This is a genomic window from Zooshikella harenae (genome assembly GCF_018837975.1).
GTDB lineage: Bacteria > Pseudomonadota > Gammaproteobacteria > Pseudomonadales > Zooshikellaceae > Zooshikella > Zooshikella harenae.
Window position 1 is genome coordinate 1 of sequence record NZ_JAGSOY010000016.1, and the last position, 57671, is coordinate 57671.

General features: G+C 41.5%; 43 protein-coding genes (1 of these 43 running past the window's edge). 33 read left to right on the forward strand and 10 right to left on the reverse strand.

Annotation, left to right across the window (positions count from 1 at the left end):
• Positions 1–237: 237 nt before the first annotated feature.
• A complete protein-coding gene (iolG, locus tag KCG35_RS08885) occupies positions 238–1227 on the reverse strand; it encodes an inositol 2-dehydrogenase (protein ID WP_230409103.1) in 990 nt (329 codons plus the stop codon).
• Between the two features lie 60 nt (positions 1228–1287).
• A complete protein-coding gene (locus KCG35_RS08890; protein WP_215819338.1) occupies positions 1288–2136 on the reverse strand; it encodes a MurR/RpiR family transcriptional regulator in 849 nt (282 codons plus the stop codon).
• Positions 2137–2747: 611 nt separating this feature from the next.
• Between KCG35_RS08890 and KCG35_RS08895 the strand changes: the two genes are divergently transcribed.
• From KCG35_RS08895 to iolE, 7 genes are all read left to right on the forward strand, one after another.
• Positions 2748–3674, forward strand: coding sequence for a sugar ABC transporter substrate-binding protein (locus KCG35_RS08895; RefSeq protein WP_215819339.1), 927 nt, complete (start codon positions 2748–2750; stop codon positions 3672–3674).
• 51 nt (positions 3675–3725) lie between these two features.
• Positions 3726–4838 carry an ABC transporter permease gene (locus KCG35_RS08900; RefSeq protein ID WP_215819340.1) on the forward strand — a complete coding sequence of 371 codons (1113 nt, stop codon included), beginning with the start codon at positions 3726–3728 and terminating at the stop codon, positions 4836–4838.
• A 70-nt stretch (positions 4839–4908) separates the two neighbouring features.
• Positions 4909–5814: an ATP-binding cassette domain-containing protein gene (locus KCG35_RS08905; RefSeq protein ID WP_215819341.1), complete on the forward strand. Its 906-nt coding sequence runs from the start codon at positions 4909–4911 to the stop codon at positions 5812–5814.
• 59 nt (positions 5815–5873) lie between these two features.
• Positions 5874–6761 carry a 5-deoxy-glucuronate isomerase gene (locus tag KCG35_RS08910; protein WP_215819342.1) on the forward strand — a complete coding sequence of 296 codons (888 nt, stop codon included), beginning with the start codon at positions 5874–5876 and terminating at the stop codon, positions 6759–6761.
• Positions 6762–6789: 28 nt separating this feature from the next.
• Positions 6790–8793, forward strand: a complete 2004-nt coding sequence (locus KCG35_RS08915; RefSeq protein ID WP_215819343.1) for a bifunctional 5-dehydro-2-deoxygluconokinase/5-dehydro-2-deoxyphosphogluconate aldolase — start codon at positions 6790–6792, stop codon at positions 8791–8793.
• Positions 8790–10745, forward strand: a complete 1956-nt coding sequence (gene iolD, locus KCG35_RS08920; protein WP_215819344.1) for a 3D-(3,5/4)-trihydroxycyclohexane-1,2-dione acylhydrolase (decyclizing) — start codon at positions 8790–8792, stop codon at positions 10743–10745. The genes KCG35_RS08915 and iolD overlap by 4 nt, the downstream gene beginning before the upstream one ends.
• A gap of 61 nt (positions 10746–10806) precedes the next feature.
• Positions 10807–11715, forward strand: coding sequence for a myo-inosose-2 dehydratase (gene iolE / locus KCG35_RS08925; RefSeq protein WP_215819345.1), 909 nt, complete (start codon positions 10807–10809; stop codon positions 11713–11715).
• Between the two features lie 169 nt (positions 11716–11884).
• Here the strand turns inward: iolE and KCG35_RS08930 are convergent, their stop codons facing one another.
• Positions 11885–13180 (reverse strand): YdgA family protein, encoded by a 1296-nt coding sequence (locus KCG35_RS08930; protein ID WP_215819346.1) that lies wholly within the window; start codon positions 13178–13180, stop codon positions 11885–11887.
• Between the two features lie 634 nt (positions 13181–13814).
• Between KCG35_RS08930 and ald the strand changes: the two genes are divergently transcribed.
• Positions 13815–14936 carry an alanine dehydrogenase gene (gene ald / locus KCG35_RS08935; RefSeq protein WP_215819347.1) on the forward strand — a complete coding sequence of 374 codons (1122 nt, stop codon included), beginning with the start codon at positions 13815–13817 and terminating at the stop codon, positions 14934–14936.
• Positions 14937–15101: 165 nt separating this feature from the next.
• On the opposite strand, the gene KCG35_RS08940 is transcribed toward ald, so the two are convergent.
• Positions 15102–16733, reverse strand: a complete 1632-nt coding sequence (locus KCG35_RS08940; protein WP_215819348.1) for a peptide ABC transporter substrate-binding protein — start codon at positions 16731–16733, stop codon at positions 15102–15104.
• Between the two features lie 527 nt (positions 16734–17260).
• Between KCG35_RS08940 and KCG35_RS08945 the strand changes: the two genes are divergently transcribed.
• The 3 genes from KCG35_RS08945 (at position 17261) to KCG35_RS08955 (ending at position 20492) form a co-directional block, all read left to right on the forward strand.
• On the forward strand, positions 17261–17836 hold the full coding sequence (locus KCG35_RS08945; protein ID WP_215819349.1) for a hypothetical protein: 576 nt from the start codon (positions 17261–17263) through the stop codon (positions 17834–17836).
• A 552-nt stretch (positions 17837–18388) separates the two neighbouring features.
• A complete protein-coding gene (locus tag KCG35_RS08950) occupies positions 18389–19153 on the forward strand; it encodes a substrate-binding periplasmic protein (protein WP_215819350.1) in 765 nt (254 codons plus the stop codon).
• A gap of 610 nt (positions 19154–19763) precedes the next feature.
• On the forward strand, positions 19764–20492 hold the full coding sequence (locus tag KCG35_RS08955) for a sulfite exporter TauE/SafE family protein (RefSeq protein ID WP_215819351.1): 729 nt from the start codon (positions 19764–19766) through the stop codon (positions 20490–20492).
• Positions 20493–20510: 18 nt separating this feature from the next.
• Here KCG35_RS08955 and KCG35_RS08960 read toward each other — a convergent pair whose 3' ends face one another.
• On the reverse strand, positions 20511–20873 hold the full coding sequence (locus KCG35_RS08960; protein ID WP_215819352.1) for a hypothetical protein: 363 nt from the start codon (positions 20871–20873) through the stop codon (positions 20511–20513).
• A gap of 529 nt (positions 20874–21402) precedes the next feature.
• Positions 21403–22419: an ABC transporter substrate-binding protein gene (locus KCG35_RS08965; RefSeq protein ID WP_215819353.1), complete on the reverse strand. Its 1017-nt coding sequence runs from the start codon at positions 22417–22419 to the stop codon at positions 21403–21405.
• 432 nt (positions 22420–22851) lie between these two features.
• Here KCG35_RS08965 and KCG35_RS08970 point away from each other — a divergent pair, with 432 nt between their 5' ends.
• The 3 genes from KCG35_RS08970 to KCG35_RS08980 are packed head-to-tail and all read left to right on the forward strand — an operon-like array spanning position 22852 to position 26115.
• Complete coding sequence (locus tag KCG35_RS08970) at positions 22852–24471, forward strand: methyl-accepting chemotaxis protein (RefSeq protein ID WP_215819354.1); 1620 nt, start codon at positions 22852–22854, stop codon at positions 24469–24471.
• Positions 24472–24524: 53 nt separating this feature from the next.
• Positions 24525–25694, forward strand: coding sequence for a porin (locus KCG35_RS08975; RefSeq protein WP_215819355.1), 1170 nt, complete (start codon positions 24525–24527; stop codon positions 25692–25694).
• A 7-nt stretch (positions 25695–25701) separates the two neighbouring features.
• A complete protein-coding gene (locus KCG35_RS08980) occupies positions 25702–26115 on the forward strand; it encodes a phosphate ABC transporter substrate-binding protein (protein WP_215819356.1) in 414 nt (137 codons plus the stop codon).
• Between the two features lie 52 nt (positions 26116–26167).
• Here KCG35_RS08980 and KCG35_RS08985 read toward each other — a convergent pair whose 3' ends face one another.
• Positions 26168–26905, reverse strand: coding sequence for a substrate-binding periplasmic protein (locus KCG35_RS08985; RefSeq protein ID WP_215819357.1), 738 nt, complete (start codon positions 26903–26905; stop codon positions 26168–26170).
• 713 nt (positions 26906–27618) lie between these two features.
• On the opposite strand from KCG35_RS08985, the gene KCG35_RS08990 reads away from it, so the two are divergent.
• Positions 27619–29820, forward strand: a complete 2202-nt coding sequence (locus KCG35_RS08990; RefSeq protein ID WP_215819358.1) for a M14 family zinc carboxypeptidase — start codon at positions 27619–27621, stop codon at positions 29818–29820.
• A gap of 167 nt (positions 29821–29987) precedes the next feature.
• On the opposite strand, the gene KCG35_RS08995 is transcribed toward KCG35_RS08990, so the two are convergent.
• Positions 29988–31529, reverse strand: coding sequence for a methyl-accepting chemotaxis protein (locus KCG35_RS08995; protein WP_215819359.1), 1542 nt, complete (start codon positions 31527–31529; stop codon positions 29988–29990).
• Between the two features lie 196 nt (positions 31530–31725).
• Between KCG35_RS08995 and KCG35_RS09000 the strand changes: the two genes are divergently transcribed.
• From KCG35_RS09000 to tssA, 18 genes are all read left to right on the forward strand, one after another.
• Entirely contained in the window at positions 31726–33075 is a 1350-nt protein-coding gene (locus tag KCG35_RS09000) for a S8/S53 family peptidase (RefSeq protein ID WP_215819360.1), read from the forward strand.
• Positions 33076–33523: 448 nt separating this feature from the next.
• Complete coding sequence (locus tag KCG35_RS09005) at positions 33524–34228, forward strand: hypothetical protein (protein ID WP_215819361.1); 705 nt, start codon at positions 33524–33526, stop codon at positions 34226–34228.
• Complete coding sequence (locus KCG35_RS09010) at positions 34225–35133, forward strand: DMT family transporter (RefSeq protein WP_215819362.1); 909 nt, start codon at positions 34225–34227, stop codon at positions 35131–35133. Before KCG35_RS09005 ends, KCG35_RS09010 begins: the two co-directional genes overlap by 4 nt.
• Before the next feature lie 391 nt (positions 35134–35524).
• A complete protein-coding gene (gene tssC / locus KCG35_RS09015) occupies positions 35525–37498 on the forward strand; it encodes a type VI secretion system contractile sheath large subunit (protein WP_215819363.1) in 1974 nt (657 codons plus the stop codon).
• Between the two features lie 68 nt (positions 37499–37566).
• Positions 37567–38136, forward strand: a complete 570-nt coding sequence (locus KCG35_RS09020; RefSeq protein WP_215819364.1) for an Hcp family type VI secretion system effector — start codon at positions 37567–37569, stop codon at positions 38134–38136.
• Between the two features lie 97 nt (positions 38137–38233).
• Positions 38234–38617, forward strand: coding sequence for a type VI secretion system baseplate subunit TssE (tssE, locus tag KCG35_RS09025; protein ID WP_215819365.1), 384 nt, complete (start codon positions 38234–38236; stop codon positions 38615–38617).
• Position 38618: 1 nt separating this feature from the next.
• Positions 38619–40442 carry a type VI secretion system baseplate subunit TssF gene (gene tssF / locus KCG35_RS09030; protein WP_215819366.1) on the forward strand — a complete coding sequence of 608 codons (1824 nt, stop codon included), beginning with the start codon at positions 38619–38621 and terminating at the stop codon, positions 40440–40442.
• Positions 40397–41491 (forward strand): type VI secretion system baseplate subunit TssG, encoded by a 1095-nt coding sequence (tssG, locus tag KCG35_RS09035; RefSeq protein ID WP_215819367.1) that lies wholly within the window; start codon positions 40397–40399, stop codon positions 41489–41491. Before tssF ends, tssG begins: the two co-directional genes overlap by 46 nt.
• Positions 41488–44187: a phage late control D family protein gene (locus KCG35_RS09040; RefSeq protein WP_215819368.1), complete on the forward strand. Its 2700-nt coding sequence runs from the start codon at positions 41488–41490 to the stop codon at positions 44185–44187. Before tssG ends, KCG35_RS09040 begins: the two co-directional genes overlap by 4 nt.
• Positions 44184–46892, forward strand: a complete 2709-nt coding sequence (locus KCG35_RS09045; RefSeq protein WP_215819369.1) for a DUF2169 family type VI secretion system accessory protein — start codon at positions 44184–44186, stop codon at positions 46890–46892. The genes KCG35_RS09040 and KCG35_RS09045 overlap by 4 nt, the downstream gene beginning before the upstream one ends.
• An 87-nt stretch (positions 46893–46979) precedes the next feature.
• On the forward strand, positions 46980–48050 hold the full coding sequence (locus KCG35_RS09050) for a pentapeptide repeat-containing protein (RefSeq protein ID WP_215819370.1): 1071 nt from the start codon (positions 46980–46982) through the stop codon (positions 48048–48050).
• Between the two features lie 39 nt (positions 48051–48089).
• The gene (locus tag KCG35_RS09055) at positions 48090–48659 is read left to right on the forward strand and encodes a DUF3540 domain-containing protein (protein WP_215819371.1); all 570 of its coding nucleotides are present in this window, start codon (positions 48090–48092) and stop codon (positions 48657–48659) included.
• A 118-nt stretch (positions 48660–48777) separates the two neighbouring features.
• The gene (locus KCG35_RS09060; RefSeq protein WP_215819372.1) at positions 48778–49173 is read left to right on the forward strand and encodes a DUF4150 domain-containing protein; all 396 of its coding nucleotides are present in this window, start codon (positions 48778–48780) and stop codon (positions 49171–49173) included.
• A 129-nt stretch (positions 49174–49302) separates the two neighbouring features.
• Complete coding sequence (locus tag KCG35_RS09065) at positions 49303–49713, forward strand: hypothetical protein (protein WP_215819373.1); 411 nt, start codon at positions 49303–49305, stop codon at positions 49711–49713.
• 50 nt (positions 49714–49763) lie between these two features.
• Positions 49764–51158: a type VI secretion system baseplate subunit TssK gene (tssK, locus tag KCG35_RS09070; protein WP_215819374.1), complete on the forward strand. Its 1395-nt coding sequence runs from the start codon at positions 49764–49766 to the stop codon at positions 51156–51158.
• Positions 51142–51900, forward strand: a complete 759-nt coding sequence (locus KCG35_RS09075) for a DotU family type IV/VI secretion system protein (RefSeq protein WP_215819375.1) — start codon at positions 51142–51144, stop codon at positions 51898–51900. Before tssK ends, KCG35_RS09075 begins: the two co-directional genes overlap by 17 nt.
• A 56-nt stretch (positions 51901–51956) precedes the next feature.
• On the forward strand, positions 51957–55919 hold the full coding sequence (locus tag KCG35_RS09080; RefSeq protein ID WP_215819376.1) for a type VI secretion system protein: 3963 nt from the start codon (positions 51957–51959) through the stop codon (positions 55917–55919).
• A 97-nt stretch (positions 55920–56016) separates the two neighbouring features.
• On the forward strand, positions 56017–57084 hold the full coding sequence (tssA, locus tag KCG35_RS09085) for a type VI secretion system protein TssA (protein WP_215819377.1): 1068 nt from the start codon (positions 56017–56019) through the stop codon (positions 57082–57084).
• Between the two features lie 18 nt (positions 57085–57102).
• On the opposite strand, the gene KCG35_RS09090 is transcribed toward tssA, so the two are convergent.
• Both KCG35_RS09090 and KCG35_RS09095 read right to left on the reverse strand, forming a co-directional pair.
• Complete coding sequence (locus KCG35_RS09090) at positions 57103–57555, reverse strand: hypothetical protein (protein ID WP_215819378.1); 453 nt, start codon at positions 57553–57555, stop codon at positions 57103–57105.
• Between the two features lie 9 nt (positions 57556–57564).
• Positions 57565–57671, reverse strand: partial view of an SPOR domain-containing protein gene (locus tag KCG35_RS09095; RefSeq protein ID WP_215819379.1) — the end only. It continues 376 nt past the right edge of the window; the window shows 107 of its 483 coding nt (coding positions 377–483); the start codon falls outside the window, past its right edge; its stop codon occupies positions 57565–57567.

The window sequence follows — 57671 nt, forward strand, 5'->3', positions numbered from 1 at the left end:
AAAGTAAAAGGAATATGGTTTTCTTCTTACATTATATATATTTAACTTCGGTGTTTTAGTGGGTCTTATTTGGGTGTTAATTAAGCGTTTTTATATGAGTTGTAATAGGACGATTAGTATAGTAAAGGAGGATATTGCCTGATTACCTTTTATGTTGTTGGCTATCGAAAAAAAACATAAAAGGTAATTCAGTAAACTAGAAAAGAGGAAGGAGGTATTGTAAAAAGATAAAAAAGGTTACAATTTAACAGCTACATTTTTCTTGAGTGATATTAATGCGGCATTAGCTAATTTAAGTGCTTGTAAGCCATCATAGGCATTAGGTGTACTACTTATATTTTTTTCTTGTAGCGCATGTACGAAGTGGGCAAGTTCTAGTCGGTAAGCATCAGCATAACGTTCTAAAAAAAAGTGTAATGGTTTTTCATGTATTACACCGGTGTCACCACTGAAACAAAGGTTCGTTGCGGTATTATTATTGGCTTGTAACATGCCTCGGTTTCCTAAGACCTCAATCCGTTGGTCATAGCCATAGGTGGTTGCACGACTATTGCTTATTTGGCACAGTTTACCAGAGGGGGTTTTTAAAATAACCATTGCAGAGTCAACATCACCTTGATCACCTAACGCCGGATCAATAATACAACTCGCATTGGCATAAACTTCACAAGGTTCTTCATCAAGTAACCAACGAGCCATATCTAGGTCATGGATCATCATATCCCGAAATATTCCTCCACTATGTGTAATGTATTCTATGGGGGGAGGTGAGGGATCTCGACTGGTAATACATATTTGCTGGATTTGACCTACTTTGCCTTGATTAATGGCTTGTTTGAGTTGAGTAAATTGTGGATCAAAACGCCGGTTAAAACCAATAACACATAATGCGTCTTGTTGTTGTATTATTTGCAGGCATTCTTTTACACGTTCAATACTTAAGTCTATAGGCTTTTCACAAAATATTGCTTTGTTGGCCAATGCGGCTTGGACAATTAAGTTTGCATGTGTATTTGTGGGACTGGCGATGATGACACCATTGATGGAATGATCATGTAATGCAGTTGTTGTATCAACGGATTTTGCTTGATAACGTTTGGCTAATGTTTCGGCTGAGGCATGGTCAACATCAATGATATATTTTAAGTTCACATTTGCCAGCACAGCAACATTGTTGGCGTGGATTTTTCCAATGCGACCGGCACCGAATAAAGCTAAGTTAATCATTGCTGATTCCTACCTTTTTTAGTGGGGTTTATTTAGGTGGATAGTGTTTTATTGATTTAATTATTGAGATGAACCATTTAGTTCTTCTTCGACACGATAGGCTAAGCCAATGGCAATGGTTTGCGCTAAACATAACGATGCTGTTAGTGAGCGAAACGAACGCACTTCGGCTTCTTTTACCACAAAACAAACATCAGCGTACTGTGTCAGTGGACTGAGTTGACTGTCAGTAATTACAATCAGTGGTACACCGTTTGGCTTTGACATTATAGTGTCTTGCGTTTCTGTCGCGTAGGGTTTGAAACTAATTGCAATCAAAGCGTCATTTTTAGATAAAGTTGTTGCCTGTTCACGGTACAAGCCACCAACACCATCAATTAAAAAGGCTCGTTGATCAATATGTCTAAGTGCATAAGCAAAGTAACATGCGACGACAAATGAGCGGCGGAAACCAACAATATGAGTTGCTTGTGCACAATAAATGATACTGACGGCTTTTTCTAAATCATTGGTATTTACTTCTTTAATCAGTTGTTCCATTGCCACCATATTACTGGTCGTAAACTCCTCAAGTAATTCCATTGGTGATGTATGTTGGCTAGTCTGTGAATGCTTACGTGCCAGTCGAACACGTTCGTTATAACTGGGTGTTTCTTCCACAAGCTTGGCACGAAATAGCTTTTGCATGTCACTAAACCCTTGAAAACCAAAGGCATTCGCAAACCTTACGAGCGTGGAGGGCGGCACATCCGCATCACGGGCTATTATAGCCACTGTACCAAAAGCAACTTCTTTTGGTCTTTCAATCATAAAGTGAGCAACTTGGCGCAGACGTTTGCTTAACGTCTTGTGTCTGGCAGTTATTTCTGCTTCGAGTTCTGCCAGCGTCTCTGGTGGTATGCTGGTCATAGGAAAATTCCTTCTTATTGTTATTGGGTCGTTATAGCGTAAAATGGTCAAAAATGAAACAGGTATTTTATTTTTGATGCAAGTGAATTAAAAAATTTAAAATCAGACTGGAAATGAAATAAGTATTTCATTATAAAGGAGTCTATAAACCCGTTGACTCAATAAATTACATTCAAATATACCCATAAGGAAGGGTAAACTGAGGCATTAAGCAAGGGATTAAGAGAGTGCTTGATGCTGATAGCTATCCGCTGTTCAGGGTTGTTATCCAAATGAGTCGCTCAGGTAAAACGAAAGGGATTGAAACTAGGTCAGTACTTATATTGTCGTTTTGTGCTTAATATACCCTTCACGAATCATTTTTAGGGTTTGTTGTCAGCGCTCTTCACCCCAGTCACTTATTAATATAAGTTCCTGGGGTTTCATTGCTTGACTGCTGCCCCTAAAAAACCTTCGTATTGGGTATAGATTAGTTAATGTGGATGCTTATAAGGGGCATGGCATATTTAATTAACATGGCTTTAAGCGAAAAGAGCACATCACCAGTAAACGTTGGCCTAGGTAGTTTCTACTCCACAACAAAATAACAATGAAAACAGGAGTTGTACCTTATGAAGCGCCTACTATTACTTTGCGTGAGTGTGTTTGGAGTATGGTGTTCAGTTGTGTTATCCGATATGCCACGAATAGTGGTCGTCAGTCATGGACAACCACAAGACCCATTTTGGTCAGTAGTTAAAAATGGTGCTGATAATGCGGCAGAAGAAGCAAAAGTAAAAATAGAATATCGTGCTCCCGACACCTTTGATATGGTGAAAATGGCCCAGATTATTGATGCTGCTGTTGCCTCACAACCCGTTGGATTAGTTGTCTCTATTCCTGATAAAGACGCTTTGAGTGACTCTATAAAAGAAGCTGTCGCTAAAGGCATTCCTGTTATTTCGATGAACTCTGGTGCTGATAGTTATAAAGCGCTAGGCGTACGTTTACATGTGGGACAGAGTGAGTATTTGGCAGGAAAAGGTGCAGGAATTAAAATGCGTAAAATGGGGGTGAATAAAGCGCTGTGTATTAACCATGAACAGGGTAATGCGGGTTTAGATCAACGCTGTGCGGGTTTTATTGAAGGGATGGAAGGGTATGCTGCCGTTCTTGCCGTTACTACCGATCCCACAGAAATTCGTAATGCATTATTAGCGTATTTAAACAAGCACCGTGATATAAATGGTATTTTAACCCTTGGATCAATGGGTGCAGATCCGACCATTGCTGCACTGACCAAAGCCGGAGCCAATGGCAAAATTAAAGTCGGAACGTTTGACCTTTCCCCTACTATTTTAAAGTCAATTAAAAAAGGAAATATGGCATTTGCCATTGATCAACAGCAGTACTTACAAGGTTATTTACCGATCATATTTTTAGCTCAATACAACAAATATGGGGTTTTACCTAATGGTGAAGTACAAACAGGCCCAGGCTTTGTCACTCAAGAAAATGCTGATCAAGTAGTTGCATTAAGTAAAAAAGGTATTCGGTAACGTATTGCGTGTTCTTAAGACTATAACGATAAATCATTTAAGGGTGGCAATATGTCGACAGGCATTGTTTCTGTGGAAAATAAAACGCATGATGAACGATTAAGACAGCAGCATTTACTTAAAAAAGCCTTGCACCGACCTGAGTTTGGTGCAGTTGCAGGAGCACTCTTAGTTTTTGGGTTTTTTGGCGTTTTTGCGAATGACAGTGGAATGTTCAGTGCCGCTGGTATTATTAATTTTTTAGAAGTTTCTGCCCAGTTAGGCATTCTAGCCATAGCGGCTGCCATGCTGATGATTGCTGGCGAGTTTGATTTATCAATCGGTTCAATGATTGCTTTTGCGGGACTTGTTGTGGCTATTCCTGTGGCTGTTTGGGATTGGCCCTTATGGATATCCATTGTATTTGCATTTATTACAGCACTGGGGATTGGCTTTATTAATGGCTATTTAGTGGTAAAAACAAAATTGCCATCCTTTATTGTGACGTTAGCTTTTTTATTTATTCTTCGTGGACTTGCAATTGGTTTTACCCGTTTACTGACGGGTCGTACACAGGTTGGTGGACTAAAAGAAGTCACTGAAAATGATGTTTTGGCGGGTTTGTTTTCTGGTGAAGTAGGCCAAAGCTTTTTTACTTGGCTTACTGAAATAGGTTGGTTAGACACAAATTTTGCCGGTCAGCCAATGGTAACGGGGATACCAGTATCTATTGTCTGGTGGTTAGTGATTGCAGCTATTGCTACTTGGGTATTGCTTATGACGCGCTTTGGCAACTGGATTTTTGCTTGTGGGGGGGATGCTAATGCTGCGCGAAATGTTGGCGTTCCAGTAGCGCGTGTCAAGATTACACTGTTTATGATGACTGCTTTAGCTGCCACAGTATTTGCTTGCTTACAAGTTATGGATGCTGGATCAGCAGATACTAATCGAGGACTTTTAAAGGAATTTGAAGCGATTATTGCTGTGGTGGTAGGAGGTGTGTTATTGACGGGGGGATATGGTTCGGCCATTGGTGCTGTGTTTGGAGCACTCATATTTGGCACTGTTCAAATGGGAATCTTTTACACAGGTGTTAACACTGACTGGTTTAAAGTATTTATGGGAGGAATGATGTTGCTGGCGGTGATGTTTAATAATTATGTGCGTAAAAAATGCCTTATATAGTAGTTGTATTGAGTAATTAAAAAAATAGTTGTGTTATGGGTATCAAAAAAAATAGGAGTGGTCATTGAGCATGCAGCAGAAACAACCTCTCATTGAATTACGTCATGTAAATAAATATTTTGGCAACGTTATTGCACTGAATGATATCTCATTACAAGTTAATGCTGGCGAGGTAATGTGCTTATTGGGTGATAATGGGGCTGGCAAATCAACGCTTATTAAAACGCTGTCCGGTGTGTATAAGCCTTGTCAGGGGGAGATGCATATAGCGGGCAAGCGCAAGGCGTTTCATTCGCCAGCAGATGCATTAGATAACGGTATTGCAACCGTTTTTCAGGATTTAGCAATGGTTCCTTTAATGAGTATTACGCGTAACTTTTTTATGGGGAGGGAACCTACTGTAGGCAAAGGAATTTTTCGTCGAATCAATTGGCGTTTAGCAAATGAAGTAGCCAAAGAAGAGATGGCAAAAATAGGTATTGATGTGCGTGATCCTTCTCAGCCAGTGGGTACATTATCTGGAGGGGAGCGTCAATGTATTGCGATTGCACGTGCAGTTTATTTTGGTGCCAAAGTGTTGATTTTGGATGAGCCAACATCCGCCTTAGGTGTTAAACAGGCAGCTATTGTTTTACGTTATATTGCTCAAGCGAAAGCCAGAGGTCTGGGGGTGATTTTTATAACACACAATGTGCATCACGCTTACACTATAGGTGATGTATTTACTATTTTAAAACGAGGCTCTTGTTTTGGTATGTTTCGTAAAAGCGAAGTAAGCCGTGAAGAGGTGTTAAGTATGATGGCAGGTGGAGAAGAAATGGATAATTTATCCTCTGAACTTGAGGAATTTTCTCGTTCAGATGCCGTCTTTGCGGTAACACAAAATAATACTGTGTTAGAAGCGAGTGCGGCTTTGGAACATGCCATGGCTGAAGCAATGGAGCAAGAATTCAAGCTGGTAAGTTCACACAGTTAGCTAGGGTATAACCTATCAGGGAAGTTAAGTAATTATAAAAAGGAATTAAGGGTGTCATAATGGTTCACATAACACAACATAGAGAAGGTTTTGCTCAGGGAAAAACAGAAATTACTAAGCTTGATGAAATTGAAAATAATACGGGTATTGCATTTTCTATTAATAAATTTTTAGCTGGCGAAGCCTTTTGTATGATTGCTCAGCATGAGACAGCGTGGTTATTAATCAGTGGCAAGGTTTCTTTGCGTTTTACTGAACCCACAGCACACGTATCTGCTCACGTTAAAAAAAGCGAAACGCCAAAAAGTGAAGAAAAAAATAATAATTACGATAAAGAAGAAATAATAATACATAGAAACTCATTATTTGATGATGAACCACAGTGTTTGCATGTTTGTGCAGGTACAGAGGTTATTTATTTCTTTCATACAGATACGGAATTGGCCGTTTTTGATGTGGCTAATGATAAACCTTTTGCGGCTAGGTTAATTACACAGGTTGCAGATGAGCAGCGTGGTAAAGGGCTTGTTGGTAATTCCTGTCTACGTTTAGTCAGGACCTTATTTGACCGAAGTAATAGTGACGTTAATGCGGAATTAGTACTGGGTGAGGTTGTGACTTTACCAGGACGTTGGTCAAGCTATCCACCACATTATCATCCTCAGCCAGAAATTTACCATTATCGTTTTACAGAGCCGCAAGGTTTTGGACATGGTGAACATGGGGAAGACGTATATAAAATAAAAGCCAATGACACGTTAAAAATTATGCCTGGCCATGATCATGCGCAAGTTGCTGCTCCCGGTTATGGTATGTGGTATGTCTGGGCTATACGTCATTTGCCGGATAATCCCTATATTGCACCCACATTTCGTGAAGCACATCGCTGGACGATGTCAGTGGATAATACCCCCTGGCAGCCACATGGACTTGAAAAAGAGCTTTGAGCGTGTGAAATGAACGGGAGTGTGCTTTATGGCGACAAAACGAATTTATGATGTGATTTGTGTGGGAAGGGCAGCCGTTGACTTATATGGTCAGCAGGTAGGCTCAAAGTTGCAAGATATTTCAACATTTGCCAAATATTTGGGAGGTTCCGCAGGCAATATAGCCTATGGTTGTGCTCGTCTGGGGTTGAAATCAGCCATGCTTACCCGTGTGGGTGATGAACAAATGGGAGAGTTTGTGCGTCAGGTGTTAGCACAAGCAGGGGTCGATGTCAGTCATGTAATGAGTGATCCTGAGCGACTAACGGGACTCGTATTATTAAGTATTAAAGATAAGGATACGTTTCCACTGTTGTTTTACCGGCATGACTGTGCAGATATGGCTTTGAGCGTGGAGGACTTTGACGAAGCTTTTATTGCGTCAGCGAGAGCCTTGTTAATTACCGGAACTCACTTATCAACAGCACATACTTATCAAGTGTGTTTGCAGGCTATTCGCTGGGCAAAAGCTAATGGCACACAAGTGATGTTGGATATTGATTACCGACCTGTGCTTTGGGGACTCACGAAGTTAGGCGAAGGTGAAAATCGTTTTGTGTCTGCGGCAACAGTTACTGCACATATTCAGTCAGTCTTATCCTATTGTGACTTAATTGTGGGTACAGAGGAGGAAATCTGTATTGCTGGAGGGGAAAGTGATTTAACAAAGAGTTTACAGGCCATTAGAACCATCACTGATGCTGTATTGGTGGTGAAGCGTGGGCCTTTGGGTTGTGTCGTGTTTACAGAAGCGATTCCTAATGATATTGAGCAAGGACTCTGCATAAAAGGGGTGAATGTCGAGGTGCTCAATGTACTTGGTGCAGGCGATGCTTTTTTGAGTGGTTTTTTACGTGGCCAGTTACAAGGCGAATCCATTGAGCAGTGTTGCCGTTATGCTAATGCCTGTGGTGCGATTGTGGTATCACGCCATGGTTGCGCACCCGCTATGCCCACAGCGGAAGAGCTGGATTACTTTCTACAGTCAGTAGAACGGACTGAAAATTCTCGCCCAGCAGAAGATTGCCAATTAGATTACTTACATCGTGTTACCACGCGCAGGACTTATTATGATGAGGAGATCTGCGCTTTAGCACTGGATCATCGACGCCAGTTTGTTGCTATGGCACAGGAGGCTGGGGCAGATTTAAATCAGCTGCCTGAATTAAAGCAGTTATTGGTACAAGCAGTAGCACGAGGTGCCGCAGGCGCTGAGTTGGTCAGACCTGCCACTTTGCTGGACAGTACTTATGGCCAGCAAGCACTCCTTCAAATTAGTGGCCAGGATTGGTGGGTGGCAAGGCCAGTAGAACAGCCGGGCTCCAGGCCATTGGCATTCGAACAGGGTAATGCGTTATTGGCGCAGCTTCAGTATTGGCCTTTAGAGCACATCGTTAAATGTTTAGTGTATTACCACCCAGAAGATTCACCTACACTCCGGTTAGCGCAAGAGCAGCAGTTACTGAGTTTATATCAGGTTTGCCAACAAACGGGTCATGAGCTGCTGTTGGAAGTTATTCCTCCAGATTTTGATGCAGCTCTAAAAACGGTGCCATTAACCTTACAGCGTTTCTATAACCTTGGTATTTATCCGGACTGGTGGAAGCTACCTGCGCTGTCAGCTTCATCTTGGCAACAGGTCACCACGCTGATTACTGAACGGGCACCTCACTGTCGAGGGATTGTTGTGCTTGGGTTGGAAGCTCCTATTGCTGAACTCCTGTCAGGTTTTGCTATTGCGGCCCAGTTTTCAATTGTTAAAGGCTTTGCGGTAGGACGGAGTGTTTTTGGACAATCATGTAAACAGTGGTTGGCAGGGGAAATAACCGATAATGCACTGATAGACACTGTGGCAGCTCAATATCAACTGTTGATTCATGGCTGGCGGAAGTACCGCAAGTCGCTAAATTCAGTGAACAGCCTATGTCCTGGAGAGCCTGTTGATAACACCGAAAGCACGAGGGTGACCGATAAGACAAGGAGGCTGGCATGAAAACTGTTCGGCTTACGATGGCACAGGCATTGGTCAACTATCTTGCGGCCCAGTTTATTGAGGTTGAAGGTGAGGCTAATCCAGCAACGGCGACTCAAAATAACGAAACTAAGCCTGAAGGCATTCCATTATTTGCGGGCGTTTTTGCTATTTTTGGGCATGGCAATGTAGCTGGGCTTGGCGAAGCGTTATATCAGGCACAAGAGAAGCTTCCAACATTTCGTGCGCATAATGAGCAGAGTATGGCTCATGCTGCTATTGCTTTCGCGAAAGCGCATCGACGTCGACGAATGATGGCTTGTACCACTTCAATTGGGCCGGGCGCAACGAATATGGTGACGGCTGCAGCAATAGCCCATGTCAATCGACTGCCTGTGTTACTGCTGCCGGCTGATACGTTCGCCACTCGGATACCTGATCCTGTTTTACAGCAAGTAGAGTATTTTGCTGATCCGACCCTTACCGCTAATGACTGTTTTCGCCCTGTGTCCCGTTATTTTGATCGGCTTACTCGCCCGGAGCAGCTCATTAACAGCTTGCCCACAGCGTTGTCTGTATTACTGGACCCCGTTAATTGTGGACCCGTCACCTTAGCACTCCCCCAAGATGTCCAGGCGATGAGTTATGACTATCCTGCACATTGGTTTACACCTCAAATGCATACTATTTACCGACCACAGCCCGATGTTCGACAGTTGCAGGAGACTGTGGCTTTACTACAACAAAGCCAGTGTCCTTTGCTCGTAGTAGGTGGGGGGGTGCACTACAGTGAAGCTTTTAGCGCATTGGTAACATTGGCAGAACAATTTCAGATTCCTATTGTAGAAACTCAGGCGGGGAAAGGGGCTGTAAATTGGGAGCACCCATGCAATATGGGTAGCATTGGTGTTACCGGAACCAGTGTTGCCAATACACTGGCTACTCAAGCAGATGTTGTACTTGCGGTTGGCACACGGTTACAGGACTTTACCACTGGATCACGCACGCTTTTTAACCGTTCAGATTTCAAGCTTATTCAGTTGAATGTCAACGGTTTTGATGCGCATAAGCATCAGGCAATACCCCTCATCTGTGATGCGAGAGTTGGCTTGGAGCAGCTTTATAGCGCTTTGCAACAAAGCAAATGGCAGCCTTCAGCCGAGTGGGCTGTTCAGGCTCAATACTATCGGCAGCAATGGATTACCCAGGCTGATCAGGTTTTGGCTGCACCTTTTGCAGAACGTGCAGAATCAATTACATCACGGCCCACCCAGCAGGCCTTAGGCCAAGACTGTACAGGTATTAGTGATGCTCAGGTGATTGGTGCTGTGCAACGATTGGCTGATGAGCACACTGTGGTGGTGGGGGCTGCAGGTGGTTTACCAGGAGAACTCCATAAGCTATGGCGTGCCCCTCAACCTGGAAGTTATCACTTGGAGTATGGCTATTCCTGTATGGGGTATGAAATTGCAGGAGGACTGGGCGTTAAGTTGGCTGACCCGCAGAGAGATGTGATTGTTATGGTTGGCGATGGTAGCTACCTCATGCTGAACAGTGAGATTGCCACATCAGTGATGATGGGCTTGAAGCTTATTATTGTCGTGTTGGATAACCAGGGGTTTGGTTGTATTAATCGATTACAGCAGCATTGTGGCAGTGCACCTTTTAATAACCTGTTAGCGGATTGTTACAGTTCTGAAGCCGAAGTGTTACGCGTTAACTTCGCGGCCCATGCACGTTCATTGGGGGCAGAGGCTGAGCAGGTTAGCTCAATTCACTCACTGGAACAGGCATTAACGCGTGCCAAAGCAGCAACCCGGACTTATGTGATCACTATTGACACCGATCCACGGCAGTCAACGGAAGCGGGTGGTTGTTGGTGGGATGTTGCTGTACCAGAGGTATCTGAGCGACACCAGGTGAATGATGCCAGAGCAAAGTATGAACAAGCTAAACGACAACAGCCTTATTAGTTATGGCATCAACAATAACAATAAATATGAGTTGTATTACGTGGTAGAGGGAGTCTTAGCAATGACAATTAAAATCGGCATTAACCCATTAACCTGGAGCAATGATGACTTACCTTCGCTAGGTGCTGACACGCCACTGGAAACCTGTTTACGAGAAGGTAAACAAGCGGGTTATTTAGGATTTGAATTAGGTAATAAATTTCCACGTGAACCTGAGATATTAGGACCAATACTTCAGCAATACCAACTTGAGCTGGTGTCAGGTTGGTACAGCGGACAATTATTACAGCGGCGTGTAGAAGATGAAATCAGAGCCTTACAAGGTCACTTGCATTTATTGAAAGCCTTAGGTGCTGAAGTATTGGTCTTTGCAGAAGTAACAGGGTGTGTTCATGGGCGACAAGATACACCTTTGTCTCATCGTCCCGTCATGACTGATGTGCAGTGGAAAATATTTACAGAAAAGCTAAACCAGGTAGCCGCTTATACCTTAGCGCAGGGGGTGAGATTGGCCTATCACCATCATATGGGGACCGTCGTTGAAACAGAAAAAGACATCGACCGGTTAATGACGATGACTGACGATACCGTCGGATTGCTGCTGGATACTGGGCATTTAACTTACAGTGGTGGTGATCCCCTAACGGTTATTCAGCGTTACAGTCAACGAATTTGTCATGTGCACTGTAAGGATATCCGATTTGAGATTTTAGACTGGGCCAAAAATTCTGATAATAGTTTTTTAAATGCCGTGTTACAGGGAGTTTTTACCGTGCCAGGCGATGGTTGTATTGATTATTCACCTTTATTAAAGACACTGGAAAACAAAGGCTATGAAGGTTGGCTGGTTGTTGAAGCGGAGCAGGATCCTGCCATTGCTCATCCATTAACTTATGCACGTAAAGGCTATGAATATCTTGAACAACAGGCAACACAAGTGGGGTGGCAAGTGGCAGAGTCAAGCGCTTAGGAACGTTGAGCTACTCTTCGCTGGAGGCTTGGTTGCCGCATCCTTGCGACAACCAGTTCGACGGGTGTTATTCCGTCTTTGTTTGCTGCAGACCACCATCACAGGGAAATACCACAAGTGTTATCTCTATTCATCACATGTGCAATTGCCCTAGTTGAGGGGAGAGCAGTTACATCATTTTTTTATCGTTAATGGTTAAACTGCCCTCTGTGAAATTCACTTTGGCTTTTAATTGGCCCGCTTCTTCTTTCAAAACTCCCTGCTGAATATACATATCCAATTGTGGTGCCATAGGAGATTCCATTAATAGGGCTTTAGGTAAGCTGACATTCGCTTTAGCCTGAATAGCACCCAGCATGAATAGTGGATTACTTAATAGCATCGGGTTATCCGTTTTGATAGTTGCTAATAAATCAGCATCAACATTACCTTTTTGTGTTTCAGCATGCAGCTTGGATATTTCAATAGAAGGTCCTTGCTTCAAAATAGCCTGTAAATGAGGCTGGAGTTGAGTAAAGTCAGGTGGTGTTGGATTGGTTTGTTGCATAGCTTGCTGTTGCCAGTTAGTCACGACTTGTTGTATAGCAACAAGGGGTTTAGCTGCAATATTGTTGAGTTTTAAATTAAGGATAACATCGCTGGCCAGTTTTTCTTCGTCGATGGTGATAGCGGCAAAACGTAAGTTAGCATTCGCATTGATCGCTTCAGCTTGTAATTCTGAGTGAGAGACCATGGAAAAGCCTTGCAGATTGACCTCGCGAAATGAAGCACCGCTGGGGTCCGTAACCGTCATATAATCAATATCGGCTTTATCATCACCCACCCATAGTGTTTCGAGAGCACGAGATTTATCAGAGCTGAATGTCATTTTCCCAACTTGTAGTTTGCCATCCTGACTGGTTAAGCTCATGCCTTGCCATTCACCTGATGCTGTCAGTTTATCGGCCTGGGGAGTAATACTGGCATTGATTTGGGCTGGTTTCACCTCAACTATATTGCCGCCTTCTTCAAGGGTGAAGGGGGTTAGTTTAATGTCAAATGTGGTTTCACCGGAGAAGCCTGTTACGCTGGAAATAACCAAAGGCTTTTTGTCTTTCCAAAGCATTTTGATGGTTTTTTGTGCTTCTGCTGAATACTGTAAGTCAGTAGTAGTACTGGCTAAACCAAAGAGTGGGCTTTTACCCCAAAAAACAGGTCCATGCTGGACACTATGTTGCATATTAATGGTAATGGGGGCTTCATTTTTAGGCGTTATTTGCAGCTCGGTTGATGCTTGTGATTTAAACCAGCCTCGTTGGTAGTTTTTTTGGATGGAGTAACTTAGCAGGTGCTGATATTCACTCAAGGCCTGCTCTAACTGAACAACACTTGCATTATAATGCTTTTCAGCCTGGATACCGGATACAAAAGGTCCTCCGGTAACCACTGCAGCAAGAATAACAATAATAAACAATAATTTTTTCACAATAAACGTCCACTCTTTTTGTTAATAGATATACCCAGCATAAAAGCTATAAACAAAACGTAATACATATGACAACGACGGCTCACACTTAAGTTTTATTGGTGCGCGTTTAACGTAGTAAACAGCTTAACTTAGTAAACAATAGTCGTATTGCTTTTAATCCTAGGATAAAAATGACCACTTAGAGAAAAGGCTCTAAGTAGAATGGGTGACTATTAGCCAATGCCTATCTTTACGCTGGAGGGCTACCTGTAAATATATTCTCCCATCTGCTTATAAGTGCTGGCAACCTTACAGGCGTATTTGTGGACTAAAAATAGTAGCGTTAAGTTGTTTTTTAGTGAAATCAGGTAGCAAAACGTGAGTAGTATGATCAATCCTCCTTATTGAGGAACCATTTGAGATAGTCAAATCCTCCAGGTAGATGAATTATAGGTCAGGTGAATATTTTTGTGTTTTGTTAAAATAATAGTAAATATCACTGCATACTCTGAAAAAATGATAAGAATAACTATACATTTTGGGCTAAACTTGTGAAAAATTTCTGTAACAAACTCAGCTACTTATCATTCAACAAGCAGCTTTAATTATTAATGCTGGACTAATGACCCAAGTATAAGGGAGGCAGTAGACCATGTTGATTGGTGTACCTAAAGAAATCAAAAACCATGAATACCGTGTTGGCTTGACACCTGCTGTTGTAAGCGAGCTTACCCAGAGGAATCACCAGGTTTTGGTTGAAACTACGGCTGGTGATGGTGTGGGCTTCAGTGATGATGATTACACTCGTGCCGGGGCTACAATTGTCGCTGATGCGGCAGCGGTTTTTGCTCAGGCTGAGATGATTGTTAAAGTTAAGGAGCCACAGGCTGTTGAGCGTAAGATGCTCAAAGCTGATCAAACACTCTTCACCTATCTGCATTTAGCACCTGATGTTCCCCAAACAAATGACTTGATTGAATCTGGCGCTACCTGTATTGCTTATGAAACGGTTACAGATAGTTTGGGACGTCTACCGTTATTAGCCCCTATGTCAGAAGTGGCAGGACGTATGTCAATTCAGGCTGGAGCCCACTGTCTTGAAAAGTATTGTGGTGGTCTAGGCCTATTGTTAGGTGGTGTACCTGGTGTTGAACCTGCCAAAGTGGTTGTGTTGGGAGGCGGTGTTGTTGGTCAGAATGCGATAGCAATGGCTGTGGGTCTTGGCGCTGATGTGATCGTTTTGGACAAAAATGTGGATGTATTACGCCGTTTAGATCAGCATTACGGTAACCGTATTAAAACGGTATTCTCTACAGCACAAGCAATTGCAGATCATATTTTAGACGCTGATTTAGTGATTGGTGGGGTACTGATCCCTGGTGCGGCAGCACCTAAATTGATTACCCGTGAGCATATCAAGCAAATGAAGCCTGGCTCTGCTATTGTCGATGTGGCTATCGATCAAGGAGGGTGTGCAGAAACATCTGTGGCAACAACTCACCAGGACCCTACTTTTATTGTGGATGATGTGGTGCATTATTGTGTGGCCAATATGCCAGGGGCCGTCGCGCGAACATCAACACTGGCATTAAATAATGCAACATTTTCTTATGTACTGGCATTAGCTGAAAAAGGCACAAAGCGTGCTTTAGAGGAAGATGAGCACTTATTGAATGGGTTGAATGTTGCCAAAGGTAAAATTACTTGTAAGAGTGTAGCAGAAGCACAAAATCTGTCGTATACTCCGGCCCGCGATATACTGCTTGAATTATAACACCTCAGGTGGTGTGTGTATGGTATACATGATGGATTGTATGCCTTGCACACAATCTTAGGAGGAGAGCAGTTAAGCGAGAAAACCGATGATTGGCGCAACCCATACCTACTATAGGCAGGGTTGCGTTTTTTTATATATACCCCAGTTCAGAGAGGATTCGAATTACAGTTGGACTTTGTAAAGGTCTTTAGATAAGAAATTATCTAAAGGATGACGGTTACTGAATCCTCCAATTGAGGGTTTTACCAGATTCTTTGAGACATAATAGTATAAAGGAATAATTGGCATTTCCTCTTGTATAAGCTTTTCTGCTTTTTGATAGTATAAGCTGGGGTTTTCAGCAACAGTTGCCTCTGTAAATAGCTGGTCAAACGTTTTATTTTTCCAGCGGCCATAGTTTTGTTTGCTGTAGCTTAGCAATGTACTAAGCATGGTTGATGCCTCATTATAGTCACCATTCCAACCATCTCTTGCTACGACAAAGTTACCTTGCTCTTTGTTGGTGAGAAAGGTCTTCCACTCTTGATTCAATATTTCAACTTTGACGTGTTTTAAATTTTTCTGCCACATGGAGTAGAGTGCAATAGCCACCTTTTTGTGCGCTTCTAATGTGTTGTACAAAACTTGGAATTTTAACGGATTTTTTTCTGTAATTCCCGCTTCTTTTAGGTACTTTTGAGCTAGTTGAATTCGCTCTTTTTGTGTCATGTTGGCAAAAGGTGATTCAACGGCTTGATAGCCATCAACATAAGGTGGAATGTAGTTATAGGCAGGAATTTCACCTAACCCTAAAACTTTCTTTGCGATAATATCCCGATCAATAGCGAGTGAAAGCGCTTTACGCACCCGAACATCATCAAAGGGTTTTTTGAGTAAGTTGATTGAATAGTAGTATGTAGCAACAATGCCGTGAGTTTTTACTTCATCAGGTATGGTCTTTTTTAGTTTTTTGTAGTGGTTTTCAGCAATCGTATGGGTGATATCCAATTCGCCAGCCCGATAACGATCTAACTCGGTATTAGATGACTCGATAGGATAGTAAGTAACGTGATCAATGACCGTTTTTTTATTATCCCAATAATATGGATTGCGTTCAGACTCTATTCGCTCATTAACAACCCACTTGGTTAATTTATAAGGGCCATTGGATACAATGTTCTGTGGCAATGTCCATTTTTTTCCATATTTCTTCACCGTTGCTGAGTGCACGGGGTATGTCGTGTAATGGGCTAATGTTTTTATAAAGTAGGGGGTGGGTTGGTTTAATGTAATTTCTAGGGTTGTATCATCAAGTGCTTTGACGCCGATTGTTTCCGGTTTGACTTTACCACGCAACGCCTCATTGGCATTTTTGATTCCAATCAACTCAATATACCAAGAGTAGGGAGACGCAAGACCAGGATCTACAGAGCGACGAAAGGATAATACGAAGTCATGTGCTGTGACAGGATCGCCGTTAGACCATTTAAGATTCTTACGCAAGTAGAATGTATATACTTTTTTATCATCGCTCACTGTCCACCGTTCTGCTTGACCGGGGATAATTTTACCATTTGGATCTTCGGTCGTAAGTCCTTCAAAAAGGTCGCGAACCACAAATGCCCCAGGTGTTCCAGTGACTAAATGAGGGTCGAGGGAGCTAGGTTCCGCGCCTATACCACGCGTTAGGTGTTGGACTTTGGTCAATTTTGTTCCTGGAGGAACTTCTGCTGCCGTTGTTATTTGAGAAAAAAAGAGAGAAGTTGACAGTGTTAAAGGCGCTAGGGCAGCAATCATTGCTGATTTAAACGTCATAATATGATAAACCTATATTAGTTTTTTATTATTTTTAGTAGTGAATTAAATTAATATACAAATAAGTAACCTTTTGCAAGTGGTATACCTTATACCACTGTACGAGGGTAGGCAATTCACCCTTTATTAGTACTAATTAGTCATTTAAGGCGAGTAAGGCTATTGATGCTGGAGTTAATGCAATATAATAAAGGTAAGCTTAATTTATTTCTATCTTGCTATGCTTTGCAAAAAAAATAAAAAAGTAACTTTAACGAATATTGTTTTGTGTCAATATATAAGACTATCTACGATTTTTTTCTTAAAATATAATAATTTTTACTTAAATACTGCAAGCTATTGTACGTTTGAATGAAGTTAGTATAGCTGTACTTGTGGCAGTTAAGCTGAATGGGATATGGACTTAATGCTAGGATTCTAGGCTATTTCAGTGTATTTGTTCATTAGAGCACAAATTGTGTGTTGTTTATGACGCTGAGGGCTGGTACCTATTTTGTAGGTCACCAGTATAACAAAAGGAGTTGTTTGTGAAAAAGGCAAGACGTTTTTTATTTTTACTCATATCTATCGGTTTAACCGTTGGCGTGAAAGCAGAGCCTGGTAAGATTGATCTGGGAAATAGAATAATTGACTGTTATCAAGTCACTATGTATCGCTGGTTACCTGAGTTTTTTAAGATGAAAGGTTATGTAATTGATGAACGTGGTGAAGTTTATCATTATTTTACAGAGGATTATTGGGAGTTTGTGACCGCAGATAATATCAAAGATGGTCGCCTGGTTTCGTCAGTTGTGTTAGAAAAAAAATTTAAAAAGGTAAAACGTGTTGGGTATATAGATTTCGCTGTGCTTGTGACATACAAGAAATTAATGGATCAAGGTATAAAAGGTAAATATAGTTTTGATGGGCAGGTTATTTATGATGCCCCACCTGCAGGCTGTGCTGTTTATGAACGTGTTGCAGATGATAGTGACCAGTATGAAGAGGTTGTGTTAAAGATGACTGGTGGCACACCTATTAATAATGACTCAGCGGCGGTCAAACCATTAATCTCCTGGCTTAAAAGTATGGACGTGTACCATTGTATTGGAGAAGATAGTTAAATTTTAGACATTTAGAGGAATAGAATTGTCCTATTGTAGGACTAATAAGTGTCTTATTTTCTATGTGAAATTTTGACTAATGGGCGCCTCTAAAAAAAGTGCATTTTTAGAGGTGTCCTAATATTAGTGGGTAATTTTTGGCTTCATTAATGAAGCTTCATTATCTCATAAATTAGTTGATGAAAGGCTTGCTTTATAGTGATTATCCCCATAACGAAGTGTTTTTAGGAGCGGCCGTCAAGTGATGAAGCCCCAGGAGCTTATATTAATAAGTGACTGGGGTGGCAGTTAAATGCTCCTGCATAAACTGCATTCACACCATCCTTGGTGTTCAAGAACGCTGACAACAAAGCCTAAAAATGATTTGTGAAGGGTATATATTTACGCACTTAAGATATCCAACTATCCTTAAACCACTTACACATTACTTTACTGTAACAAGACGTTGTAGATTAATCCTAGTCTAGGGTTGAAGGCAATGATAGTGATCCATCGTTTTCGTTACTGATTTAGTTAAGAAGAGTAAGTTTTGTTGGGGATTTATGTGTGGTCATGAGCTTTTATAGCAACTTCTGTAAGGTATTTACAGTAACATTATTATTGAATGCAACAGCATATGGTTATGCATTGGATGTAGTTACTGAAGAGTTTCCTCCCTTTCAATATTTAGATAAGAATAAAAAAGTTCAGGGTATGGCGACAGAAGTTGTCAGGCTTGTACTAAAAGAGGCAGGTATAAAAACAGAAATCAGAATGTACCCATGGGCTCGGGCTTATAAGCGCGCATTACAAGAAACGAATGTGTTGATTTATTCTATTGCCCGCACACGTGAACGGGAACACCATTTTAAATGGATTGGTACCATTACCCCCTATAGTGTTTATCTCTGGAAGCTAAAAAAACGAAAAGATATTCAAATAAATAAAATTGAGCAAGCTAAACAGTATCTAACAGGTGGAGTACCAAAAGATGTTAAGCTTGATTATTTATTAGAATATAGTTTTGAAGTCGGAGACCATTTAATTTTATCAAAAAGTGATGTGCAAAATCTTATTATGTTGGCTAATGGTCGTATAGACCTAACCCCCTTTGATGAAATAGCCTTTAGCTATTCAGTGAAAAAATTAGGCTACAATTTGGCTGAGTTTGAGCGTGCTTTTTATATAGAGGAACTATCTTCAGAACTCTATATGGCACTTAGTATTTTAACGCCAGATGATTTGGTTTATACATTAAGAAAAGCCTTGGAAAAAGTTAAAGAACGTGGGCAGTACGAGGCAATTCGGCAGAAGTATTTAAATAATACTGCAGATTAACTACCCCTTTATGTCAGCCTATTAGCTTCATCCAGGACTGGTAAAAAATGTGGATAAGGCTAATGTAATTTCCTGCCTGATAATCTGTCTATCTTTCCTCGAATGGTTAACCAGGGCAATCGCATATAATTTTACCTTTATAAAAGCCATTTTTTTCTAAAGTACCTTTGTCCAACGTCTGCATAACGCCCTTTGAACACGCCGTGAATCCTTCCCTAGAGGCTTGATTGCCGTATCCTTGCGGCAAACAGTTCGATGAGCATTATTTGTCTACTACTGGCGTACATCGAAATACCACAGCTGTTCATTTAATAATAATTGAGGTATAGCAAAATGTGGGTTTGCAAATGCTTCCTGGGAAGCAAGCTTCGACGGAGTCCCCAAAAAATGGGTGAAAATTGATCAGCAGACTTTGCATATGCTAATAATGGCTGGCTATTTCTGGCTTTAAAGCTCGCCATCATCGTGCGGTTTTCTTCTCATAATTAAACGAATAATATCGTTTAGTGTATTTTTTTTGAAATTTATGATTTGAGTCAGTAAGATTGTTGGTATTAACCAACTTTGTTTTGACAGTGTTTGGTTTTGCACTGCATTAAGAGGCTAGGGTATGAGTGATGATTATGCTTTGAGTATGTTATTTATTGCCGCGCTTACAGTTTGTTTGGGTTCATTTGTACAAACTGTGATCGGTTTCGGTATGGCTGTCATTGCTGCGCCTATTCTCTTTTTCTTAAATCCAGAGTATGTGCCTGGCCCTATAATTTTTGCTGCATTATTTAATTGTTTAGCTAATGTGTATCGATTTCGTTCGTCTTTATCCATTTCGGGTTTGAAGTCAGCTATTGTAGGTCGTATTCCTGGATGTATAGTCGGGGGAGGGTTGTTGCTTGTTGCCAATCAGCATTATTTGGCTATATTAATTGCTGTATCAATTTTATTTTCAGTGGTAATGAATATATTCAAATTTTCATTACCCTTAAACGCCCGTAATTTATTTTGGGCAGGTTTTGCATCAGGGGTTATGGGGATTAGTACTTCTATTGGTGGACCGCCTATTGCGCTATTGGTTCAAGGTCAAAAGGCAAGTTTTATAAGAGCAAATCTAGCAGGTTTTTTTCTTTTTAGTTGTATAACGTCGTTGATGATTTTGGTGCCTATGGGCATATTTACTTATGAGCACTTGTTATTATCGTTACCTTTATTGCCTGCCACTCTATTAGGTAATTATATTGCTTATAAAATTATTGATTATGTGAATAAATCGTTGATTCGATATGGGACATTATGCTTATGTATAACTGCAGTCATACTGATGTTGATTAAGGTTATGGTATAAATATGTATTTTTTTCTTATCAGTGGGTGATAAGCGCTTTTTGGAAGCCTCTTTTTAAGGCCCAGCTAAAGCGCGATGATTCTAATGTAATAAGCTTTATAGAATTGTTTTTTGTTATCAATAACTCATCACGTAGATAAAACATTGCTTGTTCAAATAACTCATCGAAATTGTCAATAAAACGTACAATGCCTGAAAAACGTTTATTAATACTTGACTGCGTGACTGCTAAAACAGTTTGTTTAAATTTGACGTCATCTTTAATTGTTTCAGGAGGTAACTTCGTCAATAGTAAGGATAAGTCATTTTGTAGCATTCTTACGCTGTTATTAACTACAAAGTGAATCATTTTGGTTTGAGCAATGTGTTTTATAGAGTCCATAAGCCTTCTGTTAAGTCCATCTCATCGGTATCGTTGTTCATGAAGATATATCAGTCAACGATATTCTACTAAAACGACTAAACCAGTTTATTTTCACCAGAAATAATCTAACGATGTAATTACATTTAGGTTGAATGTCAGATTAGAGTATATTGGATAATAGTCCTAGTTTGCTGGTTTGAAAGTAGGCGGCTGTTCACGTAATTAGAAATCTTATCGATATGTCGATAGTCTGCATCACACTTTTTGAAAGTGTAACGTTGTATATTTAATTAGGTTTATATACCCATAACGAAGGGTTTTTAGGGGCGGCCGTCAAGTGATGAATCCCCAGGAGCTTATATTAATAAGTGATTGGGGTGGCAGTTAAATGCTCCTGCATAAACTGCATTCACACCATCCTTGGTGTTCAAGAATGCTGACAACAAACCCTAAAAATGATTCGTGAAGGGGATAAATACACCCATAACCATACTACTCATTCATTGGTGAAGGATATAATACGTTTATTTTACTTTGAAATAACGAGTTATGGGGTGGTTGTAAAGATTATTTTATTTTTATCCTGAGGATTATTAGCGGTTAAAAACCGGCTAAACTGGGTGAAGTTAACTGAAGAATAGTCGCCACTCAGTATTTTATTGCTAATGAGTTTGATGTTATCTAGCGTGACCGGGTACATCTTGGTTAAATTTTGACCGATAGCCGTATTCATATGGTGGTGATCAAAAGCACTAATGAGTACCCAAGCCCCTTCAAGGTAGTGCCCTCCAACAGAAACCGATAATTGTTGCTGTTTAATTTTATGGATTGCTTCAGGTACCCAGTCAATGCCACCAATGATAGTGTCATAACCAGGCTTTAGTCCTGCTTCTTGAACGGCTTGTAATGCCGCCATTGCCATCAAATCACTGGCAGCCCAAATAATATCCACGCGTTTATGCCGCTTCAGCATATATTTAGTATGTTCATAGGCCGTTTCATAAAACCACTGACTTGGAATGAAGCGAATGAGCTTAACATTTGGATAATGGTTGATTGCATCAAATAACCCCTTTTTTCTCTGCAGAGCAGGGTTACTTGTTTCATTTCCCCCTAATCCTAATAAGATCAACTGACTTTTTTGTGGATGTAAACGTTGACTATGTTCAATAAGTTCTTTAGCAAGTGTAAAGCCTGCTTGAGTATCGTCAGGAGAAATGGTACCTAGCCAGTATTTATAACGTGTTTGGGGAGGACCTAATACTTGATACTCTTTTTCGGAAAGTTGAGTGTTAAACAAAATTGACTTCTTTTTATGTTGTTCAAAGAGATCTAACAATTTTTGAGTGATGGTTATGTTCTTATGGATAAATAAAATATAGTCAACAGAGTTATGCTGATTCACGATTTCTTGAGCTAAAACTAAGTATTTACGATTATCAATATCAGCATATTTTATGGTGAGTTTGACATCTAAATTTGTTGCCGCTGCAAGCATGATACTACTTACTTTATCCCAAAAAACTTCACCTTTAGGACTTGGATTAATGAATACGCACTCCATTGCATTGCATAGGGATAATGGATAAAAAATAAGGAGAAAAGTTATTAAATGATACTTCATAAAAAAATGATGTAAACCAATAGCGTTGCTTTTTTAACTGTAATGATAGTAGCTTTGATTATTATAGGGGGTTATGCGTACAATCGTAACTTAAATAGCTTGTTAGTAGCTTAAATAGAAAAAATGAAAGTATCAATTATTGAATATGTAAATTTTATAGGGGTGTCAGAAAATCTTGCAATCAACTTTGCTATTGCTAGTATCAAATTGACGGTTTCTGTCATGGGAAAATTAGCAAAGTATTTATTGAGTATAATACTTTTACTCGTCAGTAAGATTAAAGTCAATGAGTATTTTTTATAACATTCAAAAAATATATTGACTGGACTTTAACTGGCGCTTTAACTTCGAATATAGAGAAGTGACTATTCGATGAATATCGTAAGTAAAATGTCAGTCAGAACAAAGATTACTGTTATTCCTGCAGTAACAGTGATCTCTTTCTTAATGATTTTGTTTGTTATCTATTCAATAAATGTGGAAAATACAAAAAGACTAGGTGAAGTTGAGAATGTGTATTTTCCTTTAGTACAAACTTCTAAAACTAACTTGTATAGACTCAGCAGGCTAGAAGAACTATTTAATACAGCTGTTTCAATCGGGGAACAAGATCCTATACAAAAAGCAGAAGAAACCTATAAGCAGATTCTTGCTGATATGGAAATGCAAGAAAATGTATGGCCTGAAAAAACCATTTTGATTCAAAAAACTAAAAAAGCAATTGATGCATACTATAAAAAAGCTGCATTTGTCTCCAGTGGAATGGTTGAAGGGAAAATTGACATGGCTAATATTGCCTCTGAGGTAAAAGGGATGCAAGATTTATTAAAGGATGCTCAAACTGAGTTTTCATTAATAGGTTCAGCTGCACTCAAAGCATTTGAAGAGACTATTGCTGCTTCCAATACAGCGTCACAAGAAGTATTTACTGTAACACTAATAACCGCGGGTATATCAATTTTTCTAATTATATTAATTTCTGGTAGTGTAATTGTATTAGTTACTCGAAATATTTCATTAGTGAGAGACTCGTTAAAAGATATCGCTGAAGGTGAAGGTGATTTAACTAAAAGAATTGATCAGAACACTAAAGATGAAATTGGAGAGCTTATTTACTGGTTTAATGTGTTTATGAATAAGCTTCATAAAACAATTTCAGAGATTGTTAAATCATTCGAGCCTTTAGCTACATTATCGGGCGATTTGAGTCAAATGACTTCAAAAACATCTGAAATTGCTTATGAACAAAAAACGGCAACAGATAAAATATCAAATGATATTGACCATATGCTTACTAATGTAAAAAGTATTGCTGAAAATGCCTTAAGTGCAGCAGAAGAAACAAACTCTGCTAATGAAGAATCAAAAAGTGGAAGTGAAATAGTTAATTCAACGGTGCATACCATAAATTCTTTAGCAAATGATGTAGAACAGGCTTCGGAGGTTATAACAAAACTCGAAAATTATACGGTCAATGTGGGAAGTATCTTAGATGTTATTAAAGGTATAGCAGAGCAAACAAACCTGCTTGCTTTAAATGCAGCCATAGAAGCGGCAAGAGCAGGAGAGCAAGGAAGAGGTTTTGCGGTTGTTGCTGACGAGGTAAGAACATTGGCATCGAAAACGCAAGAGTCTACTAAGGAAATTCAGTCTGTTATCGAAGAATTACAAGGGGCTTCAAAACGTGCGGTGAATGCTATGGTAGATAGCCAGGAGCAGGCTTCAGAAAGTGTACAAATGGCAGCAAAAACGGGGGCTTCATTAAACACCATTGCAGAAAAAGTTGAGCTGATTGCTGAAATGAATGCAGCAATTGCAAGTGCGACAGAAGCTCAACAACAGGTATCTTCTTCAATTAAAGAAAATATTTTTGGTATTAAACACAATGCTGAGTCGGCTGCAGAAACTGTAAATATGGTTGATGAAACAGCGCATACTTTACAAGAAATATCACGAAAAGTTAAGGAGGTTACTGATCAATTTAAACTATAAGAGTGATTTTTTTATTATTGGGGTAAATTAGAAGAAGTCCATTGGAGTGAAAAATGAAGAAATTATTATGCTATAGCTATGGTACGCTATTGCTATGCTCAAGTAATGTATTTGCAATAGACAGAGTTGATATAGGTGGTTTTGGAACAGTAACTGGTGCTAGCACATTTAATGATAAAAAGCCATTTCGAGATTATCGAGATGATGATATAGATTTTAAACCTGAGTCTTTGTTTGGACTGCAAGTCAGAGCAGATTTAAAAGAGGGGTTATCTGCTACTGCTCAAGTTGTGGCAAGAGGATTTGATGACTGGGATGCTGAGTTTGAGTGGGGGTATTTAACTTATATAATCAATAACACCTGGACAGTTAAAGGTGGACGTTTTAGAACACCTTTTTTTCAGTACAGTGATGTCGTTGATGTGGGTTATGCTTATCACTGGGTTCGCCCTCCAGTCAGTGTTTATGCTCCACTATTTAAAAACCTTGATGGCTTGAATTTAACTCACACTAGTGATTTATGGAATTTAACGTCCACAGTTAACTTATTTTATGGAAAAGTTAATAAAAGTGTTTCCATTGGTGATGTCGATTTGAGTCATCTTTTTGGTGGATCATGGAATCTAAGTGGTGACTGGTTTTCACTTAGATTTTCATATTTTGAGGCTGAAGCCAGTTTCCCTTTTGCGCCTGCACACTTAGCATTATTACCTCCTGAACCAGGTCCTCCTGGTGCTCCGGCAGCCCCAGCCGCAGGTCCTACATTGACTACTGAAGCAGGGAAGGCTACAGATATTAACGATGATAGCGCTTACTTTGCAAGTGTATCGTTACGGTTGGATTATGATAATTTATTTGCTATAGCAGAAGTAACGAAATCTAATGTGGACGACAGTATTTTTACTAACCCTGTAGCATACTATGTCTCAGTTGGTTATACCTATGAAGATATTACACCGCATGTTACTTATGAGCGCTTCGATCCTGACGCACAGTATAATATTTTAAATAAAGAGCCTGCAGGACCAGCAAGAGATGCACTAGAAGGTGTCATAGAGACAACTGAAGAAGATTTTGAAGTATATACTATTGGGGTTCGGTATGACTTCCATCGTAGTGCAGCTATAAAATTTGATTATAACTATTATGACTATAAAGTAGAAGATGGAGTATTTAGGGTTGATGCGCCTTTATATTCCATTTCTGCAAATTTCGTATTTTAAGGGGGCAATGATGAAAAAAATAATCATGGCTGCATTATTCAGTGTTCAGAGTGTGCTCGCCAGTGCAGAAATTTCAGTGATTGTGAATCCTTCGTTTAGCGACGCAATTGACACGGGCTACGTTAAACAGCTTTTTTTAGGTAAAAAAGTTGCTTTTCCTAGTGGAAGCCAAGCAAAGCTGGTGACAATTGATCACTCTACAGATGTCTTCGATGAGTTTTGTTTTAAGGTGATTGATAAACCACCCAGAAAATTTTTATCATATTGGTCTAGACTGGTTTTTACTGGCAAAGCGGCACCGATGATAGAGGCAAAAAACAGTAGTGAAGTGAAAAAATTAGTAGCAGGAAATGCTAACTATATAGGTTTTATTCCTTCAGTTGATATGGATGAAAGTGTGAAGCTTATTAATAAGTATTAAATGTGTTTTATTAGTCATGAGTGTATGGATGATAAAAGCCATGGAATGGCAGTTAATTGGCTTTTCTTAGAGGTAATTTTAAATATTTTATTATGATATCATCTATGATCTGATTTTTTTGTAGCTCTTTAATTGTTTGGTTTATTTTGTTAGGTAATTTGGGATGTTTTTTTATTGTTTTTTCTTGTAAGCCAATAAATATATCTCTATTTGTTATTTCTTTTATAAGTAATACTTGATTTTGTTTTTGCATTTCTTTAGCTTGATAGATAAAAGCAATATCTTCAGCAATAACGCAGTCTACTCTATCACGTGATAATAGATCAACAAGTTGGCTTACATAATTCACAGATCTGACATCAATGAAACTTGTGGTTGAAAACTCTGGAGAGGTTAAAATCGAACCACTCAAAAATCCTGCTCGCTGACAAACTTTTTGATAGGGCTGTTGTTGACTGAATATTTCTTTTTTCTTTGGATTAATGAAAAGAGAGAGTGTGGTGGTGTAAAGCGTTTCCGAAAACCACATGGTATTTGATAACGTTTCGGTAATATAAGGCGTGGTAGTGATAACACCATCCAGTTTTTTATTTTTTATCAAGTACTCAATTCTTGAATTTGGTTCTAGTTCAATAGAGAGTTGAATGCCTGATAATTTCATTATTTTATAGGCAATATCAATATCAATCCCTGATAAGTTACCATTATCGTCTAAAAAGCTATAAGGGGGAAAATTTTGTGATGCCGCTAAAAATAATGGTGGACTTGCCCACGTATTAGCAGACATCATATATATTGAAAATGATGTTATAAGTGGCTTGAATATTGACTTATTTACTTCTTTTATGTAGAGCATATATGTCTAAATAAGTGAATGCTGCTTGAAGTATGGTATTGCTTTTTATTTAAATCCAGAAACTGATCTATAAACAACGCTTGTAGATTGCCGGTGCTGCCAGCACCTGTTTCACAACCCCATTCAAGCACTGCAACCCTTATACCTCAAATATTATTAAATGAACAGCTGTGGTATTTCGAGGTACGCCAGTGCTAGACAAAGGCTGGATGATGCACATCAAACTGTTTGCCGCAAGGAGGCGGCAGCTATTTTGACAAACAGCGGCCTCCAGCGAAGGATTTACGGCGTGTTCGAAGGGCGTTGTGCAGACGTTGGACAAAAGTGCTTTAGAAAGAAAATGGCTGTTATAAAGGTAAAGTTATAGGCGATTGCCCTGCACTCTAGAGTTAAAATATTGAATATTTTGAATTGTTTGACCACACTTTACTAACATTCTAAATGCAACTTGAATGACCCTTCGGACTAACCTAAAACGAGCATTCATAGGTTGTTTGAGGTGAATTGTAGTGTTTATTCTGATCATGTGTTGACGTATGTGTAGATATGTCATGATTATGACTTTTATAGTCAGTCTCTAGGGAAATAGTTTTGACAATTAGGGAATCGTTTTTTAGGACCACTAGCATTTTTCAAGGAAGAATAAAATGTTTAAACCAAATAACAAAAGTATATGGTGTGTGTTGCCATTCTCATGGTTATTAGTAGAGGGGAGTCAGGCTAAAGATCCGTCATTTTTGAACCATAATAATGACGTTGTTATTGACCATCAGGAAACCATTTATAAAGTTTTTTTCCCTAATAAGTCGCTGGCCAGACAAGCTGCGATTAGTTTTCATGGACAGTTATTGGAAACTGACTATAAGTCTGGTTATATGATCATGGAATTGACTGATGAGGATAAAGACAAGCTAAAGGTTTATGGGTTTACTTTCAAAACAGCTGAACAGTGGGTTAAAGCGAGAGATCGTAAGCTAAAAGCGATACGCCAGCAAATAAAACAAAGAGCGATACTGTCTGAGCGTGGTGAACGACGCGCTTTAATGTCGGGTATTCCTGGTTACCCTTGTTATCAAACCGTTGAAGAGACATTTCAGGCAGCGCTTACATTTACCCAGAATTATCCTACGCTAACTGAGTGGTTAGATGTAGGTAACTCTTGGGAAAAAGAGGCGGGTAAAGGGGGGCATGATATTAAAGTATTAAAATTAACGAATAAAAATATCGCAGGCTCTAAACCAATTCTTTTTGCTAATAGTGCTATACATGCTCGGGAATATACAACAGCTCCTTTAAGTTTGGCCTTTGCTCGATATTTACTGGAGGGGTATGGTGAAGATGCCGATGCTACCTGGATACTGGATAATCATGAAGTTCATCTAATGTTGATGACGAATCCTGATGGTCGTAAAAAAGCAGAGTCAGGAAATTATTGGCGCAAAAATACCAATCAAAATTATTGCGGAGCAACCAGTAGTAATCGGGGGGCAGATTTAAATAGAAACTTCAGTTTTAGCTGGAATACGGTGAGTGGTGGTTCCAGTGGTAATCAGTGTAATGAAACCTATCGAGGTTCAGCACCGGCATCTGAACCCGAAATAAAAGCGATTGAACATTATGTGCGTAACTTGTTCCCTGATCGGCGTGGTCCTGATGACGATGATGCTGCGCCGTTAGATACAATGGGCTTACATTTAGATATTCATAGCTACAGCGAACTGGTGCTTTGGCCATGGGGCACAACAAATAAAGCGGCTCCCAATGGCAAGCAGTTGCAAACACTTGGGAGAAAGTTTGCTTTTTTTAATGGATATATGCCACAACAGTCAATAGGTCTTTATCCAACTGATGGTACCAGTGATGGTGTGAGTTATGGTGAGCTGGGAGTACCCGCCTATACTTTTGAGCTTGGTACACAATTTTTTCAATCTTGCTCAACATTTGAAAATAAAATTTTACCCGATAACTTAGCTGCATTAATCTATGCAGCAAAAGTTGTACGTGCCCCCTATATGATTCCCTCTGGACCTGACGTTACCTCTCTCGCGTTAAATAATAAAAAAGACGTTGCTCAAGGGGTACCTGTTACACTTTCCGCTAGCGTGACTGACACGCGTTTTAGTACGCGAAATGGAAGTGAGTCAACACAGTCTATTATGGCTGCGGAGTACTATATTGATGTTCCTCCGTGGAACAAAGGAGCAATAGCTATTTCGTTACAGGCAGTAGATGGTCGTTTTGATGAGAAGACAGAAGCCGTTTCTGGATTAGTGGACACCAGTGAATTGCCTGTAGGCAAGCATATGCTCTATGTACGTAGTCAGGATGCGGATGGTCATTGGGGGGCTTTATCAGCCATTTTTTTACCCGTGACGGATGGACCTGATGTTAATTATTGCCAAGCAGAAAGTATTAACAGCAGTGATGAGTGGATAGGAAAAATACAAGTTGAGCAATTCAGTCATACATCAGGTGCATCAAATTATAGTGATTTTACCGAGGCAAAAACAGGCAAAACAATACCGCTTATCCTAGGGGCAAATAATGTTACGTTAACGCCTGATTTTGCAGGGCGTGCTTATGGAGAGTATTGGAAAATATGGATTGATTTTAATCGAGATGGAGACTTTGAAGATAGTGGCGAAATGGTTTTTGACCCAGGTACGAGTTCAACAAGCACACAACGAGGAGTGATTACGATTGGGAGCCAAATGATACCTCACAAGTCGTCTGATATAAAAACGCGTATGAGAGTTGTCATGCGTTATAAAGATGCGCCAAGTCCCTGTGGCCGATTTACCTATGGTGAAGTTGAAGATTATACTGTAGAAATTCCCTCCTCAAATTAATATCACATTTTTAGTCGCTGGTACCCATAGCAGAATAAGCAGCAAAAAAATACTTGCTATGGGTACAACAACTTTTAAGTAAAATATACTGATAACAAACAAAGTTTTTTTTGCTAGCCTGATAGGTTAAGGCTAGCGTGTATTAAAATGATTAGAAAATGCACTGATTAATCAAATGCCTTAGTTAACATGGACAGTTTGTTCGTTTTTTCTTCTAGGGAATGTGCTTGTTTTTGCACAATAGTTGCCTGATCTAAATTACTTTGGGAAGCATGACTAATTTTATTAATATTTTGGCTAATTTCCTGGGATACTACACTTTGCTCTTCTGCTGCCGCTGAAATTTGTGTTGTGAGTTCAGTAATATCCGTTATGAGTTGGTAAATGGAGTGTACTCGTTCCTGTGTATTGACTGCATCTTCTACACAATGTTGAGCGTTCTCTTTTTCACTGTTCATTTTGGTGGCCCATGAAAGTAGAGTGTCCTGAATATCCTGTATTGAGCTTTGAATTTGTTCTGTGGCACTTTGGGTTCGTTGTGATAATGCTCTAACTTCTTCTGCAACCACAGCAAATCCACGACCTTGTTCTCCTGCTCTGGCGGCTTCAATCGCCGCATTGAGTGCGAGTAAATTGGTTTGGTCTGCAATACCTTGGATTTCAGACATTATATGGCTGACTTTTTCTGCTTTATTTGCGAGTTCCTTACTGGCATCGGCTGAGGATTCTACTTCCTGGGCTAGCTGATTAATCAATTTTGCAGTTTTGGCCATTGCATGATTGGTTTGATCACAATCATCATGAGCTTGATGCGTTTTTTCGGCTGTTTGTTCGGTATTCTTAGCAACTTCGCTGATGGTTGCAGCCATTTGGTCTGTTGCTGTTGCGAGTTGGTGTAACTCTTTGGTTTCAGTTTCAGAACCTTCTTGTGCTGATTGTGCTGCAGATAGTAGCGATTCAATAAGTTCTTGCATGGTACGCATACTGTCTTGTACGCGACTAAGGATCGTTTTGACTTTGCCTTCATACAGTTTTAAATGAAAATCAGCAATAGCGTGAGGTTTATTCCCAGAAAAGACAAAACGGGACACACTATCATACTGTTGCTGTATTTTGTATAAAAAGGCAGGCGTCGTGAATAACTCATGTTTAAAGATAATAAAGGGGAGGATAAGTGAAATGCACACTTGCAGCCAGGGTAGTGATAAATTATAGGTTATGAACCCAGTAACCAACCAAGAGATAGCCAGTAAAGCATACTTTATTTGTGGTGTATTATACCAGTGAGATAGTGTTGAGCCGTGGTTTAACCTTGCATACAGTTTTTCTGCCGTAGCAACATGTTGTGCTGTAGGTTGGCTACGTACAGATTGATAGCCTATGAGTTGGTTATTCTCATAAATAGGGGTGACAAATGCATCAACCCAATAATAGCGGCCATCTTTGCATCGGTTTTTAACTAAACCACGCCAAGGTTTTTCAGCTTTTAATTTATCCCACAGATCTTTAAAGGTTACTTTAGGCATGTCAGGATGACGAACAAGATTGTGCGGTTTTCCTACCAGCTCTTCCAAACTGTATCCAGATACACGACAGAAGCTCTTATTGGCATAGGTTATTTTTCCTCGAGTATCAGTCGTTGATACAAGTTCTTCTGACGAGTCGAAGGTGACCTCTTCGTCAATGGTAAATGATGACTTTTGGTTCATTTTGTTTTATTCCTTGACACGACACCCTTCAGTCAGGGTACACGTTTAGCTTCCTTGTTATAAAGGAAGTTAGCAGGTATAACTCAATGTTGCTAAATACAAGCTGTCGTTGTAGGGGTTAATGTTTTATTAACTTAATCTAATAAATCGACATTGGGTTATGACGTTAATCAGCCAATCATTATTAGGGAATCAAATGGATTACGGGCTAAAGCGCAAGCGTATTTTTAAGTTTAGTAGCGCTGTTATTGGGTTACTTGTTTGTTGCTTGTCACTTGGGGGGCGTGCGGATATCCATCAAGTGGATGAGATAAAACAGGCGATTTCACATATAAAGACTATTGTCCATTGGCCTGGGGAAGATGAAGTTTCGCCATTAATTTCAGCTTATGAGCAGGCGGATCTTGATCAGTATAACGAACAGGAAAAAGCCAGGTATCTGTTGAAAAAGCTCAGTATGCATCAATGGGGTAATAAGATAACTGAGTTTATCAATATGGTTGAGTTACTGTTTTCTTTCGAAACCGATGAATACCAGACAGCAAAGCGACCCGCGTTTCAAAAAGCGTTACACACGTTGACGCAGTTTAGGATATCAATCAATGATTTGGTGACCCAATATCATCCTGGATTTGACCTTGAATTTCAGCAGCTTGCTAGTGACTTTCAAGGTAGTGGGATTGTCATAGCAGTCATTGATGTGTTTGAGTCCGCTTTGCTGGAACAACAACGGGCACATTATCCTCAGGCACACATTGAAACGCTTCAGTCTTTTGGCAACCCTGTTGCGCTGAACCATGGAAATAGCGTTATTGATGTCATCTTAACCATTGCCCCTCAAGCTAAGGTTGTTCCAATTAGTGCAGAAGCCAAAACGTATAATCAAGCAATGACGTATTTATTAACAAGAGATGATGTATTGATTGTTAATATGAGTCGTGGCTTTGCTGAAAAAGAGGGGGAATTAGATGCACAGTTTGCTGCGTTACTTAAAAGAGCATTGATGAGTAAAATTGTTATTAAATCTTTGGGCAATACGGGGACAGACCTTGACGGAAATATAACACCTTTGCGACAACGGCTAGGTTTATCTGATACCGGTAATTTATTTGCCTACGATTTACAATTGATTAAAACGTTTACCACTTTAATTGAACATGAAAACTATGCGAATAATTTGTTATTTGCGATTAATTTGAACACGTTTGCTGACGATATTGCGTTATCGGCGACAATACCGGGCGAAAATCCAATAGTGGCTAACCAAAGTTTTGGTATTCCTGCGGAAGCTGTGTATACATGGGCTACAGATAACTATGAATCAGGTAGCTCATTTGCTGCACCACAACTTACTGCCATTACAGCCTTACTATTACAGGCTTATCAGCAATCAACGGGTCAGTCTGCGCAAAATGTGGGGCGTATTGTTGATACCCTTAAACAGAGTGCTCGTATCTCGGTACTTGATAGTACTCAAACAGGTATAGGTTTAGTCAATGGTGATAAAGCGTTGTCTTTTTTAGGATATAACCCTGGTGTTATGTAATCTGCACCAGTAATAATGCAGGCAGACGTTAAAACAGTTAACATTGTGTTTTCTGTTTTTAGTCAATAGGACACTCAAATAGGTTTCAATGATCTATTTGAGTGTTAAGCTAACGTATTAAGTATAATAGTTTGGCCGCGATTTTATAAAGCCCTTTTGTCTACCATTAGCGTACAGCAAAATACAATGGGTGTTCATTTACTGTCTATAAAAGGCCGTAATAAGTAAGACGTTCCTAATTAACTATTAAATCTTTACTTTTGCGTGCAGATACCATCTACTAAGCACTGAAGACTAGGCACATTTTGCAGTGTATCTAGCATTAAAATATACCTTTTTAGTAATGATTTAATTATATAAATTCATTTATATGCTTATTTTAAGTATGAAACTGACGATAATAAGGAGTGTTATAAAGGAATAAAAAAGCCATATGCAAGGAGGCATTATGCCAAGATTATCGGACAATACCACTTACTATCAAAGTAACATTGGTCATGAGATTATGAATACTCATAATTTCGACGATCACATCATTCGTTATCTCGCCCATGAGCAAGCATTTATTTCAGGTATTCTAGCGAATCAGACTTATTCAACACTGATTGAAATTGGCTGTGATAAGGTAAGATCATTTGAAACAGCAGCAATGAATAATGTGAAGTATATTGGTATTGATGTTAGGACAAAGCTAGAAGAACAATCAAAACATTATTTTTCGCAGTGTCAAACTTCAAAAGCATTTTTTTTACATGGAAGCCTTGCAGACATTGACCGTATACTGAGTGATAAAATTAATCAGTCTGAACGTGTATTGTGTCTTTTTCCATTTAACCTTATTGGCAATGTTGCAAATATATCTAAGATTTTAACAAAGTACTATTCAACCGGTATGGATATTGTGATTTCTTCTTTTCAAATAGGAGAGCCTGCAAATTCAATAAGGCGAGCGTATTATCAGAAGTGTGGTCTTGATATTGCGCATGAAGTTGATGATGATAATCACTATACGTTTTGTTGCAATGATTTTCAGTCAAGCTCTTATTCTTGTGACTATATTCTTGCAGTGGCTGATCAGGTAGGTTTTTCAGTGACCAAAACATTTAGTACTAAAGTGTTTTATTTGTTTCATATGGTAAGGTTATTACAATGAATGTTTCGGGGGCTAAATTAGCGATAACTTTCGCTTTGTTGTGTGTGGTTGCGTGGAGTTTAATACCTGTTGTTGCAAAAATAGGACAGCATTCACTTGATGTATTTCAGTTTCTATTTTGGTCAAATGTACTTTCATCAGTTGTCGTTTTAGCGTTTGTATGGCTGAAAAATAGAAAAATAATAGTAAGCGGGAGTAAACGCCAGTTTTTATGGTGTGCCCCGTTAGGGTTTCTGGGTTGTTTTTTTTACTATTTATGTCTTTATTATGGGTATGCATCCACAAATGGCGTTGAAGTACTTGTTGTTCAATATACATGGCCAATACTCATTACCGTCATTTCGCTGCTTTTTTTCAGCGAGCGGCTGGGCGTTATTGGAGTGGTTGGTTTAATTTTGGGCTTTTTGTCTGTAGTGATTGTTGTCACCAAAGGTGATTTGACCGCGATAAAGGTGAGTAGTCCTTGGGTACTTCTGGTCGTTTTTACTGGTGCATTGGGTTTTGCGCTCTTTTCTGTGTTATCAAAATACCAGAGCATAGACTCGTACACAGGAACCTTTTTCTTATTTTTTTGGGGAGCAGTATTTTCGTTATTGACGCTATTTCAATGGAGTCAATTTTCCTTTCCTGCTGCTGAAGCCTGGCTGGTAATACTACTAAACGGTGCAATCATTAATGGATTATCTTATATATTATGGTTAACTGCACTGGCAAAAGCGGATGCAGCAAAAATTGCGCCTATTGTGTTTTTGACCCCCATTCTTTCAACAACTTGGTTAGTCTTATTTTTTCAGGAACCACTTCTTGTAAGCTATGTTATTGCAATAGTTTTTTCTATCACTTCTGGATTTCTAGTCATGCGATCAATGGCTCGTAAGGAAATTGAAGTCATGATCGAGCACTAGTTTTTGTTGCATCTTTATGGTGCAACTTCCCTTCTTTTTCGGCATGACTTGCTGCTATCTTTGTGAAAGTAAGCATGAACATGTCACGATAATTATGATAATGTGACTAAGACATAAAAACGTCATGTTAAGTATTATTCGCTTTTTGATGTTATGCTCTACACTAACTAACATTGTTATAGCGAACAACTATATCTAAAATATCGCTTGGTGGATTTTTACCTAGAAAGAATAGTATTAAGGGATGTTCCCTGTTAAGAATAATCAGTCAAGTTTTTTCGGGTTGTAAGTATATATGGTTGTACTTAAACCTGTGACTCAATGTTAGATAACGACTAAGTGTTGTCTACGTTTGAAATAAATAAAGGAAAAAATCACGACGGAGTGTCTCATGTTAGGAAGCGTGCAGGAAAAACTGAACAGGGTAAGACCACCTCGTGTTAAAATTACCTATGATGTTGAAACGGGTGGGGCAATTGAACAACGAGAGTTGCCTTTTATCGTTGGTATTTTTGCAGACTTAACAGGAGACCCCATAGAGCCATTACCACTGGTGAAGGTTCGTAAGATGGTTGATATTGATCGGGACAATTTTGACGGTGTGTTAGCGGCAGCAGCACCACGGGTCAAATTGTCTGCGATTGCTAATGAAATTGATGGGCAGGGTAAGCTATCAGGTGATTTGTTATTTTCCCAATTAGAAGACTTTGATCCACTATCAGTGGTTAAAAAGATACCTAAATTAAATGAGATATATGAGCAACGCTGTCGATTACGTGATATGCAAGCCAAGCTTGAAGCCAGTGATGCGTTATGCCAGGTGTTAGACGATATGGTATCTACATCGCCTTCAGATGACGCTAATAAAGTGAAGGATGATTTATTAGCCGCATTTAATGGCAAAAGTGTCGAAGAGTGGGCCTCAGTTGAATCCAATGATACGATTGATAAATTATTGTCTCGGGATTATATGCTGTTAAATGAACAGCAACGTACTCATATTTTGTTATTATTAGGGCAATTTGTCCAGACGATAGTGGCTACGCTAGATGATTTACGCGCTAAAGGTGTCACAACTGCTTTGCTTCTTGACGACAGTATCGCCAAATTTGATGATTTACTGGGACGTCAATTAAACCTCATTCTTCACTACCCACCATTCCAACAATTAGAGTCTACCTGGCGAGGGTTATATTATCTTGTATCGCGTACTGAAACAGGGCAATTACTAAAATTAAAAGTATTAAATATTAGTAAACATGACTTGTTAAAAGACTTAGAAAAAGCCGTCGAATTTGATCAAAGTGCTATTTTTAAAATGATTTATGAAGCAGAATATGGCACGTATGGCGGTTATCCTTATAGTTTATTAGTCGGTGATTATGAGTTTGGCCGACACCCTCAGGATATAGAATTGCTGATAAAAATGTCCAGCATTGCGGCATCCGCTCATGCACCTTTTATTGCTGCAGCAAGTGCAGCGTTATTTGACCTTGATACATTTACTGCACTTGGACGTCCTCGGGACCTGGCTAAAATTTTTGAAAGTGTTGAAATGGATGGTTGGCGTACCTTTAGAGAAACAGAAGATTCTCGCTATGTATCACTAACGTTGCCTAATGTGCTGTTACGTTTACCCTATGGTATGAATACCTTGCCAGTGGATGGATTACCTTTTGAGGAAATAGTTTCCAGTAAAAATTATAAAATGTTTTTATGGGGAAATCCTGCCTATATGTTAGCAGAGCGAATCACCAATGCATTTGCGCTTTATGGCTGGGTAGCGGCGATTCGAGGGGTGGAAGGTGGCGGTGTTATTAGTGGTTTACCGACCTATAAATATAAGACTGATGAGGGGGACATTGCCATGATGTGTCCGACTCAGGTGGCCATCACTGATCGTCGGGAAAAAGAGTTAAATGATTTAGGGTTCATGGCTATTTGCCATTGCAAAGGGTCAAATAAGGCTGCTTTTTTTGGTGGGCAAACCACTAATAAACCGAAAAAATATATCTCTGATGAAGCAAATGCCAATGCACAAATTTCAGCAATGTTACCCTATGTTTTGTGTGCATCTCGTTTTGCGCATTTTATTAAAGTCATTATGCGTGACAAAGTAGGTAAGTTTATGACGCGCGCCAATGTGGAGCAGTTTTTAAATAATTGGATCTCTCAATATATTTTGCTTGATGATGATGCTTCGCAAGAAGTAAAAGCAGCTTATCCATTACGGGCAGCACAAATTCAGGTCACAGACGTACCTGGAAAACCTGGTGCATATCGGGCAACAGTTTTTATTAAACCTCACTTCCAGCTAGAAGAATTAACGACTTCAATTCGTTTAGTTGCGGATTTGCCTGCATAAATTGATGTATACCCTTGGATACGGGGAAAGGGTATCAATGAGGTTTCAATTAAAATAGGAATGATGTCATGGATTTAATTTTATTAGAACCAGGGAATAAAGAAGTATTTGGTGGTGATGAGAATAGCTGGACAACCGGTGGTAGTTTGATTGATCCTGTTGATCGAGATGAAATACTGAATTTTGGTCAGTGTATTGAGTTGGTTTCTGTTCATCAGGGGATGAAACAGCAAGTTACCACCGATGTCAGTAATTCTGCGAGAACATCAGGAAGGCCTATTATTACAGAATTTACTTGTGTTAAGTATGTTGATAAAACCTCGGTAAAGTTTTATGAATATTGTTTGCGTGCTGAGCCTTTGGGGAAGGGCACTGATCAGCCTACCAAAATATATATTTGCCGAAACTCCGGTGATAAAACTGCGAATATCATGACATTTACCATTAGGGATGCGATTATCAGTGAAATTCAATTTCAGTCTCATCCAGATGATATGCCAACAGAGCAGTTTAAATTGAATTTTACCGAAATACTTTGGGACTTTACCGTGCAAAATGCGGATACAACCCGAGCAGGTAAAAAGTCTTCTGGTTGGAGTTTGGCACGCAATCGTGTTATTGGTCAGTTTACAAGTTAAATTATTTTAATTATCAAGTAGTAGATAGTTAAATTACAGATAGATTAAATTATAGAAAAATAGATAAATATTATAATTAAGGAATTAAACGCAACCGATGCGTTACCTATTGGAAAGACTGGATGTATTGGGAGAAATAACAAAAGAAGATGTATTGGACCTGGTTATTGAAAATATAACGCGTTTACTCAGTGTCGTGCCTGCAACGGTTAATAGTCCCATTGATATTTTACATTTGGGACTTCCTGCGGTAGCTGATTTAGCTACAAATCATCGCAGTCAGTTGCAGGAAATAGCGGATCGTATAAAAAAAATTATTTTAACATTTGAACCACGTTTGCAGCATGTTGAAGTTAGTTTGACAGACCAAAGTGATCCGTTAAATCCTTTTAGCTTAAGAATAAACGCGCAGCTTGTCTGGCAAGCTCAGTCGATTCCAGTACAGTTTTCTTTACCTGCCAGTGCACGCAAGGGGGAGTAGCATGAATTTGGGGGATTCTCACCCGCTGGCTGATTATTTTTATCGTGAAATACAGTATTTGCGGCGTGATGGTGTTGAGTTTGCGAAAGCACACCCTGAGTATGCCCAAGCACTTGGGTTAAGTGCGGGTGTGTCAGCAGATCCTCATGTTGAAATGCTGTTGCAGGGGGTCGCGTACTTAACAGGACGATTAAATTATCGACTGGATGTTGATCGTAACCTATTACCTTCCGTTTTATTAGACCAGTTGTATCCTCATTTAATATCTCCTTTACCCGCTATGGTGATGGGACAGGTTACTGTACAACCTGATGGTGCTAATTTTCGTGCAGGGTGGCAATTAGCCCGTGGTAGAAATGTATTTATTGAGACCGAGCAACGACGAGGTGATTTGGTTCGTTGTCGTTTTCAAGTAGCGTGTGACACAGCTTTGTGGCCACTGGCTATTCAACAAATTAATTGGCTATCTCTGGCCGGTTTACCTGGTGAAGTCATTACGGCTGATGTCGTCGGTGGGGTTCATTTAACCATTACCAATTTGGGCGAGGACCCTGTTCAAACACTCCCCATTTCTCAATTACGCTTTTATATAGCAGGAAACACGACACAGCAGTTTAAGCTGTACGAGTTATTACATGAGCATGTCGTTTCATTATGGGTCAAGGTGAATGAAGAGGGTTCATGGCGTAAGCTATCTGCTGCTGAGTTAGTGGGATGTGGTTTTTCAGAAGAAGAAGCCTTACTACTGGATGAGCCAACCTCATTTTCAGGTTATCGATTGTTACAAGAGTATTTTGCTTTTCCTGAGCGATTTTTATTATTTGATATTAATGGCCTGGAATTAACGGGTGCTACCGATCAATTTCAGTTATTGCTGTTAAGTAATACGGTTTTACCAGAACAGCTTCATTTATCTGCAGAATCGTTGCGGATGAACTGTGTGCCTTTAGTTAATTTATTTAAACAGCATTTAGATCCATTACGAATGGATCATCATCATTATGAATATCGGTTGGTCGCTGATTACTCTCATCACCAGTACTGTGAGGTTGTTAAACCGATCCATTTAGAAGCATTTCGCCCTGGTCAGCCGGTACGCAAGGTCGCTTCTTATTTTGAGCTAAGTGATATTTGGCAACTGCAAGATGATGATTATTTTTACCTTTGCCGACGAGAGCTAAGCCAGCGTCCAGATATTCCTGGTACCGAATTATGGATTAGTTTATTGGATCCCAGCCTGTCACTGACGAATCCTGTGGCAGATACGTTAAGTGGTGTAGTGTGGAGTACGAATCGAACGTTACCTGAACAATTGCGACAAGGTGATGAGTTGCAATTAGAAGGGGCTGGACCAGTTAACCGTCTCACATTGCTGATGTCACCCACAGCGTACCATCCTCCTCCGCTACTTAGCCAAACACCGTGGTTATTGCTCGCACAGGTGAATAATCTGCATTTGTCTTTGTATGACAGTGAATCACTGTTAGCGAACCTACGCCAGCTGTTGTTATTACATGGTGGAATGCAGGGCGAAGTTAATCGGAAACAGATTACCAGTATTCAAAGTATTCAGGGAAAAGCGGCTGTTCAGCGGATGGGGAATGAGTTATGGCGTGGCTTCTGTCAGGGGGTAGAGCTCACAATGACCGTGAATGAGACCCAATTTGGTCAGGGGAGTCCTTTACTGCTGGGAGAGATTTTACAGCATGTACTCGCACGTTACGTGAATAGTAATCATTTTGTGTCTTTAGTGTTACATAGTAAGCAACGGAAGGGTTTATGGAAGCGTTGGCCAGCACAGGTTGGCGAACAAGTCATCCTCTAGTTTCACTTTGGCAGCAACAGCCGCTGCTGGTTAATTTTTACCAGTTAGTTCGGTTACTGACCTGGCAAGGAGGAGAACACGACAACCCCTCTGCTAATGAGGAAAAAAAGCATCAGAGCCTTTATTTCTCAGGAGGCTATTCGCCGGCTTTTCCTGCCAGTGAAATAGAGTTTGTTGTACCACTTGCTAACCAGCAAGGTTGGCACATTCGGGTGAATAACTTTAGTTTGGCGGGTAGTCATGGACCATTACCCAACTTGTTTTGGGATGCCATTTGGCGTCGTCAGTTACAGGGACATCAAGTTACCAGCGATTTTCTGGACCTGCTTCAACAGCGGTTTCACTGGTTACGTTGGGCTGTTAAATCACACTGTGTACCAGGCTTAAATAACCTTTCTCCAGAGCGGTCAACGGTGGGCGTAAGGCTAGCGCGGCTAGCAGGTTGGTGTGATGCAAAACATGTTCATGGACTGGCTGCACGACAGTTACTGGGGCTGGCTGGGTTACGCTTGATGCAGCGCAGTAACCCTGACAGTTGGCGAAGGATATTGATGGTCTTGGTCAATGCGCCCGTCTCAATACAACCCCTTCATGGCTGTTGGCTAACGATTCCTGCGAATGAACGCTTGTACATTGGCCAGACATTATCGGCAGAAAGCTTTATTGGTCGTTATTTCTGGAGCCAGCAAGATGCCATTAAGCTGGAAATTGGTCCACTGCCTTACACACATTTCTGTCGTATGCTGCCAGGAGAGCAGATTAATGAAACATTGCGACACTGGTTGCTTGTGCTGACGGGCGGTGGACTGAACTGTTGGCTGGAAATGTCCTTGGCTGAAGAGACAGTGCCAGCCAGTCAATTAGCTCAACCACAGCGACAGCCATTATTCCATGGGTTACGGCTAAGTCATTCAGCTTGGTTACCAGCCCCAGCTAAACAGAAAAAAGCGGAGCCTCATAAGCCGGGAGCCAGGGCTTTGGACCCTGCACGGTTTTGGTTATATCAAGTGAATGGTGAGAGTGATGGCAAGCATGGGGATGCATCATGAGTGCAATTGGGCAAACGCAGCTACAGCAGCATGGTTATCAAGAAGTTGTACTTTACTGGGCGGTTAAGCTGCAGAGTGGCGAGTGGATAGGGGATGAAACCCTTCGCTTGGTACAGTTGCAAGGTCAGGAAAAAACGGGCGATTTGTTTCAGTTTCAACTTACCCTGCGTGGTAATACTGATACCAGTGGCTTCAACCTGACCTTTGATGATCTACTGGGTCAACCTATTACGATTGGTATTGTTTATCCCAAGCTAGGCTCAACTCCGCAAGACTTCAAAGCTGCCTTGGCAGGTTCTACGGTGCCAGGCATGGTGTTGCGTAGCGGTATTGTTGCCAGTATGGCGATGGAGCAACCAGGGAATTATCAGTTGGTTATGCGGCCTTCACTGTGGCAGTTAACATTAACGAATGGTTACCAGATTTACCCGCAATTATCATTACGTGATGTTGTTGCGAAGGTGCTTAAACAATTTGGTATTACGTATTCTATGATCGGTATTACTGGAAGTAGTAATTCTGCATTAACGAGAGTACAGGATTGGTTCCAAGCAGGGGAAACGGCATTAGCATTTATTCAGAGAATCATCAGAAAAGCCCATATTTTCTTCTATTATCAGCACCAGCCCTGGATTGATGAGGTTGTTTTCAGCAATAGCACTGACTATCCCTGGGCGTTACCTGAGCAGCCAGAATTACGCTATACCTATAGCCATTTGCCTGAGCAGCATGAAGACGATGTCGTAACCCATTACCATTATCAGCAACAAATGGTATCAAGTAGTGTTGCGGCTACACAAACCCGTCAGCAGGCGGCCTGGGAGGCTGATACTGTCGCTAATACTCAGTCTTATGAAGGAAAAAGCGATGTTGCGCAGGGAACGCTACCGTTTTACGTTTACAAGATCTATCAATACGGCTGTAGTGATCAAGAGGCTCAAAGTGAGGCAGATACTCAACAGCAAATGATCAGTGCCTCTGCCACGGAGTTTTCTGGAGGCAGCCAGTGTCCAGGGTTGCAAGCAGGTTATAAGTTCTCATTGGCAAACCAGCAAGGCGAAAGTCATACCCCTAATCCCATTCAGCCTTCACTGGCTGGACAAACCTTTGTCATTACTGAAGTTTCTCACCAAGTTACGATTGACGGACAGTATCAAAATACCTTTAAGGCCACTGAACCTCAGGGCTTGATTACCGCCTTTTCTATTCAAGAAACCCATCAAGGCAGCGTGTTAGCGACAGTCGTTGATCATGGTGGGGGTGGGTCAGCTGTCAGTGCTGGGGAGTGGAAATATTACGCTCCTGCCGTATTTGATCTGGAGTTACAGCAGTGTCGTGATCGCAATAGTGCAGATTCAGTATTACAAGCTAAAGGGGTATTTGTGCAATTTAGTGTGCAGGGAGCACAGTCTGAGCCCTGTTGGGTCAAGCTGGCTGCCCATATGCAAAATATTCCTGAAGTGGGGGCAACAGTGATTGTGACGCGGGCCAATGATGACTCAGAGCTGCCGGAAATCCAGAGTATTGTGCAGAATAATGGCACCAAAGTGGTAACCCCATCAGGTTGGACAGCATCCACTCATGTCGGCAGTCAATACAGTACGCAGTATGGTGATAGCCAAAGTATTCGCTTTGGTAAGTTATCTCAGGTGCGTTTAAGTGAAGCCATAGGTATTGTTCAGGAAGCTTATGATACAGGGCAGTATCGGGATAGCAGTTACTCACAAGGTGCCAGTTTCAGTTATGCGATGGCAGAAGAAGGTAAACCTGGCTTGTTGAGTAGAAGCAAGTCCTGGGGTTCTACTTACAGTGAACATTACGGGCAAAAAAGCTGGAGTCATAGCGAGATAGATAACTCGTATAGCGAACAGCTGATGATTGATACGGAAAGTCATAGCACGATTCAAAACAAGTCTTTGAGCTACAGCACCATTGGTGAAACTGAACAACACAGTGAAATACTGACCGATACCCGCAGCTACCACACCGTTAAAGGGCTCAGCTACAGTGAGTCAACGCTTGGCTCAGTTGAATCCAAAAGCACAATAAAAGAAGACAATAAACAGGACTCAGTGATTAAAGGGGACTCCATCAGCTCCCAGCAAGTGGATGGTTTGAGCGATTCAACGCAGACCATGAATCAGGTTAGTAGCGCCATGAGCGCCAGCACGCAATCCAGTACCTCTGCAATTGGTACAACAACCAGTGCCAATGTCGTTGGAAGTGCTACACAAGGCACTGTGACTGGCGTCAGTATGAGCTCTTCTGCAATAGGTCTCACTTATAGTGCCAATGTTGTCGGTAGCAGTACGGCCGTTAACATGACGGGGGCGAGTGTGAGTGATACTACGGTGGGCAGTAGTGTGGCGACCAACATCACTGGGGCCAGTGTTAACACTTCTATTGTAGGGGCAAGCACCAATACCAATATCATTGGCAGTAGTACCGACATAGGTGTGACGGGAGCTTCAACACGAGTAAGTGTGGTGGGAGAAAGCTCTCAGGTCAATGTAACAGGGGTGAGTAATGATGTCAGTGTGGTGACATCCTCCAATAGTGTGTCAGTCAAGGACACCATTGCGGTTGTGGAGGTGGTGGCCAGTGGTGTGCGTTTTCAGACCAGCCCTGATTTAGTGAAAACGGAAATTATTGGCACTGAAATTTCGTTATTGTCAGCCATTAAGCTGATTATGTGAGTGATGAGGCTATGCAGGTAATCAAACCCCATTCATTAAGCCTGTTACATAAGCCATTACGTATGCAACAGCGTGATCGTTGGGTATTGGCTGTTTTGGGTTTTTTTCCATTAAGCCAACCATGTGCTTGTTTTTTATCTGAGCAAAAAGGTTGGCCTGACTGGGTTAAGCATTTACCTAAACAGTGTCCACCTGATGAGTTATTGATCAAGCCTGTGGGGGAGTGGCTATTAGCGGGACAAGGTTATGCCCCTCATGAACCTGTTTCCTCGTTAATGGTGGGTGTCCAAGTGGGGTCTTTGGTGAAAAACCTGCGTTTAGTCGGTGATCGGCAATGGCATTACAACTTAGCGGGGCAAGTGGTTTTTACAGAACCTTTACCTTTTCAGCAGCAGCCTATTGATTATGCCCATAGTTTTGGTGGCAAAGGGTATAAGGAAAATCCTCTGGGGGTCGGCTTTATTCCTGCCTCACAATCACGGTGGCAGGGACCCGCTCAAGGAAAGCTGCCCAATATTGAAGATCCAGATACAGCCATTACGAAGCCCTGGCAGCATTATGAGCCTGTGTCCTTTTTACCACTTGACTTGAGCTGGCCACAACGACAGCGTTGGGCGGGAACCTATGATCAGCAGTGGATAGCCCAAAATTTTCCTGGTTTGGCTGATAACGCTGATCCACGTTTAGGTAATCGTGCAGCAATAGATCAACAGTTAAAGCAAGGTTTCTGGCAAGGAGGAGAACCATTCAGCCTAACCCACTTGCATCCAACACTTCCTGTCATTGAAGGGACTCTTCCGACATTTCGGGTGCGCAGTTGGGTGCGACAACAAAGCGAGGATACTTCAACATCCGATATTCATGAGTTATCCCTGAACCTGGATACTATCTGGTTTATTCCTGAGGCAGACTTAGGCGTTGCTATTTACCGGGGGACGTGCCAGCTCAATCATCCGGATGCGGAGGATATTCAGCAGGTGTTGTTAGCTTATGAGCATGGTGAAGAGCCTGTTCGTCCTTATCATCATTATCAACCCCTGTTAGAAACTGAAGGGCAGAGCCTCGAAGAGCAAGTATGTCGCCGGATGAATGAATCCTTACTATTGCCTTCTTTCATTAAGCCTTTACAGTCGAAGCCCGTCTCAACCTCTGCGAGTGATCAGCAACCATCAACGGAAACCAAAGCAGAAACGCAGAAGGCGGCCATGCAAGGTTATGTTGAGCAGCTCGTCAATGATCAGCTGAAAACAAAGGAGGTACCAAAAGTTGCTGCACCCTCAGTAGGTAATAATGCTGTGAAAGCACTCCCTTCAGCTATGGATACTAAGCCGTTAAAAATATCACCGCCCAGCTGGTCAGCGGTTCAACAAGGTAAACAAGATCTTTATCAGTGGCTCAAGCAAACGCGTGCTGTTGCAGAAGGCTATAAGGCTCAGGCAAAACATCAACAACAGCAGGCACGTGCTGCTTTAACCCCTCTGAAAGATATTGCTATTGAGCAGATAGGGGAAAAAAATTCATTGTCGCAAGGCTCAAAGCAGGACCCCTGGCAACAGCTTGAAGCAAGTTCACCAGCATCAGCTGATGCTGAAATTAACCATGAATCAGATGAGTCTGTAAAAAAAGCGGATGCATCTTCAGCGCCTGATCGTCTTCAGTTAGCAAAGTGGAAGCAGCAAACGGATCGAGGCCGTTATCAGGCCAGGCTGCATTCGCCTACCGTTATTGTGGTGGATGATCAGCTGGACTCGAAAACCAAGCGGCATTTTATTGTTACTCATCTACAGCAAAACTTTTCGTTAAAAGGCATGGATTGCTCTGGGGCGGACTTACGAGGCATCGATTTACAGGGAGTGGATGCCCAGGAAGCCATGTTTGAAAACTGCAACTTGCAGGGCGTTAACTGTTCTGCTGGAGACTTTCGAGGTGCTGTTTTTACTGGGACCAATCTAGCAGCCGCAAATTTTAGTCGGTGCCAGTTGCAACACGCCAACCTGTCACAAGTGACAGCGCATGATACTTGCTTTGAGGGCGCGGTTCTTGACCATGGACTTGCCGAACAGGCTGATTTTACGCGCGCAAATTGTCAGGGGGTGCAAGCTAAACATTGGCGAGCGCGTGCATTAGTGTGTCCAAATAGCCAATGGCAGTCAGCCGTTTTAGCCGATGTACTACTACTGGGCGCGCAAGGAACAGCATCTCAGTGGCAACAGAGTCAATGGCATCAGGTGATTGCTTATCAGGCAGACTTTAATTTTGTTAATTGGCAGCAAACACGGTTCTCTCGTTGTGTGTTGATGGGGGCCAAGATTGAGCAGGCAAACTGTCAGCAAGCGCATTGGCAACAAGTTTTTTGCGGTAGTGCCTCTTGCCACAACTGGCAGGGATCAGGCTTGCAGGCCTATCAGTGTAGTTGGCGAGAGAGTCAATTGCAGGGTAGTCAATTGCAGCAGGCACAGTTTGCCTATTGTGACTTCAGCCTAAGTGATTTATCAAACTGCCAAGCCAGTGATAGCCACTGGTACCGCTGTTTGTTTGGTCATACTCAGTTGCAGAAGAGTGAATTTACCCGCGCTAATTTTTTACAAAGTCGTTGTCGAAGTAGTCAGTGGTATCAATGTGAGCTGACTAATGCCAGTTTGATTCAAACAGACTTTACCCATGTTCGTCTGGAGGACTGTTTGCTAACAGATGTGTATCGCTAGGGTTCCGGTGCTACGCTCAACTATGGATCAGAGAAGTTATATCACTTTAAACAACGACCCATAAGGGTATCAAAAGGATGACAAGTCATGGACGATGATGCATCCATTCCAAGCATAGAACAGTGTATTCAGCTTGGCTTGCCTATCAAGCAACGCTGTTTTGATGGACAAACATTGTTCCATCGAAACTGGGAGCAATTGACCTTTATTCAGTGCTCATTTCGTGGCTGTCAGTGGGTTTCCTGCAAACTGGATAAATCGGCCTTTATTGAGTGTGATTTTACTGAGTCACGATGGCAGTCAGTGTCACTGTTGCATACCAACTTTGTTCGCTGTCAATTGCCTGCGGCTTTGTTCTGTCCTGGTCACTATCAAGGTGTCAGCTTTTCTGAGTGTGATTTACAGTTGAGTTGCTGGGCAGAATGTCACTGGCAGCGTTGTGTCTGGCTGAAATGTAAACTGCAGGGCAGTCAATGGCTGCAAGCAACATTAATGCAGTCTTGCATGGTGGAATGTGAATTAAAAGCCGCCGATTTTAGAAACACGAAGCTTCAACAATCAGCCTTGCTGGATGTGCCCTGGCGATCTATGACCCTTCAAGGAATGCAGGCTAACCAGTCGGTGTTAAAGCAAGGAGACTGGCAAGGGTGTGATTTGAAAGGGATCAGGCTCCAACAATGTAATCTTCAACAAGGTAATTTTTGCCAAGTGAATGCTGCCGGGGCTGATCTGACGGAAGCTAATCTAAGTTTTAGCAAGTGGCAGCAAGCGATTTGTAAAGGTATTACAGCATCCCGCTCACTGTGGCTCAACGCTCAGTTACATGAAGTCGACTTTGCTGAAGCCAGTATGGAAAGTGCCATTTTTCAAAAAGCGGACTTGGTTGGCTGTAGGTTTTTTCAAGGACAACTGCAAAAAACGTGTTGGCGATTTGCCAGTGTAAACACAGTCGATTTTAGTGGTGCAGACTGCAGTTATGCCGACTTTTCTCATGCGTTGCTAGTCAACAATCAATGGCTGGGTACGGAGCTAAACCATAGCCAGATACATAACACTGAGGGGGATTTATCAGCTTGGCATCGTGCAGTCTATGTTCAAGGAACCGATGACAAGCTGCTTAACGCTGAGCAACCTATTCTTCACTGGGAACAGAACTGATTAAACAAAGTGATTCCGTTCTAGCATAAGGAGTATGCAATGACCGTATTAAATACGCAGGTGCAGATGATGACCGAAGATCCTGTATGGCGGTTGCAGTGTCATCAGGTGAGCCAAGAGGAACGGGATAGTACCTGGCGGTTGGCAGATGGTCGCCGAGTTAAGCAAGCTGTGAGTTGCTTAGTGACTCCTAAGGTGGGCGATCACGTGCTTGTCGCAGAGTCCAATGGCACTGATCAATCAGGCGCAGAGTGCTTCATTGTGCATATTTTACAGCGTGAAAGCTGTGAAACTGTGCAATTAACGGTTCCTGGTGCAACACAAGTACAGTGGCAGCAGGGGCAAATTGCGTTACTGGCTAAAACCAAGCTTACCTTATTTGCTGCCCAGCAAGTGGATTTGGGGAGCTTAGAGCAGTTATTAATTCAAGGTAAACACCAGGTTTATACTGCCTGGGAAACAGCAGTCAGTCATGTCCAGGATTTTGTCCAGCAAGTGGATAGTTACACGTTGACGGCTAAACACTTACTAAAAATGCATGGGGAATATCAGTTATTAACGGCCGAAAAAGAAATTAAAGTGGATGCTGATCGAATAACAATGGGGTAATAGTCTGATCATATCAAGCTTTATTAGGCCTGATAAATTGAGTTACGTATAAAAGTAAGCTGGTAAGAATAATATGCCTGCAGAGAAGGGTATAAGTAAGGAAAAAAGGATGCGTTGAGTGTTTGCCAATAATAATTTAAGCGTTATGAATTTTGCATTTCCTGATGTGTGCTATGAGCCATCTCCAGGCCCTGTACCATTCCCGTTGTTAAATATGGCATTTTCATCAACCCATGTGCCTAGTCAATACCAGTTGTATTTTGGGACGGGCCTTGCCGAAAATCTATTAACAACAGGCACAGTAAGTACAGGGGATGAAAGCGGAGTTGAGCTAGGGATGGTGTCAGGCATGATTATTGGCCCAGACCAGTACTTAATGGGGAGTACTAAAACGTATGTGGGCGTCGTTCCAGCGACACGTTTAACCAGTTTAACAGGGCAAAATGGTTATATTTCCAATGCCATTGGTGCATCACTGACACCTGGTCAAGTAAAAGTGTTGTTGTTGAGTTAGGCTCGATAACAAAACAGAGGTGAAAGACCCAAGTTTGCACAGGGATGAATGATGAAGAATAACACGTGCGGTTGGCTAATCTCCTTTTGCTGGGTGCTCATTATTGTCGTAATGAGTGGGTGCAGTGGTGTGACTGAAAAGATAACAAGCTGGTGGTCATCACCTAATGCTCTTAAGGAAATCGCGGTGGTGGCTGAACCAAAAGCGAATCAAAATTCTGCGACTGCCTTGGATATTGTTTTTGTGTATGAAAATGAGTTGGTTAAGCAGCTTCCTGATACGGGTCCAAAGTGGTTTCAAACGCGAGGTCAATGGCAACAGTTGTATCCACAACAGTTTGAGTGGATATCATTGCAGGTTCCGCCTGGTCAGCAGGTTAAGCAGGTTACTTTGCCGAAGCGCGTGAATGAAGCGCAGTACATTGTTGGGTTTGCAAACTATCTTACTGAACAAGGACAATACCCGGTCAATCTCACCCCATTAACACAGGTTCAAATTCGTTTACAAGCGGATCGTATTGAGGTGGTCGAAATTAAATAATGGACCATTAAAGAGTGCAGGACGCAAAAATGAGATCAATGGAGTGATACATGAGTAATCGTTTGCCAGAAAAGATTCAATGGGCAGAAGGCATGCTTCTGACCCCACAACATTTTCAGCAGCAGGATCACTATTGGCAGGCGATGCTACAGTTCAGCCGAGTCCTGCAGCAGCCTTATCACTGGGGTATCGTGGACTGTCAGCTTGATAAGGCCGCTTTACTTGAAGGGCAGTTAGTGATTGAACAGCTCTCGGCGGTGATGCCTTCGGGGTTATTTGTCCAGTTTCCTCCGCCTGAGCAGCAAACGCCTTTGGCTGTTGATCTCACTGAACTGAAGATGGGATCAAAATGTACTGTGCAACTGGCGGTCCCTCAACCATTGCAGGGTGGAGGACAAAGCCAGCCGATACAACGTTATATAGCGGGTTCACAGCAGTTAGTGGTGGATGAAAATACAGGTGTAGGTGAGGTGGCGATTTATCGGATACGCCCCAAGTTGACGCTGCAAACAGGAGAGACATTACCTCCACAATGGGAAACACTTAAGCTCTTCGAGATTGAGTCGAGTCACAATGGACAGTTACAGCTAACCGATTACCATCCGCCGATGCTGTATTTAGAAAGTAGCGTGGTCATGGCTGATCAGGCGCTTATAAGTCGCGTTCAGCATCTGGTCCAACGGCTCCGAACAAAGGCTACTGAGCTGGCAGGAAGTACACCAGGTCATGGTGCTACTGCAAGCCCACAACAACGGCCAACCATTTATCAGCTTGTCTCCGTGCTCCCTGCACTTGAAGTGTTGGTCCGTTCAGGAAAAGTGCACCCATTTACGTTGTATTTGCAGTTAGCAGAAGTGATTGGGGCCCTGTCTCCACTGGAAGTAAGCCTGTTGCCCATGCGTTTGCCCAAGTATGACCACAATAATATTGCTGCTGTTTTCCAGCCAGTGTTGCAGGCAATTGATAGGCTGATCAGTAAAGTCAATGTGGCCTATGATGCTTTACCCTTTGAAAAACAAGCGGCTGGACGTTTTATTCGTGTACTGGGGGAAAGTCATTTACAGGAACCATTGCTGCTGGAATTAACGCCACATCCAGGGCAGTCAAGCCGACAAATGATGGAATGGTTAAAAACAGCGCGTATTGCCAGTGAGCAGGTTATGCCTATTTTGCGGCAGCGTAGGCTCACAGGGGCATTGGTGCGTCGCCTTTCAACCGCACAGTGCTCACAGTGGGGGTTAACAGATAATGGGTGTTGGTTTCTGCTGAGAAACCAACAGATAACACTTCAGGATAAAGCGGAGCTTGTTATTGCTCAACAGCAACCACTGTGTATTGAAGGTTCGGTTAGTCAGACGGGACCAGCGGCAATAACGCTCTATCGGCCGCGGCGTAAAGTCACAAAAACGGTGAAAAAGGAACTGGCTGATGTCGATGCATGTTAATGAAGGTGATCATCAGTTGGTTGGGTTGTTTACCTCGTTTTATCAGCAATTGGCACAATTAAAATCATTACAGCGTGAAGGGGAGTTAAGTACCTGGCTATTGGAAGAAAACCAGACCCTGGCCATTAATGATGTTGAGCTATCGGCGCTGGTGCAAAGCCGTCTATTAGCCCAATTGCAACAGCAAGCCGAAATGATACAAGCAATGGGGTCTCAAGCAGAAGTGCGTGCCTATCGTATGGCGCAGTACGTGATGGCAGTGCTGGCTGACGAAATACTGCTACTGGAATGTGAGTGGCAGGGAAAAGGCTGTTGGACTGAATTTTTACTCGAAACACAGTTATTCAATAGCGCAACAGGTGGAGAAGGGTTTTATCACTACTTGGATAAACTGCTATCAATCCGCCTTAAAAAACCTGTGCATCACTCTTTAGCAGCAATATTTCTTATGGCTTTACAACTGGGCTTCCGAGGTCAGTATCGTGGCACGCTAGGCGCTCCTGTCATTGAGCAATATCGACAAAAACTAGGGCGGTTTTTGGGTACAGGCGTAAGTCTGAGTACTGAGCGATTGTTTCGCCAGGCGTATCAAGGGCAGCTGGGTAATGTTCAGTTAGCAAAACTTCGACCCATGCTCCGTTGGTGGATTATGGTAGGCACTGGGGCAGCAACGTACCTGATTATTTCTTCTGTTATTTGGCTGGTTTCAATTCAACGGATTCAACATGTTATTGCCAGCTAGCTTAGCGTTCTGATGTTTTTAATACTGGATCGTTAAGGTAAGAATAGGGATGGACTGTGAACTCATGGATTGTGTTTTTTATTATTTTGCTGGTTGGCTTGATTATTTTTGCGGTAATGGCTTGGTTTATTGGCAGCCGGGCTGATAAGCCCATTCGTTACCAAGCATTACCCGTATCACCGCCTAAAGCGTATTGGCACCAGTTTTTGCAGTTAGTCTGGGCGTGGCTAAAGCGCTGTAAAGCTTACCTGGAGAGGCAATGGTGGCGATGGCGTCAGCGACGGCAAGGTGCTTATTGGTTACCTTGGGTCTTACTGCTAGGGGATAACGACTCAGGTCGTCACAGCCTGTTGGCATCGCTACAGCGACAACAGCAATTACTCAGTCATGAAGACTGCTGGGGATTTTCTCACCAGACACAGTGGGACTGGCTGGCAACGGATCTTGGGGTACTGGTTACCCTACCTCAATCAGAAGAACCGATTAAAGAGGACTGGGAGCATCACTTAAAACATTTAGTGGTGTTGAGGTCTGAGCGACCGCTTGATGGGGTGGTTGTGGTTATTTCTGTACCACAACTATTAATGGATGAACCACTAACCCAAACACAGCAAATTAAACTTTATCAATATCTACTGCACAGCTTACCAGATAATCTTGGCTTTCAGCTACCAGTCTATGTGTTGTTGAGCCAAGCAGATGTCTTACCTGGTTTTAGTTTATTTTGGCAGGAACTGGATGAAGCTCAACAGGGGGAAATGGTGGGCTGGTCCAATCCTTATCCGGCTGGTGAACCCTTTAATGGAGAGTGGGGCGAAGAGAGCTTGGCGGCAATCCGTCAGGGGTTAGAGCACTATTTATTGCAACGAGCGACCAGTGGTGAGTTAGAAAGTGCTGACGAAGTCTTTTTATTTGCAGAGCAATTTAATCGTTTACAAACGCCTTTAATAAATTGGTTGGTGGCGCTATTTGGGCAGCCTGAGGCACCGCAAGGATTACTTTTTAGGGGATTGTACTGCTGCGGTAGTGTGGATGCTGCAGGTCAAAACCGTAAGGAAGTGCGGAGTGATGTTTGGTTTCTTAGCCATTTATTTGGTCAGAAGTGTTTTTCTGAAAAGCATTTAGCACAACCCAGTCACCAAGGTATTTGGCAACGAGACAAGCAAAATCGTCATTGGCGATGGGGATTTGCTATTGGAGCACTGTTACTGGCTGCAGGCCTAACGGTGACAAGCATAAAGCTCCAGCAGCAAGTTGATACTGTAGTGTACTCGTTAAAGCTCCTGCAGCAGCCTAGTCAGAATGTACAAAGTGAGCAGGGTTGTACCAGTAAGGCAACAGTGTTTGATTTACTGGATCATATTGCCCGGCTGGATACGCATATGTCATTTGTCGCGATACCGTTATCTTGGGTTGATAATCGTGTTGGTCGGCAGACGACCCGATACGTTGCTGAGCAGGCTTTTGCTGCAGTTATTTTTCCCAGTATGGCGTGTCATCTGCGACATAATATTGAGGTGTTAGCGAGTCAAACGTTGCCTAATTTAGGTGCCAATAAGTCACCTCAACACTTGGCAAAGGTACAGCAGGCGTTAATTAATTACACACAGAAGTGGCTAGAACTGGAAAAAAACCTGGCACTATTTCGAGAAGTTAGTGAATTTACGGATAAGTACCATGCAGACAAAATATTTCCTTTGTTTGAACAACTAATAGAGTATGTTTATGGGGAAAAACTACCCATAAGCACTAAACGTGTCAGTGGGTTACATCGTGCCGCGTTAGCTAACGTGATTTATCAGGAGTGGCCTTCAGTTAATGAAGCTACCCGTATTTTAGTCAGTCAACGCATCCGTGAAGGTTTTGCTGATTGGCAGCAAAACTTTCAGGAAGCCTTAAGCCAGGGAGAAAACTGGCTACGTAACCTGCGTCAGATGGGTGCTCAGGATCAGCAACAGCTTCTTCGCTTAGCCAGCTGGCTAACATGGATTGATCAACAGTGGCTTGCCAGCGGCTTAGAGGAAAATAATTGTGAGCAACTTAGAAATCAGTGGTTGCCTCATGCCAAAGCACTAGAAGCTGATTATGCTTATCCTCTGTCATCCTCAACGTTTACTGCACGTCTACAACCGGATCACTGTGATCTGCCCATTGATAGTCAGCTGTTAGCCATGCAAGTTTCCCCTTATGGTCACTTATTTATTAATGGACCTAAGGGGGGAATCTACTTAGCCGATGCATTAAAAGAAGAAGTGGCAGGGTTTTATGCCGTCAGTGAGCTTGATTATTTTAATATTGAACCTAAAAAACAGATGCAGTGCCCTGCAACCTTACGAGGATGGAATGCTCAGCCGCTGCAAACATTACTCACGGCTTTACGGGAATACCAGCAATTTATGGTTAACCGTAAACTGGAGTTACAACAAACAAACTTACCGTTGTATGCCGCTATGGCGAAGGATCATTTACAAGGGGTCAGTGAACATCTTTTGAGTAAGGCTCAGCTTACCAGCCGGCTGGCTGATACGATGAGTAATTCAACAAACAATATAGTCTTGGCACAAGAGAATTTGATTATTAACACTGAGCAACAGTTTAAGGAGGTGTTGTCAGCTTTGTTATTAATTATGGGACAGTTGCAACAGGTGCAATTAATAGCGCAGCAGCAAGCTCTATCACAGTGTATCCAGCAGTTTGCACTCGCACAGTTACAGGATATTAAATTATTGGCGATGTCTAGCAAGTTGTATGAGCCAAAGGTTAACCCACAACAACCTAAGAATACAGAACAACTGTTATATAACCTGGGTGATCAAAGCAAAGTTCAGGAGTTTTTACAGCGGCAGTGGCAGCGTAGCCAAATTATTATTGGTTATACTACACCTTACTTATTGGTGCTGAACAATACGTATGAGCGTAGTGGATCGGGTGGGTCAGAAACCGTAAAACAGTTTTGGCGTAATACCATCAATGAGATGCAAGCCTATCAAGAACAGCATAATGACAAGGGAGAAGTAGGTAAACTAAATGGTTTTATTACAAATCAGCTGAGTGCATTAACACTTGATAACTGTAGTCAGCGATTAGCCACTGACATTTCAGTAAAAACAGCAAGTGACTTATATTCACGCCAATATCAGCAATTAGAACAGCATGCTAATTTGTGGTGTGATAACCAACAACTTGCATTTGCTTACGAAGAATATCGCGAATTAGCACAGGCATTTAATAGCCTTTTATCTGGTCGTTACCCTTTTGCACAACAAACTGCAACAGATGTTTCACTGGATGCAATTCAGCAGTTTTTATCACTCTATGAGCAGTATCAAGAAACTTTATCCATTTTACAAAACCTACCTATACAGAACTCTACATTTACTGTATCTGGAGAGCTGAGTGACTCAGGATTGAGTGAAAAATTTAACCAAAATGCTAGCTGGAAAAAAGTCGCTGATTTTTTGACTCAGCTTGATTATGTCATGCCTTTTTTTAAAACGTATTTAGCTGAACAAACACAACAACAAAGTGGTATTAAATTAAAGCTCACGTTTCGTGCTAAACCAAAAAATTCACCAGGCAGTGAACAATTAATTAGTTGGGCGCTATTAAGTGGTAAGGAACGTTCGACTTACCCAAATGGTAATGATCAGCTTTACTGGGTGATGGGGGATCCTATTCAGCTTGATTTAACCTGGGCTACGCAGTCTTCATTATTACCCTTGGTCGATCCTAAACAAAGCTCAACGATGGATATTGTTGATGAGCGAACGGCACGATTTGCCGTATCAGGCCAATGGTCACTTTTTAAATGGTTACAGGCATTTGGCACTGATACAACAAGTACGGCAGACGAAGTCTTATTGTCATTTCGAGTACCAGTTAAACATCGTGATCAATCGACTCCACAAGGAGAAAGCAGGCTCTTTTTAGCGATGCAGGCACGTCAGGCGAAAGATGGCCAAGAGCAAACACTTGCATTACCGGTTAAGTTTCCAACGCAAGCCCCTGTTATCTGGTAGTGATGGGGGGAGTGATGAGTATGCCCTTAGCTTGAGGGTATAAAAATCATAATAACAATAAGTGAGGCACATCATGCCTTATTAGGATGATTTTTCAATGAATACACTAGAAGCCTATTACGATTATTTAAGTCAATATGAGTTACCCGTTGAAGCCATACTGACGTCTATTTCGGAGGAGCAGCCTGGGGGTGAAAATTTAACAGGTAGCCGTATATATCATGCTATCCGTGAAGCAAGACGGGCTGATGATGCCTCTCTGCCTCAAGGAGCATGGCAGTACGAATTAAAGCAAGCTGATTGGCAAGAAGTCATTGAGTTAACGTGTGATGGGCTGGTGAATAAGAGTAAAGACCTTCAGCTCATAGTATGGATGTTAGAGGCTTTGGTTCAACGGTGGGGAATGGAAGTTTTTCCTGCAGGCATCACGTTGCTTCGGCTTTTTTGTGAGCAGTTTTGGTCTGTCATGCAACCGCAGGTTGTGGATGAAGACATAGAGCATCGTTGCAATATTTTATGTTGGTTGGAACAGCAGTGGACATTATGGTTACGTTTAATGCCTTTATCAGAAGGTAAAGATCGGCTCAATTGGACGCTTTGGGAGCAGGTTAGCCGTAATGAACAATATGAGTTACAGCGGAAAGGGAATGTAGAAACTAAAAACAGAGAGCATTGGTTACAAGTGATGGCAGTCACGTCTGTTGAGTTTTATGAGCAGCTATCTGAACAATTGCTCCTAGCTCAGCAATGTTTAATGGATTTACAATATAGTTTACATGCGTTGATGCCCTCAATAGAAACGCCTTTTACTGCATTACAAGCACAACTCAAAGCCTTACACACATTCACGCAAGCTGAATTACAGCGGCGTGGTCAGCTTAATACCGTACCAGCGCTCAGCTACGCTCAACAGCCATTTACACTTGCGGGGTTACCAATTAATGATCGAAATGAAGCTTATGCCTATATCACTCAAATTGCAGACTTTTTACAGATGACCGATATTCATAGTCCTGTGCCCTATTTATTAAAAAAAGCCGTTGAGTGGGGCACATTAGATACCGTGTCTTTATATCAAGAGCTTTTTATTACACGACAAGGGCAGATTAATATTTTTGAGATGCTTGGCATTAAACCAGATCACATTGCAAATTCACGTAGTTAAGCACATTTCACTTTTACTTTAACCTTTAGATTGAGTACTGCTACCTGATGTTGCATGTTGAACGCGTTGGCTACTGGCAGCATCGTTAACAGATGTTGTGTGAGTTTGTTGACGAACGGGCAAAACGGCATGGCCTTGTCCTAGGTGGGCGCGATGCTGTAATCCTGGAATAAGTTGTTGACGGTTAGCGATGGTACTGGTTATTCCTGGTTGAAGTTGCTGCTGAAGCATAGAGTCGAGTTGATAACTGAGTATATGTTGATGCCGGGTAGAGAATGGAATATGTACTTCTTCTGGTGACTGGTAGCGTGGAGAAAAACCATTAATGCCCCACTGGCTGAGAATTTGTTCGCGGCGATGGCTTTCTTTGCCAAATGCTTGCCCCAGCGCTAACCAGTGTTGGTTGTTGACGCGAAAGATACTTACCATATGTCGTTGATTACGCAACCCAAGATGGAAAGGCAGTTTCATTTTTTGCTCCTAGCTGGTAGGGGGCGTCTTTAAAATGGTTAACTCTGGTGACAGACCAAGATCAATGACCAGTGATAGTTCTGCATTTTTGGCATTGTCTTGAGTATCAAAAGAGC

Bases quoted from the DNA above. Each gene is read 5' to 3' on its own strand.
- KCG35_RS09055 (WP_215819371.1), top strand. From the start codon at position 48,090: ATGACCGTATTAAATACGCAGGTGCAGATGATGACCGAAGATCCTGTA.
- KCG35_RS09005 (WP_215819361.1), top strand. From the start codon at position 33,524: ATGCCAAGATTATCGGACAATACCACTTACTATCAAAGTAACATTGGT.
- KCG35_RS09075 (WP_215819375.1), top strand. From the start codon at position 51,142: ATGTCGATGCATGTTAATGAAGGTGATCATCAGTTGGTTGGGTTGTTT.
- KCG35_RS08970 (WP_215819354.1), top strand. From the start codon at position 22,852: ATGAATATCGTAAGTAAAATGTCAGTCAGAACAAAGATTACTGTTATT.
- tssC (WP_215819363.1), top strand. From the start codon at position 35,525: ATGTTAGGAAGCGTGCAGGAAAAACTGAACAGGGTAAGACCACCTCGT.
- KCG35_RS08895 (WP_215819339.1), top strand. From the start codon at position 2,748: ATGAAGCGCCTACTATTACTTTGCGTGAGTGTGTTTGGAGTATGGTGT.
- KCG35_RS09010 (WP_215819362.1), top strand. From the start codon at position 34,225: ATGAATGTTTCGGGGGCTAAATTAGCGATAACTTTCGCTTTGTTGTGT.
- KCG35_RS08890 (WP_215819338.1), bottom strand. From the start codon at position 2,136: ATGACCAGCATACCACCAGAGACGCTGGCAGAACTCGAAGCAGAAATA.
- KCG35_RS08900 (WP_215819340.1), top strand. From the start codon at position 3,726: ATGTCGACAGGCATTGTTTCTGTGGAAAATAAAACGCATGATGAACGA.
- KCG35_RS08965 (WP_215819353.1), bottom strand. From the start codon at position 22,419: ATGGAGTGCGTATTCATTAATCCAAGTCCTAAAGGTGAAGTTTTTTGG.
- KCG35_RS09040 (WP_215819368.1), top strand. From the start codon at position 41,488: ATGAGTGCAATTGGGCAAACGCAGCTACAGCAGCATGGTTATCAAGAA.
- KCG35_RS08955 (WP_215819351.1), top strand. From the start codon at position 19,764: ATGAGTGATGATTATGCTTTGAGTATGTTATTTATTGCCGCGCTTACA.
- KCG35_RS09050 (WP_215819370.1), top strand. From the start codon at position 46,980: ATGGACGATGATGCATCCATTCCAAGCATAGAACAGTGTATTCAGCTT.
- iolG (WP_230409103.1), bottom strand. From the start codon at position 1,227: ATGATTAACTTAGCTTTATTCGGTGCCGGTCGCATTGGAAAAATCCAC.
- tssK (WP_215819374.1), top strand. From the start codon at position 49,764: ATGAGTAATCGTTTGCCAGAAAAGATTCAATGGGCAGAAGGCATGCTT.
- KCG35_RS08980 (WP_215819356.1), top strand. From the start codon at position 25,702: ATGATGAAAAAAATAATCATGGCTGCATTATTCAGTGTTCAGAGTGTG.
- KCG35_RS08960 (WP_215819352.1), bottom strand. From the start codon at position 20,873: ATGGACTCTATAAAACACATTGCTCAAACCAAAATGATTCACTTTGTA.
- KCG35_RS08990 (WP_215819358.1), top strand. From the start codon at position 27,619: ATGTTTAAACCAAATAACAAAAGTATATGGTGTGTGTTGCCATTCTCA.
- tssG (WP_215819367.1), top strand. From the start codon at position 40,397: ATGGAAGCGTTGGCCAGCACAGGTTGGCGAACAAGTCATCCTCTAGTT.
- tssF (WP_215819366.1), top strand. From the start codon at position 38,619: ATGAATTTGGGGGATTCTCACCCGCTGGCTGATTATTTTTATCGTGAA.
- iolD (WP_215819344.1), top strand. From the start codon at position 8,790: ATGAAAACTGTTCGGCTTACGATGGCACAGGCATTGGTCAACTATCTT.
- KCG35_RS09090 (WP_215819378.1), bottom strand. From the start codon at position 57,555: ATGAAACTGCCTTTCCATCTTGGGTTGCGTAATCAACGACATATGGTA.
- KCG35_RS09020 (WP_215819364.1), top strand. From the start codon at position 37,567: ATGGATTTAATTTTATTAGAACCAGGGAATAAAGAAGTATTTGGTGGT.
- KCG35_RS08975 (WP_215819355.1), top strand. From the start codon at position 24,525: ATGAAGAAATTATTATGCTATAGCTATGGTACGCTATTGCTATGCTCA.
- tssA (WP_215819377.1), top strand. From the start codon at position 56,017: ATGAATACACTAGAAGCCTATTACGATTATTTAAGTCAATATGAGTTA.
- tssE (WP_215819365.1), top strand. From the start codon at position 38,234: ATGCGTTACCTATTGGAAAGACTGGATGTATTGGGAGAAATAACAAAA.
- KCG35_RS08995 (WP_215819359.1), bottom strand. From the start codon at position 31,529: ATGAACCAAAAGTCATCATTTACCATTGACGAAGAGGTCACCTTCGAC.
- KCG35_RS08910 (WP_215819342.1), top strand. From the start codon at position 5,874: ATGGTTCACATAACACAACATAGAGAAGGTTTTGCTCAGGGAAAAACA.
- KCG35_RS08915 (WP_215819343.1), top strand. From the start codon at position 6,790: ATGGCGACAAAACGAATTTATGATGTGATTTGTGTGGGAAGGGCAGCC.
- KCG35_RS08985 (WP_215819357.1), bottom strand. From the start codon at position 26,905: ATGATGTCTGCTAATACGTGGGCAAGTCCACCATTATTTTTAGCGGCA.
- ald (WP_215819347.1), top strand. From the start codon at position 13,815: ATGTTGATTGGTGTACCTAAAGAAATCAAAAACCATGAATACCGTGTT.
- KCG35_RS08950 (WP_215819350.1), top strand. From the start codon at position 18,389: ATGAGCTTTTATAGCAACTTCTGTAAGGTATTTACAGTAACATTATTA.
- KCG35_RS08905 (WP_215819341.1), top strand. From the start codon at position 4,909: ATGCAGCAGAAACAACCTCTCATTGAATTACGTCATGTAAATAAATAT.
- KCG35_RS08940 (WP_215819348.1), bottom strand. From the start codon at position 16,733: ATGACGTTTAAATCAGCAATGATTGCTGCCCTAGCGCCTTTAACACTG.
- KCG35_RS09000 (WP_215819360.1), top strand. From the start codon at position 31,726: ATGGATTACGGGCTAAAGCGCAAGCGTATTTTTAAGTTTAGTAGCGCT.
- iolE (WP_215819345.1), top strand. From the start codon at position 10,807: ATGACAATTAAAATCGGCATTAACCCATTAACCTGGAGCAATGATGAC.